The sequence below is a fragment of the Allofustis seminis DSM 15817 genome, from assembly GCF_000374325.1.
In the GTDB taxonomy this organism is placed as follows: Bacteria; Bacillota; Bacilli; order Lactobacillales; family Carnobacteriaceae_A; genus Allofustis; species Allofustis seminis.
This window is the reverse complement of the sequence record NZ_KB894079.1, coordinates 115,343-173,013: the sequence shown is the minus strand read 5'-3', so window position 1 is coordinate 173,013 and position 57,671 is coordinate 115,343. Positions and strand designations below refer to the sequence as shown.

Below are 57,671 nucleotides of genomic sequence, written 5' to 3'. Positions count from 1 at the left end.
TCATTGGAAGAAACTTATGTATGCCCTGCCACATTTATCATTGAATGGTGGCAGCAGATGCAGTCAGAAAATGGCAGAAAATCAATCCCTTACCAAGAAATTGTCAAAAATTGTTATCTTATTCCAATGGGATATTCCCCGCGTCTTGCTTATTTAGATGCAGTGGATGACCTTATTTTAAAACAGAGTGAAGAGGTGTAACCGAATGGATAAAAAAGAACAAAAAAATCCAGAAACGCGCGAACAAGTTCAAAAAAATAAAAAGAAACAAAATAAAAAATCGGTCGGCTACTGGATTAAAAAAGGCCTATTAGCATTTGCCGTTCTTATAGCAGTAGGCATTTTAGCGGGGGGTGGATTATTCTTCTACTACGCAAAAGATGCACCAAATATTACCGAAGCTGATTTGGAAGGAACATATTCTTCCGAACTCGTCGATATTCATGGCAATGTCTTTTATACTTTAGGCGGTGAAGAAAGAGAATATGCAACACTCGATGAATATAATCAGACGCTCATCGATGCGCTTCTTTCAACCGAAGACCAACAATTTTACAAACATTTTGGCATCAACCCATTCGCAATTGCTCGAGCGGCATTAGGATACATTCTCAACAAAGGAACAATCGTTGGTGGCGGAAGTACAATTACACAACAATTAGTGAAGAACTCCGTCTTTTCAACATTAAAATCAGATCAAACGCTTGAACGTAAAGCAAAAGAAGCTTGGTTATCGCTGAAAATTGAACGCCAATATTCAAAAGACCAAATTCTAACCTTCTACTTGAACAAAATTCATATGGGAGGAAATATCTACGGTATGGCTACCGCAGCGGAACAATATTTTGGTAAGTCCCCTTCAGAGCTTAAATTACATGAAGCGGCCCTACTTGCTGGAATGCCACAAGCGCCAAACTATTACAACCCACGTGAGAACCCAGAAGCTGCTACTGAACGCCGTAACCAAGTACTCGATGCAATGGTAAAAAACAAAAAATTATCTAAAGAAGAAGCCGAAGAAGCTAAAAAAATCCCTGTAGAAGACGGGCTAATTGAGCCTGTCGAAAAAAATGGAAACAATCTCGTCTTTGATGGATATTTGACGGCAGTGCTTAAAGAAATTGAGGAGAAAACAGATTTTGATCCTTATCTAGCGGGACTAAGAATCGAAACAAACCTCGATATGTCCGTTCAACAAGCAATTTATGATATCGCAAATACAAATGATTATGTCTATTTCCCAGATGAAGACATTCAAACTGCCATCTCTATCGTTGATCCAGATACTGGCAAGGTATTAGGTATTATCGGTGGGCGAAATCAAGAAGGACAACTCTCCGAAAACCGCGCCCTTTCTAATAGTCGAAGCATCGGCTCAACCATTAAACCGCTGATGGACTATGGACCAGCTATTGAATTCAACAAATATTCTACCTATCACTTAGTAAAAGATGAACCTTATTCATTAGATGATTGGAAGCCGAATAACTATGACAATAACTTCCGCGGTGAATTAACTTTACGTGAAGCACTTGTCGATTCACGTAACACTGTTGCAGCAAGAATTTTTAATGAGGATTTGAACCGAAGTGATGTCGAAACATTCTTATCACGACTTGGCATTGATCCTACAAAAATTACACCTGGTGCTGAAGGATTAGTTCCTTCAAGTGCCATTAATGGAAATATATCACCAATTCAACTGGCAAGTGCCTATGCTTCTTTTGCTAATGGCGGACACTTTACTAAGCCATATACTGTCAGCAAAATCATCACACCAGATGGGGAAGAAATCGATCTCATCCCTGAGACAAATAAAGCAATGGAAGATTACACCGCCTACATGATTACAGATATGTTAAAAGAAGTACCAAGACAATATCGCGATATGGGGATCTCTGGAGTGGTCCATGCAGGAAAAACAGGAACGACTAACTATACTGATCAGCAATTAGCTGAACATAATATCCCTGCTGAAGCTGCCCCAGATACATGGTACGTTGGTTATTCGAAGAACTTTTCTATTTCAGTTTGGATCGGCTATGATGAACCATTCAAACCAGGTCACTACGTTACCATCTCAGATGGCTCCATGATGCTCGCACGAAGAATATTCGTCCAAGCAATGATCGCATTGTCTGCTGAAGTCGGTGGTAGCGACTGGGAACGGCCAAGCTCTGTTGTGGCAAGTCCTGTCTATAAAGGATCCAATCCAGCAGAACTTCCAAGTAAGAACACACCAGACGAAAAAATTGTGCATGAATTATTTATTAAAGGAACAGAACCAACAAAAGTTCATGACGGTGCAGATGATAAACCACTTCCAGCACCAAGTGGCTTACAAGCACGCTATTCAGCAAGTGAAGATACTATTCACATTCAATGGAGTGCTTTTAAAGATTTTGAAAAAACAACCATTGACCCTGAATTCGTATTAACGATTAATGGCGAAGAAAAAGTAATTGACGATACACATTATGAAATTAAACATCCAAAACCAGGTACTTATGACATCTCACTTTATATAAGACGTGGTGAACATAATCAAGGCAATCCTTCTGTCCTCACACTTACAGTCCAAGAAAAGACAAAAGAAAAGAAAAAACCGAGTGAAAATGAGGAAGAAACAGATGAAGATGAAGACGATGATTAATTAGTAATTAATTAGTAATTAATTAGTAATATAATAAGCCCCACAGCTTTTTTATAAGTTGCGGGGCTATTTTTTATATTATGACCAATGCATTCATCACATGAGTTATTTTTTGTTATCTTTAAACATTTGGCGGAGCTTCTCTTCTTTTTGTTGCTCATGTTTTTCAATCATATATGGCACTGGATTACTTTTCAAACGGTAACCTTTATAAATATTCCAAATACCAACTGCCATTCCAAGACCACCAATCAACTGATCAAAGGTAAATACATAACCTCCAGCCATTGTAATAAGTATCCCTAAAATGAGTAAGATATTTGATGTTTTATGATACATATTATCCCCACTTCTATATTCAATGAAGATATTATAGCACACTCTTGGCAGCTGAACACTGTTTTCCTTATGTCAATCGTTCTATTTTGACAATTCTCCCCTCTCTTTTTATTATGGTTGGTACCACAGTTGGAATTTCCATTTATTCTTGGGCATGAGCTAGTTTACTGTCATTCTGGACAATAAAAAGAGCCACTACATATAAGAGTGCTGACATTATTTTGAATATAAAAATAGCACCTAACGTTTACAGTTAAGTGCTATCTTGTTGGAATCAACTCGCTATCTTCATCCCAAACTAATTCAAGATGTTTCTTTAAAAAAGCGCTCTAAATGTCCACTATGTCGGGCGTACATTAAAAATTGCCCTCTTGGGCGACACAATACATCATGCCCAGATTTGCGGTTTTTATGGTCCCGTTATATATCGCCTAATTAATTTAAAAGCTTTCAAAGTCTCAGGGCCCATATAACCTTTAATCGCAATATCTTTAAATTCATCGGCTATTTCTTCCAAAACAGTAAATTCAGAAACTTCGGAAACATATCCATCATCCGCATTCTCCATTTCCTCTAAATAGTTAAACATTTCTTTTGCTAAAACTTCGTCATTGCATATTGCGCGCTTCAATATGGGAACAAAAACAAAACTAAATACAGTATGGGACAGTATGGGGGCCAGAATTAGAATCTAGACCTCCCCTTTCAAATTCTTTTTCACAAAGAACTCTAACTTCGTTAAACTTCTTGCATACATCTTCTATTAAATTTTCATAATTCATCATTGATCCAACTCCATTAACTTTTCTAATTCTTTTCCAAGTAAAGCCTGCCCTTTGGAGGTAATTCTTTTTGTAATGATTTTTTTAGATGTCATTGCAAACACTATTTTATCAGAAAACTATGAATCATTTTTTGTACTTAGATTATAAATTAAAGACATTAAAAAACACCCGCAAGTTTCCTTGGAGGTGTTATTGCTTTTCTATTTCTGTAATCTCCTCAATATCTTCAGGAGAAAACTCATAAATTGCTTGTTGACTTCTGACCCATAAAACCGAGCCTAAGTTATCATTGTTTTCTGTATTTATATACTTAGCCATCCCCGTCAACAAAACGCCCTCTCTTGACAGGACAGATACTTTTTTCCATCATATTTTCTAATATCCATTTTAATCCTCCTTTTCAAAATAGGTTGGAACAATATGTGTTCTTTTTTTGAGTAGTGAATTGACAATGCGTTTGCATGTTTTCCTGTATATATGTCCACTCCTATTTTTCTGTCATCTGTAACATCAACAACTTCTACCCACGTTCTTCTGCTTTTTCTCTTGATGACTGTCCCTGTTCCTGCATATTTATCGAACAGCTCTTGAACGTTTACGCCATCATAGAAATAGCTTTTATTGCTCCCTGCCGTAGACTCCATATGTGGCGCTTGTTTTTCTGGGTTTATGACAGAAGTCCATCTTCCATCTTCTAACCTACTTTTTACATAATAATGGTCTTGTAACTGTATCCATTGTTCAAGCTTGTTATACTTCAATTCTTGGAACTTTGAAAGATTTCTAGGTACCTCTCTGCCAAGGATTTTACGGTAATTCTTAAGTAACCTTTTATCTACAGTTTCATTTTTTACATCAAGATTAAAATCTTTTATATGTTTTTTAGCTTTCTTTCCAAACTGAGAATAGCTAAAGTTAAATTTATTTCGTTCATCACTAAACTCTATTCTTTCTTCTATTCTATCACTTTTATACTCTTGATTTCTGATTCATTAAAAGACATGTATGGATAATCTTTAGTTTCTATAGTTAACTCATCGTACTTTCCACCTTCAGTATCTTGCTTACCAGTATAGGAAATAACTTTTCCAACCTGTACGATTCCGCTCTTAGAAACCACTTTTATTTTTTCCCCCATATATTTCATAAAATCCATATTAATCACCTCTTTATAGTGCTATTAATAAAGCATGCAAACGTGCAGATATCCAACCTATTAATTTTCATTATTTAAGACATACCCACTGCTCGTTGCTTCTCTATGCAGGAGCTAACATTAAATACATTTCTAAGAGATTAGGACATGCAAACACATCAATTACATTTGATACTTATTCGCATCTCATTAAAGAATTTGAAGAACAAGAAAATGATTTTATATTCTATTTCGTTTTATTCTTTTCTCATAACAAAAAATACACCGCTAACTTCATAAATTAGTGGTGTATAGCTATTCTTACCCATCGTTTAACAAGGGAATGTTTGTTCCCTTTTATATTAAAAAGGAGAAGAAGGGATTTGAACCCTCGAAACGGGATTACCGTTTACCCGCGTTCCAGGCGAGCTCCTTCAGCCACTCGGACACTTCTCCAAAATAAAGTTGCGCTTTAATATAATTAACGCCACAAGGAATATTTTAACAAGTGTTACTGATGAATGCAAGCTGTTTTTCTATTTATTTTTTTGGCAAGCTGGACATACACCAAAAATTTCTAGACGATGACTACGCACTTCAAAACCAGTCAATTCCGCTACATCATGTTCTACTTGGTTAAGCTTTGGATAATTAAAGTCGACAATTCTTCCACATTTTTCGCAAATGGCATGATAGTGCATACAATCTGTAAGATCAAAACGCGCTGATTCTGCTCCATAATGCAGATCAAGCACAAAACCTAATGCCACAAAAATTTCTAAATTATTGTAAATGGTCGCAACACTCATACTTGGATAATCATCTTTTAACGCTTCATATATTTCACGTGCCGTCGGGTGCGATTCTTTTTCAATCATATAATTTAAAATGGCAACACGTTGATCTGTTACACGAATTTTGTTGTCTCTTAGAATTTGAATATATTCTTCTATTTTTTTCTTATTTTCCACAGACAACAGTCCTTTCATTCATAAGTATCATGCGCACTAGTTTTTATTTCTTTTGAAAATATGGCGCAACGTTTCACGAATTGTCTTTTTATTAGGGCGATTATTTGTCATATTTAATGTGTGACTTTCTTTTTTTAATGTTGTTGCTTCAGCTTTCAATCGTTTTTCAAATTCTATTTGGACTAATTTCACTATTGTTTTAGGCGTTAAGCCATTTCCCGAGCGATTACTTTCTGCTATTAATTTTAATACAGAAATGTAGCTTTTCGCAAGTGCCGATGTAATGATAGCTGCAGTTACACCACTAATAAAGCCTCCAACAACTGTTCCTACACCAGGAATTAATTTAAAAGCATTAGAAACGATACTTTTTCCTAAATATGTTGCTGATCCAGTCCCTCCTACGGCTGCAATAATACTAACAACCGTTGAATATTCTATTGGAACTCCAAAAATCGCTGTGATATGCGCAAGCAAGGTGATTTGCATCGGGACGAGTACGGATGCATCTGAAAATGGAATCGGCGTAAAGCCGACACCAAATGTCATTGCGATATATTTTCGAGACCATTTTTCGGCGGCTTTGACTTTTCTATCTAAATCGACTTGTTGCGCATTATTAAAAGACTTTTTTGTATCTTCTGGAATGACTTGCCATGTTTTGTCTATTAATTCCATTAGACCAAATGAATGAATGGTGTAATTATCATCAACGGGAAAATCTTTGGCTAGTACGGGGTGGATACCAGAAACTGGAAGATTAAGCGAGTTCAAATAGGTAATAAATGCTTCAGCCTGAGTTCCAATAGCTTGCGTTAGAATTAATAGCACTGGCATCTTTTTAGCAAGTTGTTCGGTCCATTCTATTTCAATACTCTCAATACGATTACTCATTGACTGAATGCAATAATATGCGACATCAATATCATCATCTGTTCCGCGTTGGGCTGCGATTGCATCGAACACTTCATTTTTCACTTTATCCTGAATCATCTCATCCAGCTCTAATCCCTGTGTGTCATATAGGACAATAGGGACATTCTCTTTTTCAATTCTTATGAGATGCTTTGTGACAGGTTTGCCTATTCCTGTCGTTGCCAAATTTTCACGAAATAGACAATTGATAAGTGTCGATTTACCTACACCACTCTTGCCAATTAACAAAATATGTAGGGGTTTCATTTTACTAATTTCATCATTTGCTTGTTCAAGTAAATGACGTGCTGCTCTTTCATGATCTAAAATGACCATCCACTCCCTATTCAGATACTTGCTCTACATTAGTTACGTGCCACGTGCCTTCGCCAAATTGTAAATCGACAACAAATTGTTTCGAGTTATCCTGGCTTGAAACGGTCGCCTGCACTTTTCCAGGGCCATTATTTCCAATCCAGACAGGATACATATCCTCTCCCAACCCCGTTACTTGTTTGGATAATTTTAGTACTTCATTCATGTCACTGGATCCTTCTTCATAACTGACTTCATGTGTTTCATCAAGCGGTGCATTTTTTTCAACGCCCTCAGTAATTTTTTCTTTTTTGGGTGTGTGATGCTCTGCTTTTTCTTTTTTTACTTGCTTTTTAGTATTTTCTTTTGATGATTCACTTTCTTGTGAAGATTCATCTTGATTTTCTTGTTCTTGATCAGAGTCTGAGGCATCTTTTTGTTCTTGAACGTCAGTATTTCGGTCATCTATAGGTTCTTTGGATGTATTGGCGGAAAAGTCCTGCCATACAATATATATAATAAGAGAAGCCAAAATTACCAATAGACCAGCGACCACTTTATAATAGATAGAATCTAATTTGATCCCTGAATCTCCTTGGCGATTTTCGGCACGTCCCATACGTGTTTCTTTACTTGATTTACTCATAAATTCATCATCTCTCCATTAATTGTCTTTCATGGACTGGTGCAAACTATAATCCAAGCGCCCTAAAAGGACGAGAAGCATTTGTTTTTCTTCTTCGCTCCATGCAATGAGCGTCTGATTAAGGTAGGCCGTAAAAGATCTTATATAATTATTATAATGCATTTTAGCATCAGATGTTAAATTAAAAAAGGCAAATCGCTTATCTTCCCCTGCTTTTCTTTCGACTAATTGTAATTTTTCTAAAGTGTTCATTTGACGGCTTACAGTTGATTTATCTAACTGTGCACGTTCTGTTATTTGTTTCAATGTAAGTGTATCTTCTCCAATAATTGAAATGAGGTAGATGGTGGATGCATTTAATTTTTCTTTGGCAAGCATTCTTTTTTTTGCGGCATCAAATGAAATGGCCACCTCTTCCATTTGTTTTAATAAGGCTTTTATATCGACCGTTTTGCTCATGATAATCATCTCCTGCTCTTTTTAGTTTGATAGTCAAACTTTATATTTGCATGAGTCAACTATATCATATTTTTTATATCAATTAAACAATTATCATATGGTCTAACAATAAATGATAAGGAATGGTATACTTTTAGCTGAAGGGAGTTTTATTATGTCATTTGATGGAATATTTTTACATGCAATAATTAATGAAATTAAGCCTATAATCTTAAATGGAAAAGTTTCAAAAATTTATCAACCCTATCATAATGAACTTATTTTACGTATACGTCATCAGAGAAAGAATTATCAGCTATTACTTGTGGCCGATCCAATTGGCGCACGTATGCAGTTGACACAAGAAAAATATGATAACCCTATTAAAGCACCGCAATTTCTTATGGTTATGCGTAAATATTTAGAACGTACTACTTTAGTGGACATTCAACAAGTTCAAAATGATCGGCATGTTATTTTTTATTTTTCAGGCTATAATGAGTTGCAAGATCCTGCACAATATCAGCTACATTTGGAAATTATGGGGCGACATAGCAATTTAATCTTAGTCGATGAATCGAACAAAATATTAGAAGTAATTCGACATATTCCTATTTCACAGAACTCTTACCGGACATTGTTACCAGGCGCTTTTTACAAAATGCCCCCAACACAAGATAAAATTAATCCATTCGATGATTTTTCTTGGCCATTCAGTGAGAGTCCTTCATGGAATACATTGCAAAAAACGTTTCAAGGATTAGGCGCTGATTCTGCACGTGAAATCGTCTGGCAATTTCGGACACATTCGACATCAGATGAACATATTTTCAAAGCATTTATAGTGGCACATGATAATCCGCCATTTCAGCCGACAATTGCCTATAAAGACAATACACAACAATTTTCGGCAATTCCTTTCGGTCAAATGGAAGGAGAAAAAATGCCATATCCATCTTTAAGCGAGATGCTAGACCACTTCTATCGTCAGCAACAGCGGCTTACCTTGACTAAGCAACGCTTCCACGATCTTTCTCAAACGCTACAAAATGAAATAAAGAAAATGAAGCGTAAAATTGTTAAGATTGAAGATGAATTAGCAACTACTCATGATAAAGAATCTTATCGAATTAAAGGAGAAGTGTTGACTGCTTTTTTACATGAGGTGAAAGCAGGTGCTGAATTTGTCATATTGCCTAACTTCTATCAAGATAATGAACCACTCACAATTGAATTAGCACCACAGAAAACCCCTGCACAAAATGCTCAAGCATTATTTTCTACCTATCAAAAATTAAAAAATCGAAAAAATTATGCAAGCCAACAATTAAATCAAGCCCAACAGGACCTTGCTTATTTACAATCGGTCGAATCTGCCCTTTATCATGCGGATTTGGAAGAAATTCAAGAAATTCGTACAGAATTGATTGCTGAAGGTTTTTTAAAAGAAAAAGCAAGAAAGATGCGTTCAACAGCTCCTAAAAAAGTGCCTTATGATGAATATCAAGCAACGGATGGTACCTTAATTCGTGTCGGAAAAAATAATTATCAAAATGATCAACTAACAAACAACATTGCAAATTCCCATCATTGGTGGCTTCATAGCAAAGATATTCCAGGCAGTCATGTTGTTATCGTTGATGAACATCCGAGCGAACAAACGATGATAGAAGCCGCTGAAATTGCTGCTTATTTTAGTAAATATCGTCAATCAAGCAACGTCCCCGTTGACATCACGCAAATTAAAAATGTTCATAAGCCCAATGGTGCACGTCCTGGTTTTGTAACATATGACCAGCAACGTACATTATTTGTTACACCAATTGAAAAAAAAGTAATGCGCCGCAAAAAATAATTTTTTTACTTATAAAGCAACTTAAAGATAACGCTTCCATCCCCCCCAATTTTTAGTATACTTATAGTGAATATATTAAAAGGAGGCGTTTTAGATGAATATAAAAAAGTTACTATCTTCTCTACTACTTGTTAGTCTTATTTTCTTTTTATCTGCATGCTCTAATCACTCAGCAGCTAGTGATCTTCTAAAAGGTACCATGCTCAATAAAGTTTCTGGAAATGGGCCTGACAAAGTGACTTTTGTCAATAATGATATGTATGCTGAAAATGATTATATACCGCCCGTCGTTAAAAATCCTGAAGAAATGACAGAGCCTAAGATAGATGGGACCTATAAAAATATAAAATTTAAAGATGAAGATGAACGCTATCTTGTCATTTATGATAATGAGGTACTTTTTTCATTTGAATTAATTGACGATGACTTATTGGAAGATTTGGATAGCAACCAATATAGGATAACACCTCTTAGCAAAGATCAATCAGAAAAAGAGTAAGCATGTATCACACCCATTACGATATATTTTATAACAAATACTCTTCTCTTCCATCTTATTCAACGTAACAAAATTAACCCCCGAAAAAGAGTAACACTCTAACTTTCGGGGGTTTTATTTTGAATTAAATATTCTTTTTTAATTTCGCTTTTGCTTTTTCAATTTTAGCAATGCATTCTTGGTGATCATGTTTGCGCGCTGGGCATTGATAGCGGCCAAAAAATATTAAGCGATGATGGGCGATACTCCACAAGTCTTCTGGCAATTTATCCATTAAAGCATGTTCTACCTCTTCAAAAGTACTATCTTCCGCTGCAATCTTAAATTTCTTACTTATACGATTAACATGTGTATCTACTGCAATCGCTGGGATGTGAAATGCTACACTTAGCACAACATTTGCTGTCTTTCTTCCGACACCAGGCAATGTTTGTAACTCTTCTCTTGTTTGTGGAACTTGTCCATTATAATCTTGAAGTAATTTTTTTGCCGTTTCTTTGATGAATTTCGCCTTGTTGCGATATAGTCCAATTGTTTTCAAGTCTTGTTGCAAATCTTTAAGATCTGCCGCCGCTAATTGTTGTGGCGTTGGATATTTTTTAAATAGTTTGTCTGTCACTTGATTTACCGCAACATCTGTCGTCTGCGCACTTAAAATAACTGCAATCAAAAGCTCAAATGAATTCTTATGATTCAATTCTGCTTTAGATTCTGGAAATAATACACCCATTGCTTCAATAAGTTCTGTTGTTTCTTTTTTATTTAGAAGTCGTTCGCTCATCAGAAGCATCCTCTCCCGGCTTGATCCAATTAAATAAAGGAACTGGATCATAATAACCAGTCGCTTCATCTGTTGCATAAGATTCCACTTTGGATTGTCTAAATTTTCGACTTTCCGCCTCTACTTGTTCTTTTGTTGTGATATTTTTTTTGCGCCAATTTAACAATATTCGGTCCATATATTTAAAGCTATAAGCTTGAGCTAGTACTGCTTCTTTAAGCGCTAATGCAATGATATCAGGAGTATAATGGTCTTCATATAACCACATGGACAAAGTCTGCATCTCAATAGGTGATAATGGACGACCGAATTCATCTTCGAACATTTTATATAATTTCTTTTGTAATTGTACGCGGTCATCTTGTTCTTGATGCTCTTTTTGGTGAGTTTGCAGCATGAATAATTTCTCCCAAAGCAACTCAAGCGAAAATAAGTCGGTATCTTTGCCTTCACTATTTTTTACCGTTTGGATCGTTAAATTCTTATTTTCCAAAAGGTTCTGGATTAATTGATAGATCTCTTCCAAATCGCGGCCCATATAGTGACTGATTGCTTTTAAATCAGGAAATTTATCCCCATGATCAAGTGCATATTTAATAAATAAAATAAAAACCAATTCATCATCGGTTAATCCAATTTTTTTATAATCGAAAAGCAGATGCGCCGGAATATCTACAGTCCCGGCAGCCATCCACTGATGAAATAAGGAATAATCCACAATAATCGCTTCTTTCTTGTAATATTAAGGGTACAAGCGGTTGAGAAGGCGTGGGAATGGTATCGACTCGCGAATGTGTTTATTTCCAGTCACCCAAGTCACAAAGCGATCGAGTCCTAATCCAAAACCTGAATGTGGGACAGAACCATATCGGCGTAAATCTAAATACCAATCATAATCATCAGGATTCAGTCCAAAGTTAATAATTTTTTCACGTAAAATATCATAGTCTGTCTCACGCTCGCTACCTCCGATAATTTCACCATATCCTTCAGGTGCAATCAGGTCAGCACATAAAACGACATCATCACGGTCCGGATGATCTTTCATATAAAAGGCTTTAATCGCTTTAGGATAATTCATAATGAAGACAGGTTTTTCAAAATGTTCAGCAATATATGTTTCTTCAGGAGATCCAAAGTCTGCTCCCCATTCAACATCAAAGTCCGCTTTTTGTAACATTTCAATCGCTTCATCATATGTAATTCTTGGGAATGGAAGTTGTGTATAACGTTTTAAAACTTCACGGTCTCTTCCTAGAACGTCCAAAGCATAATCACAATGATCGAGAACATGCTGAATTAAATAGGCCACATATTCTTCTTGAAGTTTCAATGAATCTTCATGATCGCAAAAAGCTATTTCAGGTTCAATCATCCAAAATTCCGTTAAATGGCGGCGTGTTTTTGATTTTTCTGCACGAAAAGTTGGTCCATAAGTGAACACTTTACCAAAAGCCATTGCACCTGCTTCAGCATATAATTGACCTGTCTGTCCTAAATAAGCATTATCTCCGAAATAATCCACTTCGAACAAATCAGTTGTATTCTCACCAGCAACTCCTGTCAAAATAGGAGCATCAATTTTCACAAAACCGCGTTCATAGAAAAACTCAAAAGTTGCATGAATTATTTCATTACGAATTTGCATAATAGCATGTTGCTTAGAAGATCTTAGCCATAGATGACGATGATCCATCAAAAAGTCTGTACCATGTGCTTTGGGAGTAATTGGATAGTCAACGGAGTCGCCCAACACTTTTAGATCTTCAATATGGATCTCATAACCGAATTTTGAACGTCCATCTTCTTGAATTGTGCCAACTACTTCAACAGCTGTTTCTTGATTTAAATGAGTAATTGCATCAAAAAGTGCTTCTCCAAGTTGACTTTTTAAAGCCACTCCTTGGAAATAAGCACTCCCATCGCGCAACTGTAAAAAAGCGATTTTCCCGCTGGAGCGCTTATTCGCAACCCATCCTTTAATTTGAACTTTTTGTTCAACATAATCTTTTGAATCAATAATACGTATATATTCCATCTTATTACCCCTTATCTTTATCTTAAATTAATTATCATGATCATTTAAATATTTTCTAATGTGCGTAACCACTGACCATCTTCTAATTGGATAATATAATAGCCAAGTCGATTGTTTTTACTCAAGAAACTCACTTCCCATATCGGCACTTCATCAATTACACCGATACGCGCTTCTAATATTTTTTGAGGATTACATTCTGAAATCGTCTGTTGGATTGCATCTGATTTCGATAATGTCTCATCCACAGCTAAGGTGAGTATGTCGCCGCCTTTTTGCTTGACAATGACATATATTTCCTCATCTTCTTCATCGGATCCTAGCAATGTAAAGTATGTCTCAGTGCCATTATACCAATAGAAATCTTTCGCATCTTTCAATCCTGCTTTAGCCTTAGCCAGAGCAATTGTTTCATCGCGGGCCTGATTGAGCGGACGTATTCCACGATTAATCTGACCATAGAAAAAAATTAAAAGTATCGCCGAGGTAATTACTAGTGCGATCATTATTCTTTTTACTTTTAATTTCAATTCGCTACGCCTCATTTCCTTTGAAGATATCTGATTTATTATATCAAAAATTGCATTGAATTTAAACTTAATACATATTAAGTGAAGAGAATATAAAAAAATAAGCATCTTTTAAAAGATGCTTACTTAAAATATTTTTCAATGGTTCGATGCATTGTATCAAGCGTTTGAACAATCTGTGGGGTGTCAGACGGGATTGCTTGAATAAATGATTTCTTATAACGGGCTGTTTGATAGCGTTTATCCAAAATAATTAACAAGCCTTTATCTTTTTTAGAGCGAATGAGCCGTCCAAATATTTGTTTTAATCGCATAACGGCACGCGGTAATAAAATTTCTTTAAATCTCTTGTTCTTGTCTAACATCGCATGTTCATAAATTTCAAAAATTGGCAATTCAGGTGAATCAAAGGGCAGTCGTGGTAATATAATCACCTCGAGCTGGTCATGAGGCAGGTCAAGTCCTTCACTAAATGAATGACTACCTAATAATAAAGTCGGTTTATTCCGTTTGAACCGCTTCAATATACGCAAACGGCTTCCTGATTTTCCTTGCGCTAGTAGTTGATAATGTTGAAGATTTTCTCGTTCTATCAATAAATCATAAACACAATTCATTAAATCTAGCGATTGAAATAGCACCAATGCCTTGCGATGAGTATGCATTAATATTTTTTCAAGTTGACAAGTAATATCTTTTGCATAATCATCCACTAATTTTTTAGGGTATAAAGCGGAGTCTGGTAATAGGACTAGCGACTGTTCAAAGTAGCAATATTCACTATCCACACGATAAAATGCTAAATCAGTCAGTCTCAGGCTATCCGCTAAATAAGCGATACTCTCCCCCTTGCTCAACGAACTGCTCGTATAAATCTGACGAGTATTGGCTTTAAGTCGTTCAAAAAGTAAATGATTTTTGTCCGTCTTTGCCATTTTAAAGACAAGTCTTGAGTTATGATCCATTGTTATAACACTTAGCCAGCGCTGATATTTATCTGCACCGTGTGCTAAAAATATTTCACGGAAATTGTAAAGATACTGCTGATATTGTTCACATATTTTGATTAATTTATTTTGGATATATAGGCGATGTTGACGATAATGATATTCATTTTTAATAGGACGTTTCAATACTTTATTTATAATTTTTAGTAATGATGTACCACTCTTAATAATTTCCCGATACAGCCTTTTTTGGTCAAGCGTTTGATCTATCATATTCACATCATACTCGTGCCGACCATTCCGCTTTTGTGTTAAAGGTAATTTCGTTAAATATTTTTCAAATGTTCCAAAATAAATTGAAAAAGCTTCTAATTGCCATTTCAAATTAAAGTTCACCTGATGATACTCGTCTGGATTCATTCGATTACGAACACTGAATTCGTCAATGATTTCTAACAAATGATTCAATAACTGATCCATCTTATATGCATCAAATTGAATTAATGACTGTTTTAAGACGATATCTGGCATATGATGACTCTCATCAAAAATAGTTAGCGTATCACTTTTCAAAAGTGGATACTCACTGGACCAATCATGGCATAAAAAGGTGTGGTTAGTTACAAGAATATGTGCATGATTAATTTTCCATCTGCGACGTGCTAAAAAATCAACTTGACTCCAGTACGGATTAATGCCTGAATAAGACTCACCAGTAACCATATCCCAAAGTTCTAATTCTTTCTCGCTTCCATAGCCAATTTCTTCAATATCTCCCGTATAGGTTTCTGTCAGCCAGACCAAAATACGCATACAACTAAAAGCAGAGCGATCATTGGCATCAATTCTTGCGATCCACTGCGCAAAACGTTCAACGTTCAAATAATGGTTCGCACTTTTAACGATCGCAACTTCAAAATCAAATCCCGTCAAAGGATTTAATTGATAATGGATCGTTTTTTTAATTTGTTCTTGAAGCAACGTAGTTTGTGTACTAATAATGAGTGGCGTATTATCATCAATAAAAAAACTCATCGGAAATAAATATCCTAAAGTCTTTCCAATCCCTGCTGGTGCCTCAATTGCAATTGGAGTACCTTCTTTTTTAGAAAAATTTTCATATATCAGATCCATCATATGCCATTGATTTATCCTTTTTTCAAAAGGCGGTCGGAATATTTTTTCTTTTTCAGCTTTTTCTTTCGGATAATCACGTGGTACCACACGATGAATAAGTGGATATTCATAAGGTGCGAAAGCAAGATGATCAACAACTTTAAAATCATCATCACAACTTTCATTGAAAGCACGTGCATCAGTGAAGAAATCAGAAGTATCAAAGATAAGATCATTCGATAATCGACTCAATTCATGTAAGGTAACACTAGGTAGATGAACTGCTTTTTCCCACATTGCATGCAATAATTTAACAGTCATTCTTGCATCAAATAAAGCATTATGCGCATGATCAAAAGGCTCTTCCAGCAATTCAGCTAAATCTTCTAATGCATAATTGGGTGACTGGGGCCATAAGATCTGGGCAAGTTGTACAGTATCAATCGCTTTGTTTTTAAGTGCAGGAAAACCATAATTTTCAAGTTGTTCATTCAAAAATTTGAAATCAAACCCTACATTATGGGCTACAAAGACAGTATCATGTAAGATCATCGCAATAAGCGGTGCTATTTCTTCAAAATATGGAGCACCTTTCACATCTTGATTAGAAATACCCGTAAGGCGAGTAATATAAGGTGGAATGGATCGTTCTGGTTGCACTAAAGTATCGAATTCTTGTAATATTTTCCCATTTTGATATAAGACACAAGCAAATTGAATTATTTTCTCATTGGAATTCATGCTGGAGCCTGTTGCTTCAATATCTACAATGGCATAAGTGATTTCTGGATTCATTCTTTCACCTTTATTTCAATAAATCTTTCAATATTTCATGTTTCTGATTGGCAACCTGCCCTATTACAACATGATGCAATGCTTGGTGTAATTTTTGACCTATCCATGGGCCAGGCTTTTTATCAAAATATTGTAATAAATCATTTCCAGTAATGGCAAGTTGCTGCGGATGAGTGATAGGTAATTGCTGATAAGCTTCCCTTACATCGTTTAAATGTGAAGGTTCCCCAATAATGGCTCGTATTTTTTCGATACTTTCAAGAGCTTGTAATCCAACACTAAATAAATACCAAGAATCTTCTTCAGGAGTTGCTGGACGACTTGCTATTCCTTTTAATATAGTATCCACCTCATCAATTAAACGGTTCGATAATTTCCAATTACGTAAAAAAGATTTTGCACAAAAGGTATCATCATTATATTGCAAAAAATAAGATAATAATGCCCATGCCTCTGTATCAGAATGTACCATTTTATCTGTCTTTGCAAGCTGTAATAATTCATATTTTTTATTTGCAATTTCTGGGCAATATTGATATAAATCTGTTTGAATCATTGTTTGGATACCTAGACTGCGCCATTTACCGCATAATAACTTTTCAAATTCAATACGAACTCTCTCAACAGCAATCTTTTCAAGAAGTGGGGCAAATTTTTTGATCGCTTGGAATGTTTCGTTCGCTAATTCAAAACCAAGTTGCGCTTGAAATCTGACCGCACGCATCATTCGCAAAGCATCTTCATTAAAACGTTCGCGCGCAAGCCCTACTGTTTCAATTCTTTTATTTTCAATCGCATCTTTTCCATTGAAATAATCAATTAATACACCATTAGCTGACATTGCCATTGCGTTCATTGTAAAATCACGACGCTTCAAATCTTCTTTTAATGAACGGACAAAAGTTACTGTATCTGGACGGCGGTAATCTGCATATGTCGATTCTGTTCGAAAGGTCGTCACTTCATATGGTTGCCCTTTCCATAATACCATTATAGTGCCATGTTCTATTCCAATATCAATTGTATGCTTAAAAATCGACTTTACTTCTTCAGGTGTAGCACTCGTGGCAATATCTACATCATTAACAGGTAAATCTAAAAGCGTATCGCGAATACTTCCTCCAACAAAGTATGCCTCATGTCCTGCTTTTTGAATTTCATCGATAACGGGCAGCGCTTCAAGGAATATCTTGGATAATTTTATTTTTCTTTCATGTTCTTTCATTCGCTTTCTTCTTTCTTTACTCGTTCAAAGCGATTTTTATCGCGAACTTTGAATTTGTCCATCGTACTTAAAAAAGCAGACTCTAAATCAATATCCAATGCATTGGCCATACAAATCACAGTAAAGAGAACATCTGCCAATTCTTCGTCAATCGTTTTATAGTCTTCGGTAGATTTTTTAGGCTTCGATCCATAAAAATGATTGATTTCTCGCGACAATTCGCCAACTTCTTCAGTAATTCGTGCTAAAAGTGCCAGTGGCTCAAAATAGCCGACTTTAAATTGTTGAATGTACTCGTCCACTTGTCGTTGCATTTCCTTAATCTCCAAGTGTATCCCCCCTATCATTCATTTGCGACTTGAGCTTGGATAATTTTTCATCATATTTTTTTATTTTATTTGTATAATTCAAAAATTGCTCATAATCGCCACAATCTATTGCCTGATTAATTTTTTGATTCAGGACATCAATCTGCCCTTTTATATCATTCATAACAAGCTCATTAAGAAGTGGCACTACCGCCTCTTCTGGCAATTCTTCATTCCACGGAGCATATGGATTATCTTCTAAGACCGCTAAATAAAGGGGTGATTCATTTGCAAAGGGAAAAATAAATTCGACATATAAAGGGTTACTCCAGTCTTTTTTCACTTCATTCAATGCAATTTCAATTGAATGAAAGACTTCGCTATTTTTTATAAATGTCAAAGTGCGTTCATCATCTGAATCTGCATAAAATATCATACCCCGCGGCGTTTGGGCTGCATTTTCTACTATATGCACTTGTTGTAATAATGTTGGATGATTATATAAATAATTCAAAATTTGTACGACATCAGGGTGTGATAATTTATGATGACGGACAAACCAATATAAAAAATTTCGTTTCATTTCAATATTATTTGACATTTGCAACCCTCATTCAAATCGTTGAAGAAATTGCTCTTCAAATTCATAGTCATCAGGATTTAAACGCATATAACGTTTTCCAATATGTTGACTCTTATCACTATCACCACTATAAATTAAAAAATCATAATAATCTTTAAGGAATTGTTCATCTGTCTGCAGCAAGCCAGCAGCTTGAGCATATGTATCAGCTGCAAGAGACAATTCTTCTAAATGATTATAAGCTTGGGCCAAGTGCCACATAATCTCGGGTGATTTTTTGATACTTTCTGGAGCCGTTTGAATCAACGTTATGATTCGCTCATCATCACCGCGATCCATAAGAATATCAATAAGTCGCAAATAATTTAAGTCATTTTCCCCATCAAGTTGAATAGCAGATTCGAAGTCTGCCACCGCGGATTCAAAGTCATTATTATGAAGATAAAGTTCCGCACGTAATAAATATAGCTCACTATTTAATTCATCGCGCATAATCCCCAAATTGACAGCCTCTAGTGCTTTTTCATGTTCTGATTTTTCTATATATAATTTAACAAGTAATGGATAGACTGCCCAATAATTAGGGTCAAGTGCCAGCACCTCTTTAAAGGCTAATTCTGCCTTGTCAAAATCTCTTTTTTGAAAATATAAAAAACCTAACTGAAAATGGGTATCAATATGTGGATGAGTTTCAACTGCTTCTTGATAAGAATGAACCGCTTCATCCAACTCACCTTGAATGCCTTGAATTGCTGCAAGTCTGGACTTCAATGAAATGCCTGCAATTTCAGTCAATTCATTTTTAATCAGCTCTTGGTAATAGTGCTCTGCTTTGTGCCATTCTTGCATAAAATAATATAACTCTGCTAATGCAAATTGAATAATTGGCTCTTGAGGAAGTATCTCTTCTGCTTCTTTCAACTTCTGTTCGCTGACCTCTGGAAAACCATTACTTTGATAATAATCCGCCATCACCAATAATGCTTTAGGATATGTTGCATTATTTTTATTTATTTTCTGGAGCCACTGTAAGCCTTCCACATCTTCGCCATTATCAAATGAAATCTCAGATAATATTATTTTCATCTCATCATCATCTAATTTTGAGTCTAAATATTTTGCGATCATATAAGATTCCTCGTTGAATCCGACTTGATATACTATATCGAGTAGTTGATATAATTCTTCAACGGAATCTCCAAGCAATGCGCCATGCACTAAATGATGTATCTCATCAACTTGTCCTTTTTCAATGGCATGTATAATCTCTTCTGTATAGGACATTCTGACCCACCCATTCTTTGTATTCTTGTTAATAAGTGTACCACATGGCGCAATAGATTTCATGGCGACTATCTCATGAATAATGTCACAACCATTGTTCCAATTGCTAGAAAAGGGCCGAAAGGAATTTGACTTTTCCATTCTAATTTTTTTCGAATCAACAAACCGCCTATCATTATCAATGCCACTGCAGACGAAATAAATAAGATCCAGATAAGTTCTTGAAATGTAAAACCAATCGCTAGCACACACAACATTTTAATATCTCCTGCTCCTATCTTATGTTCCATCAAACGATAAACACATATTGCCACCAAAAATAAAATACTTGCTCGAATCACACCTAAAAATAATGACTGTTGATAGAATAACTGCTGAAACATTAGCCAAAATCCTAAAATAAAGAGCCACTCATTAGGAAGGAGAAAATGCTTACAGTCGATGGCTGTTAAAATGATTAAAATACTAAAAAAGGCCGTCAACAAAAGAAATTCTGCCCATGATGATGAAAATTTAAAACATAGCATCCAACTCATCGCAGTCATTAATTCAATTAAAGGATAGCTCCAGTGAATGAGCTGATGACATGTACGACAGCGTCCTTTTTGAAAAAGATAAGAAAAGATAGGTATTAATTCTATAAATGATAATGTTTGATGACAAAAAGGACAATATGAACGCGATTGCCTCCAAAAGTCATCCCAAAGATATCTATATCCCACAACATTAAAGAATGATCCAAAAATCAGTCCCAATAATCCGACATAATAAATCATTAATCTTCCTACTTTCTAATAAATTAAAAGACACTCTAAAAGAGTGTCTTTTAATTTATATTGTTATTTTTGAATTGGATTAATGAGTTGTTGAATGAATTGTTTATCCTCTTCTGTTAGTGGATAATTTTTTAACATATCTTTTCTTCGATCATATGTACGTTTTAATGATTCTTGATGTCGCCATTTTTCAATCAGTTGATGATTGCCATTTCTTAATACCTCTGGAACTTCCATTCCGCGATACATAGCAGGACGAGTATAATGAGGATATTCCAATAAACCTGAGGCATGAGAATCTTCCTTGGCACTATCAACATTCCCTAAAACACCTGGAAGTAGCCGAACTGTAGCATCAATCATTACCATAGCTGCTAATTCACCACCCGTTAATACATAATCGCCCAATGAAACTTCATCCGTAACTAGTGTACGAATTCTCTCATCGTAGCCTTCATAATGTCCACATATAAAAACCAGATGATCACTTTTTGAAAAATCTTCCGCCAATTCATGATTAAAAGGTTTCCCCGCAGGATCCATCAATATGATGCGTTTTTCCGCAGTTGGATCCGCAGCATTTATCTCGTCCATTGCTTCAAATATCGGCTCCGGCTTCAAAAGCATGCCAGCACCTCCACCATAAGGGGTATCATCTACTATTTTATGTTTTCCAATGCCATATTGGCGAAAATCTAAGGTTGAAATCTCTACAATATTTTCGTCCATTGCACGTTTAATAATTGATGCATTAAAAGGACTTGTGAACATTTCTGGAAATAAAGTTAAAATATCAATCTTCATCCGCATCCAAACCTTCCATTAAATGAACCACGATAGTTTTTTGTTCAAAGTCTATCGCTTTTATTACCTCTTTAATTGCTGGTAATAATAAGTCTTTTTTCCCGCTACGCTGAACCACCCAAACATCATTGGCAGGATAAACAAGCACCTCATGCAAAGTTCCTAGCACTTCATGGGTTTCTGTAATAACTGTCATTCCAATAATTTCATGAATATAAAATTCATCTTCTACTGTTTCTGGCAGCTGCTGGGCATCAATAAATAATTCTGCATGAACTAAAGCCTCTGCTTCATTAATAGATGGAAATTCAACAAATTTTACTAAATCAAACAATTTATGAACGCGATGGCTTGCAACAGTTACATGAATTTGCTGCCCATCTTTCAGCGTTGCAATTAAATCTTGCCCTTTTTGATAACGATTTTCAGCATGATTTGTAAGTGATTGGATACGGACTTCTCCCTTTATTCCATGTGTATTGACAATTTTTCCTAATTTTAATAAGTGCATGCGATGAGTGCCTCCTTATCATTTCTTATAAAAAAACCTCCTACTGAAAAGTAAGAGGCATTATTCATTAATCAAGAATTGTTAGACGAACGCGTTTGTCACCATCATAGTCAATGCTATAAATAATGGCACGAATCGCTTTTGCAATGCGTCCGCGTTTACCAATCACTCGTCCCACATCTTCTTCGTGAACAGATAATAAATATTCATGGAAATCTTCAGTTTCTTGTAATTCTAAATTGATTGCTTCTGGATGGCTCACCAAAGGCTCAACAATTGCTCGAATTAACTTACGCATTTCCTGATCAGTCATAACTATCATCCTTCATCTAAAAAGTTATTTGCCTAATTTTTCATTATGGAATTTTTCCATAATACCTTGTGCTGAGAATAATGAGCGAACGGTATCAGATGGTTTAGCACCGTCTTTTAACCATTTCATTGCAAGATCTTCATCAATCGTCACTTCTTTTGGTTGTGAGATTGGGTTGTAATGTCCAATTTTTTCGATAATACGTCCTGTTGCGGCACGACGAGAATCTGCAACCACAATACGATAGAATGGACGTTTTTTGGATCCTACACGTTGTAATCTAATTTTTACTGCCATATTTAATAAACTCTCCTTATAATTTAAATTGAAATGAAAAGCATTTTTCACTCGCGGAGTATAATATAACATAAAGTTAAATCCTTGTAAAGCTTTTTTGCTTTACAAGATTATTTTTTTCGACGAATACGTTTTTTCTTGCGATTGCGATGTGGTTTATTCAAGTTAGCTCCACCATAATTACCCAGCATATTGCTAAGATTACCTAATCCTCCGCCACCTAATAATTTATTTAGGCCGGTCGGCATCTTGCCATTAGTCATTGCAGACATCATCTCGCGCGATTGTTTGAATTGTTTGATTAATGTATGAACTTCTGCAACGGGACGACCAGCTCCATTAGCGATACGACGTCGACGATTTTGCGTAAGAATATCTGGATCTTCTCTTTCAAGTGGGGTCATGGATTGAATAATCGCTTTCATGCGATCCAATTCATGTTCATCCATTTCAAATTGATCCATGCCTGGCAATGAAGATACGCCGGGAATCATTTTTAATAATTCTTCCATTGGTCCCATATTTCTCATTTGGTCCATTTGTTTGATGAAGTCATTAAAATCATAACGATTTTCTTTCATTTTTTGTGCTAATGCTTCTGCTTCTTGTTCATCCACTTCTTGTTGGGCGCGCTCAATCAATGTCAGAATATCACCCATGCCCAAAATGCGGTTCGCCATTCGGTCCGGATGGAATGGTTCCAAAGCATCAAGTTTTTCACCTTGCCCAGTGAATTTAATCGGTTTTCCTGTCACTTTTCGAATGGAAAGTGCCGCTCCACCGCGAGTATCACCATCTAATTTCGTTAAGATAATACTTGTGATGTCTAATGCTTCATTGAAATTTTGCGCCACATTGACGGCATCTTGCCCAGTCATCGCATCAATGACTAAGAAAATTTCATCTGGCGTTACAGCTTGTTTAATATCCGCCAATTCATCCATTAATTCTTCATCAATATGTAAGCGTCCTGCCGTATCGATAATGACCAAGTCGCGATTTTGGTCTTTTGCTTCTTGTAAGCCACGTTTTGCAATTTCAACTGGGCTTACTTGATCCCCCATACTAAAAACAGGAACATCCAATTGCTCTCCGACAGTTTTTAATTGGTCAATCGCAGCAGGCCGATAAACGTCTGCTGCAATGAGCATCGGCTTCATATTTTTATTTTTTCTTAGATAATTAGCAAGCTTACCCGCTGTGGTCGTTTTCCCTGTTCCTTGAAGCCCCGTCATCATATAGACGGTCGGTGGAATATCACTCACCTTAACATCTTCAACTTCTCCACCCATTAAGGCGATCAACTCGTCATTAACGATTTTAACAACATGCTGACCTCCTTCAAGGCTTCCAAGAACTTCTTCACCAATTGCCTTTTCTTTAACATCTTTTACAAACTCGCGAACCACTTTATAGTTAACGTCAGCTTCTAACAAAGCGACTCGAATTTCGCGCATTGTGACATCAACATCTTCGCGTGTTACTTTTCCTTTTTTGCTCAAATTATTAAAAGCAGCTTGCATGCGGCTTGTTAATCCTTCAAAGGCCATTAACTATTACTCCTCTCCGGTTATGCTTTTATTTTGAATGACATTTTCTACTAGTTGCTGTAATTTTAAATCATTAGGATATGTTTTTTTTACGTATTCAGTTAATGTATGAAGTAAACAACGTCTTACTTTAAAATCGGCGACATTATTTAATTTTGCTTCAAAATCTTGCAATGATTGCTCCGCTTTTCGAATACTGTCGGAAACCGCTTGCCGACTAATTTCATTATTTTCGGCAATTTCTTGTAATGTAAAATCTTCTTCATAATAATCTTTCATAAATTCTCTTTGACGCGGCGACAACAAATCGCCATAAAAAGAAAGCAAACGATTCATTTCCAGCATTTTTTCTAGTTGCATATTCATCATCCTTAAGAAATTAAATCTTTAAATAATCCGTAGGCAAATCGCTCAATTTCAAAGCGGCGTAAGTCTTCCATTCCTTCGCCAAGTCCTACAAATTTCACAGGAATTCCCAGCTCTTTTCCAATGGCTAATACGATACCACCTTTTGCAGTACCATCCATTTTTGTTAGTGCAATACCTGTGACAGCTGTAATTTCTCTAAATTGTTTTGCCTGAATTAGTGCATTTTGTCCTGTTGTAGCATCTAAAACAATAATCGTTTCATGAGGAGCATCTGGAATCTCTCGTTGGATGACACGATTTTTTTTTTCAAGTTCCATCATTAAATTCTTTTTATTTTGCAATCTTCCCGCAGTGTCTACAAGTAGGTAATCATATTGTCTTTCTTTTGCAAGTTTCAAAGCATCAAAGACAACACTGGAGGGATCTGCTCCTTGCTTAGAAGCTACAACATCAGCACCTACTCTTTTTCCCCAAACTTGAAGTTGTTCAATAGCGCCTGCACGGAAAGTGTCGCCAGCTGCTAGAAGAACTTTATTGCCTTCTTTAATTAATTGGTGTGCTAATTTTGCAATGGTCGTTGTTTTTCCGACACCATTTACCCCTACAAATAAAAGAACAGTGGGCCCTTTTGGATTGACCTTAAGCTCAACATGGTCTGGACTAGTTGCTTCATACATTTCAACCATCGTTTGGATAAGCACGCGTTCTGCATCTTTTACAGTCTTAATGTTTTCTACTTTGGCTTCGTGGCGCATAATATCGGCGATTTCCATTGTTGCTTCAAATCCGACATCTGACTCAATCAGCAAGTCTTCCAATTCTTCAAAGAAGTCTTCATCTTCGTATCGAAAACTTGCCATGAGTTCTTTAAAGCGACGTGTGAAAGTATTTCTTGATTTTGCCAGACCTTCCTCATATGTTATAGGTCTGTCGAAAGCTTCTTCCTGATCGGTGCGCATACTTTGATAATCATCGCGTAACGAAGGATCTTTCTTTTCAATGACTTCTTTTTCTTCTACTGAATCATAAGAAACCGCCTTTTTTATTCGGTCCCATAATCCCATAAATATTCACCTCATTATATATTCAATCCTACTCAGATAATATCTTTTGTACTGCGTAAGCAAATCCTGCTTCTTCATTTGTTTTAGTTACAAATTGTGCCACTTCTTTGGCTGGAGCAATGGCATTTCCCATTGCCACCCCGAATCCTGCAGCTTCAATCAACGAAATATCATTTTCCTGGTCACCAATTCCCATGATTTGTGATGGCTTTAAATTTAAATGTTCTTGTAAATATTTAATAGCATAACCTTTATTGGCTTTTTTAGACACAATTTCTAAAAAATCAGGTTGTGTTTTAAATATATTATATTTTTCAAAATATTTCTTAGGAATATTTGGAGTCGCTGCATCTAGCTCATTTTTTGGACGTGCGATGACCATTTTATTAATTGCCCAATCTGCAGGCATTTGTTCTAATTGAATCGAACGGAATTTTAATCCACCATCATCTTGGGGATTATAGCGACGATTCAGTTGATAGACGGAAGGAGCATTTTCGGGATAAGGCAACTCATAGATCGCATCTAAATCGACTAAACATAAAGGTAAATTGAGCCCACTTGCCATATTTTCCATTTCTTTGGCATCACTGATGGATAATGTTTCTTGATGCAAGACTTCACCGCTTAAAGCATATTGGATGAGTCCTCCATTATATGTACAGACCAAATCATTCTTATCAGTAAAATTTAATGCATCTAGCAAGTACTGCATGGAACGCAGGGGCCGTCCCGTACAGATAACCACTTGAATTCCAGAAGCTTTAGCCATTTCAATCATCTCAACATTTTCTCTTGGCACACTGCCATCATTAGCAAGCAATGTACCATCTAAGTCAGTAACAATTAAACGAATGTCAAATTTTTTAAACAACATGATCCATCCCTTCCGCTTCTTTCAGACTGACAGATACTAATTTAGAGATGCCCTGTTCTTGCATGGTAACCCCATACAATCGATCGGCTTCTTCCATTGTACCTTTTCGGTGAGTGATAACAATAAATTGTGTCTGATTTTCAAATTCTTGTAAATAACTTCCAAATCGCGAAACATTTGCTTCATCCAAAGAGGATTCCACCTCATCTAAAATGCAAAATGGAATAGGACGAACACGAATAATAGCAAATAGTAGCGAAATGGCAGTCAACGCTCGCTCTCCACCAGAAAGCAAACTTAACCGTGTTAATTGTTTTCCAGGAGGTTGAGCAATTATTTCAATACCTGTTTCGAGTAAATCAGAAGGGTTGGTAAGTTGTAACTCTGCTTTCCCACCACCGAACATTTGTGGAAAGACTACCGCAAATTGTTCTTGTATTTTTTCGAAAGTTTCTTTAAAGCGATATTTTACTTCATGATCCATTTTATCCATTGTGTCAAATAGTTTTTGTTTTGCTTCAATTAAATCCGATTGTTGTTGTGATAAGAATTCAAATCTCTCAAAAACAACTTGATATTCATCAATAGCGGATAAATTAACAGGTCCTAACGCTTTAATTTCATTTTTTAACTGCTTGACAGTGCTCTGGGCTTTATTTATATCAAGGGACTCACTATTAATAAAACGTGCTTCTTCATAGCTAACTTGATATTCTTCCACTAAATATTGTAGTAAATAGTCGAGTTTAACATCACGTTTTGAATAACTCACTTTTAAAGCATTAAGTTGTTCATTATATTTTTCACCAGATTCAGTGAGTACTACCACTTCCTGATTGAGGTGTTCAATTTCACTGCGCAATTGCTTTTGCAAGCTTTGAAGGGCTGTCAGCTTAGTATTGACCTGTGCCATTTGGGCCGTTATTTTTTCTTTTTTATTTAATAATTCTTCTTTTGAATAAATTGCTTTTTCTTGATGTGCTTGTTCAAGTTCATCCATTAAGCTATTTTTTTTGTTATCATTTTCAGATAAATTTTGTTGCAACTGGCGAATTTCTGTCAATAAAATCGCATGTTGTTCATTTATTTCTTGTTTTTGAAGCTGTAGTGCCTGGCCTTCTTGAAATAGCTTGTCCTTTTCTGCCACAAGGTCTTCTTGCTTCAGTTGCAAGCGGTCCATCTGTTCTTTTAACTCTGCAACTTTATTTGTTAAATGTTGTTTCTGATCTATTGCATTTTCATATTGCAATTGTACTTCATTTTGACTTAATTCTGCCTCAGACCATTCAAAGTCTATTCCTTTTAGTGCACGTTCTGATTGTTCTAGTTGAATATTTAATGTTTTTAAGTCGGCTAGTTCTTGTTGTTCCAATTGGCGTGTTTGTGCACCTTTTTCATTAATCTCATCAAGTTGTTCTTTAAGTGCATCAAGTTCTTTTTGAGATTTTTTATATTTTTGCTCAACGATAGGAAGTGTCTGCTGAGCTTCTTTCATTATAATTTCAATTTGACGTTGTTTTTCTTGCTGCATAAAAATTGGTTGTGCTTTATTTCTTCCTGCACTATCGCCACCTGTCATTGATCCGCCTGGATTAATGACATCACCTTCAAGTGTCACAACTTTATAGCGATGATTGATTTCACGTGCCAATGCTGTAGCACTTTTTAAATCTTGTGCAATAATCGTATGACCTAGTAGATGTTCCGCCACTTTTTTAGCATGTGTTTCGATGCTTACAATTTCATTTGCAACAGCTAGAAATCCTGGCATGTCTTTTATTTGATGATAGCTTTTAGCATCTATTTTTCGTGCTTTGATACTTGTTAGTGGCAAAAATGTTGCTCGCCCTTTTCGTGTTTTCTTCAAATATGCGATAGCACGTTGAGCACCTTTTTCATCTTCTGTAACAATAAATTGACTTGTGCTTGCTAATGCCGTATCAAGAGCTGTTAAATATTGTGAAGGAATATCGATTAATTCTGCAACGGTGCCGATAATTCCTTCTATTTGCGCTTGATTTTTCATTACAGCACGTACACCCGCATAATAGCCTGTGTAATTTTCTTGCATTTCTGTTAATGTTCGATATTCCATTTGAGCGCGATGTAATGTTTCTTGGACATCTTGCCATCTTTTTTGTTTTGCTACTACAACTTCTTCTTGTTGTTCAATTTGTGTCATTAATGTTTGATGATCAGATAATAGTTGTACAAGTTGCTTTTTATTTTTATCTAGCGCTTTTTGCAATTGATCATATGTAGTTCGTCTCGCCTTACATTCTTCTTCAAAATGATGACGTTCTTCTTTCAATCGAGTAAATAATGCTTCATTTTTTTCTCGTTCTTTTTTTGCATATTCAATTTGATTTGTGACTTGTGTTAACTCTTGCATCTGAATTAGATAGTCGTCGCGTAACTCTGCCAATATTTTTTCGGGATTTGTTTCCAACTGTTGGCGATTTTTTTCAATACGCTCTATTTCATTAATTTTTACTTGCAACTGTTCTCGAATATTATCTAATTCTGCCTGGTTCTGATCCAGCGCTCTTTTTATATTTTTATTTTGTTCATGAAGTTGTTCAATTGCAATTTGTTTTTCTTTTTTATATATTTCTTGGTGCTTTTTCTTCTCAGATAATAAACTTAAAGCTGCTTCATTTCGCTCTACTTGTTGCGTTAATTCTAAAAGTTCGCGGTTAAGTGCAATTTGCTCAGACTCTATCTCATCTAGTTGCCCCTGATGTTGTGCTAGTGCAGCATTTTGGGTGAACTTTTGCTTATGAATTTGTTGAATTTCTTCCGAAATTTCGCCTGTTACATGCTTAGTTTCTTTTTGCTCATGTGCATACTTTTCAATTTGTGAAACTGTAACAGCAATATCTAAATCAGATAATTTATTTCTTTTTTCTTGATAGAGTTCCGCTTTTTCAGCTTGTTCTTTTAATGGATTTATTTGTTTTTCAATTTCATATAAAATATCCTGAACGCGATCGAGGTTTTCTTGCGTTTTTTCAAGTTTTTTCTCAGCAGTTTCTTTTTGTGTCTTATATTTAAAGACACCTGCCACTTCTTCAAAAATTGCTCGCCGATCTTCTGGTTTTGCATTGAAAATTGCTTCAACTTGTCCTTGTGAAATAACTGAAAATGATTCTTTTCCTAAACCTGAATCCAAAAATAAATCAACAATATCCTTTAAACGACAGTCTTGTTGATTAATTTGATAGAGCGATTCACCTGTTTTAGAAATACGTCGCAAGATGCTTACCTCATCAAAATCTATAGGTAAAAAGCGATCTTCATTATCCAATATCAGCTCAACTGTTGCTATATTCAACGCAGGTCGAAGCTTCGTTCCAGAAAAAATCACGTCATGCATTCGGCCACCACGTAGCGATTTTGCAGACTGCTCTCCCATAACCCAGCGAATGGCTTCAATTAAATTTGATTTTCCGCTTCCATTTGGACCAACAATGGCTGTAAAGCCTTCATTAAAGTCCAGCACTGTTTCATTCGCAAAAGATTTGAATCCTTTTATTTTTAATTGTTTTATCTTCATACTTATTCCTCATCTCTGGGAAGCTCATTAGATTTAAGAACATTTAGTGCTACTTTAGCAGCATGTTGTTCGGCACGTTTTTTTGACGAACCTGTTCCTCTTCCTTGAACTACGCCATTAACAGTTAATTCTACATCAAATTCACGATGATGATCGGGTCCTCTTGAATCAACAACTTGATAATTAATTTTTACAGGGCCATCTTGTTGCAAATATTCTTGAAGTGATGTTTTATAATCCATCCCATGAGAAAAATCACCACGATCTATTTTGGGGAAAAGCGTCTGATTTAAAATATAATCGGCGGCATCTTTGCCTTGATCGAGGTAAATGGCTCCTAAAAAGGCTTCAAAAACATCTTCCAATAGTGCTGGACGTTTTCTGCCATCTGATTGCTCTTCTCCTTTTCCTAACAAAATAAATTGATCGAGTTGAATTTCTTTCGTTAAAGAAGCAAGGCTAGCCGTTTGAACAGCGCCAGATCGCAATTGTGTTAGTTTCCCTTCAGACAATTCGTTAAAATGTCTAAATAAATAATCCGAAACACAAAGCTCAAGTACCGCATCGCCTAAAAATTCTAAGCGTTCTAAATTTTTTAAGTGTTTTTCTGGGTAATCATTCGCATAGGATGAATGCGTAAAAGCTTGTAAAAATAATTCTTTTTTCTTCATTTTAAAATTGAATTTTCGCATTAAAAATCCATCTAAACGATCTAACATTATTCCACCTTCTTTCTTACAGGCATCTTATTTATTATAAGGGATTTTTTTTGAAATACAAAATGTTAAAAAATTAATGACAACATAAAAAGCACTTTCTTCTAGAAAGTACTTTTTTATTAATTAAAATGTTGTTTCATCTGGATTTATAGCTTGTCCTGCCTGATCTTTTAAACGATCCATTTGTTTCATATCTTCCATGCTTATCTCAAAGTCAAATACATCAATATTTTCTGCCACTCTACTTAATGTGTGCGTTTTAGGGAGTGGTAAAAATCCTTTTTGCAAACTCCAGCGCAATGCCATTTGAGCTACAGATTTATTATATTTTTCAGCTAGGGACTGAAGTTCATTGATCTTGAAGATCTCTCCTGTTCCAAGTGGTGAATAAGCCTCTAGTAAAATATCAAGTGACTGACTATACTTGACTACCTCTGGTTGCGCATCACTAGGGTTCAAATAAATTTGATTGACCACTGGTTTTTGTTGTGCCGTCTCTAAAAGAGCCGTAAGATGATGTGGCATAAAGTTTGAAACGCCAATGGATTTTATCTTACCTGCTTGAACAGCTTCCTCCATTGCTTTCCATGCTTGTGCATTCGCTTCTTGCCAATTTTCTCTATAGTCAATAGGGTTCGGCCAATGAATCAAATATAAATCTATCGTATCAAGTTGTAATTTTTCAAGCGATGTATCAATTGCTTGCTTAGCTTTCGCATAAGTGTGTTCAGTATTCCATAACTTTGTTGTAATAAATAAGTCTTCTCGTTTAACTGGTGAGTTTTTAATGGCTTGGCCTACTGCTTCTTCATTGCCATAAATGGCAGCAGTATCAATATGCCGGTAGCCAACATGAATTGCTTCTTCAATGATTTTCGTTGTACTTTCATCATTAGGCATCTGCCATGTACCAAAACCAATGACTGGAATTTGGTGTCCATCATTTAGAGTATATCGACTATTTTTATTCATCATGCCACTTCCTTTCCATTTAATTGTAACATATTTACTTTTTCAAACGAACAACTAAACGCTAGCAGTTTTTCTTGAAATTCGTTATCATGAATGAAAAGAATAGGTGAAATCATTGGTAAACATTATTTATGAAGATAATCATTTACTAATTGTCGAAAAACCCGTCAATATTCCTGTCCAAGAAGATGCTTCCCAAGACATTGATTTATTGCGCCTGTTAAAAAATTATTTAATCAAAAAATATAACAAACCAGGAGAGGCTTATTTGGGCTTGATTCACCGTCTAGATCGTCCAGTAGGAGGTGTGATGGTTTTTGCTAAGACATCGAAAGCAGCCTCACGCCTTTCTAATCAATTGCGGCTCCAAGAAATCAAACGCACTTATTTGACAGTAGTCGATCATAATTTTGCTGAATCTTCTGGAAAATTGACAGATTATCTTTTTAAAGATCGCCAAAATAATATAAGTTATGTCGTAAGCCCGTCAAAAAAAGGGGCAAAAAAAGCTATTTTGAATTATAATGAAATCTCCAAAAAAAATGGACGTTCTCTATTAAAAGTTCAGTTACAAACTGGACGTTCTCATCAAATTCGTGTCCAATTAAGTGCTGCTGGGCACCCTATCATTGGCGATCAAAAATATGGACAAGCTGTTAGTGAATTCGACCAGCAAATTGCACTTTGGTCCTATGCACTTGAGTTTACTCATCCAACAAAAAAAGAAAAAATGTGCTTCAAATCACTTCCAGCACCTCAATCTGTCTGGAAAGATTTTGCAGTAATTCTTTCTCAACTTAAGTAAAGGAACATTAATATGTTAAATTTTTTAAAAATTGCTTATCTAAATCCCCAAGAAATATATCGTGGGCGCAATATTACTAAAAAGATGATGATTCTTTTTATTGTGCTTTTGAACTTAATCACAGCTTTAGGATATGCTATCCGATTAGCTCCTGATTTTATTCAATTGAATAAAGATGCACAAATAATTTCAAATCATGTACCTAATTTTGAGATTGATAGCGAAAAAAAACAACTTATCTCAGATGCAGAAGGCTTTTCCTATCAGACATCATCGTTACTATTTTTCTTTGATCCAAATGATCAAGTTACCTCACAAGAAGTAGAATATAATCATAAATCGTTAAATCCACAAGTAACCATCGCGCTGCATGAAAAAGAATTAGACGTGCTTCTTTCAAATAATGCCGTTCATTATCGTAAAAATTACGCAAGCCTACCTGATTTTTCTCATGCTATCTTTATTAATATTTTGCATAATGTAGGACAATTCAATTTAAGATTAATACTTGTTATTGTGAGCATCGCGTTTATTATTACACTATTATTCACCATTCTTTATTTATGGATTTCGTCATTATTTGGGCAATCAATCGCACTTTTTATGGGAATTCGTTTGAAATTCAGCCAATCGCTAAAAATGGCACTCTTAGCAAGTTTCATCCCCACATCAATTGTAGCCGTAGCAACTGCATTTGTCGGAACTGTTCCATATGGCTTTGAATTGTGCCTAATCTTTACTGCCTTTTTAATGAAACAGAGCTTAAATAATATGAAAGATAAAATGATAAAAAACCAAAAATTATAAGTATTAAAAAGCATCTTTTCATCTGTCGCTTAAAGGACATATTTGAAAAGATGCTTTTTTTAATTACTTTCTTTTTTTATTTAAACGCCGATTTCGACGATTAACTTCTTTTCTTTTTTGACGAATTTTTCGGCGATATCCTGGCTTTACTTTTTTCTTGGACTTGTTAATTAGTGAGGCAATTTCTGGATCATATTCAAACTTTTCTTTTTTATTTTTACGATTTTGACGTTCTTGATAGCTTCGGCGCTCAACGAGCTCGCCATTTTTCAATTCTTTCTCCTCAAATACAATACCAGATGCTACTAATTTATCGATACTTTCTTGTTCATCAGGAGAATAAAATGTTATGGCGACTCCTTCAAGCCCCATACGTCCCGTACGACCAACACGATGAACAAAATAGGATAAATCTTGAGGGATTTCATAATTGATAACATGACTGACGCCTTCGACATCAATACCACGAGCTGCTAAATCAGTTGCAACGACAAATTGATAGTCAAGTTGATGAATTTCGCGCATAATGCGTTTTCTTTCACGAAATGTTAAATCACCATGCAATACCCCGACCTTTAGGCCTTTATCTGCTAAATAATGTGCCACTTCTTCAACTGTTTCAATTGTATTAGCAAAAATTAACACTAAATAAGGGGAGCCAATCGTTAAAATATCGTATAAGATCTTGCGCCGATCATGACTTCGTGTAGAAATTAAGTAGTTTGCGATCGTATCTGCTATTTTGTCCTCACTTTCAATGCGCAATTCAAGTGGTTGATTCATATATTTTCTAAGAAATGGCTCGAGTTGTGTCGGAATCGTTGCTGAAAATACTAAAAGTTGACTGAGAGTATCCAATGTTCCCGCAATTAAATCGACTTCTTCTAAAAAACCTGCATCCAGTGCCATATCTGCTTCATCCACTACCATGTACTGTGCCGTATAAGTTTTTAATGCATTTTCTTTTACTAAATCTAAGATACGTCCTGGTGTTCCAATCACAATATGTGGTTGCCCTTGACCCGTTATAAGTGAGTCTATTTGTCTTTTTTTATCTGTTCCACCAACATATAAATTAATAACTAACTCTTCAGGACTATTGGCAACAAGTTGTGTTGCATCCTGATAGATTTGTGTTGCCAACTCCCGACTTGGGGCAATAATTACAACTTGAACTTCTCGACGATAAGGATCAACTTCATTAATAAGCGGAAGTAAAAAAGCATGCGTCTTCCCCGATCCAGTTTGAGACTGTCCAATAATATCACGACCGCTTTTTATTGCGGGAATAATTTTACTTTGAATAGGAGTCGGTTGTTTGAATTGTAATTGATCAAGTGCTTTATATAAAAATGGTTGAAAATTAAACGATTTGAATGTTATATTTTCTGACATTTTCTCACCTCTTTTTCTATTTTCGTCAGTCGCTTATTCATTTTACTGGAAAGGCTTTTAAAAAGAAAGTGAAGAATTAAGCGTAGATGTTGCTTGAAATCATTTAAAAAAGTAAAATAGCGTTGAACATATTACGGGGGGAACATACTTTGAAACGATTACAGCCTGCAGTATTAACCATTTTTGGTGGCACTGGTGATTTAGCTTATCGCAAGCTTTACCCTGCTTTGTATGAACTTTATAAAAAAAATCAATTAAGTGAAAATTTTGCCATAATTGGTACAGCACGACGAGAATGGACGAATGATCATCTTCGTGAAGTCGTCATTCGCTCGATTGGTGATAATAAAGAGAATACTCAACATGTCGAGAAATTTGCAAGTCATTTTTATTATCAATCTCATGATGTAACTGACACAGATAATTATGTACGATTAAAAGCACTTATTGAAACATTGGAAGAAAAATATCAAACAAATGGGCATCGAATTTTTTATTTGTCTGTTTCTCCACGACTATTTGGCACAATTTCACATCATTTAAAATCACAACATTTAGAAACTTGCCCAGAACAGACACGTCTTGTGATCGAAAAGCCATTTGGAAGCAACTACAACACATCCAAACAATTAAATGATGAAATCATGGAAAATTTCACCGAACAACAAATTTATCGTGTCGACCATTATCTAGAAAAAGAATGGATTCAAGCCATTATTCCCTTTCGTTTCTCTAATCCTCTCATCGAAAAAATCTGGGACAAAGAATCCATTGCCTCTATAACAATTACTTTAGATGAGATCATTGGCATCGGTGAACGCGGGTCATATTTTGATGAAACAGGAGCACTTAGAGACATGTTTCAAAATCATATTCTCCAATTGCTGAGCCTTTTATTAATGAATATGCCGCACGATCTTTCAGGAGACGCTATTAGTCAAGCAAAAACCGAAGCTCTCTTGCACCTTGAGCCGATCGATAGCACAAATGTTGATGAGCGAATCATTCGTGGTCAATATATAAAAAATGAACATGACCTTGAAACTACTGACTATCGCCAAGAAAAAGACGTATCCGAGCATTCTCAAACCGAGACATTTGTTGCAGGAAAATTATATTCCAACGATCATCGCTGGCAACACGTGCCAATCTACTTTAGAACAGGAAAATATTTAACTCAAAAAGCAACACGAGTGGATATTCTTTTGAAAAAAACAAATGAATCCCTCTACTCTAATCAATGCGCCAATTATATCTCAATCTTGATTGATCCTGAACAATCAATAGAAATCCTATTGAATGGGAAGAAAGCAGAATATACATTAGAGACTGATGCGCTATATTTCAAGCCCGAAGAAACAATTGCCCCCGCTGATGATTATGAGAAACTTTTATATCATGTATTTGTTGGGGATCGTGCTCATTTTGTACATTGGAATGAATTAGCGGCTTCATGGAAATTTGTAGATAAAATCATTGCCAGCTGGCAGACCAATGATTCTCCACTTTATGAATATAAAGCACATACTATCGGGCCAGAGGCCGCTGTCCATTTATTGGATGACACTCATAATTGATCACTACATTATAAAATAAAAAAACAGCCAAAAATCGGCTGTTTTTTTATTTTAGCTTATCTTCTTTGTAATAAGTGACACGATCCAATTGCTCAAATGCTTGCTGGCGCAATGCTTCATAAATAATAATAGCTGCAGCATTGCTTAAATTAAGAGAACGCACATGTTGGTCATCCATCGGAATGCGTAAACATTTTTCTTTATATTTTTTCATAAAGGACTCCGGAAGCCCTGATGTTTCACGACCAAAAATAAAATAATAGTCTTTGGATGTATCACTATAATCAATATCCGAATATGTTTTTTCAGCAAACTTTGTAATTAAATAATAATTATCATGACTAGTCTTATCTAGAAAATCTTCCAAACTTTCATAATGTGTAATGGAAAGCTGATCCCAATAATCCAGACCGGCTCTTTTTAGATGCTTATCACTTAAATCGAATCCTAAAGGATGAATTAAGTGTAATGCAGTATCTGTTGCGGCACATGTTCGTGCAATATTCCCCGTATTAGGTGGGATTTCTGGTTGAAATAATACAATATGATTCATAAAGGCCCTTCTTTTTTTAATAAATTTATTGCTTTTTGAAATTCATTTCGCGTTTGTTTATCTACTTCTTTGCAATAGGCTGCTTCTAAATATGTAAGTAATTGTTCATTTGCATCTTTTTGCATAATTTGAGAGACAGCCCAGGCACACGTTCCGCGAATTACAGGACGTGGATCATTTTCAATTAACTCAAGAAGAAGTGGTACACTTGATTTATCTCGACTATTTGCCAAAGCAATAATGGCATTTCTTTGGATAGGTTTCTTACCACGCCAACTGCCTGAAAGATGTCCATATTGCTGCGAAAACTCGCGGTTTGACACTTTTAACAATGGTTGCAGTAGGGGCATTGCTTCTTCTGGATCAGGCTCCATTTGTTCATGCAAATGAAAATCAATGCCACGATTATAAGGACAGCACATCTGACAAATATCACATCCATAAATCACATGTCCCATTTTTTTGCGAAATTCTTCGGGAATATAGTCGCGCACTTGTGTTTGATATGATAGACATCTCTTAGCATTCATGCGCCCATCCCCTAGTAATGCACCTGTTGGACATGAATCAATGCAGCGATTACATTCACCGCAACCATTTTCAATGATAGCATTCGGCTCCAATTTCAAATCGGTAATAATTTCGCCTAAATAAACGTAAGAGCCAAATTCTTTAGTAATTAATAGACCATTTTTGCCAATGAAACCTAAACCGCAACGCTGAGCAACTGCAGTGTCAATAAAAACACCTGTATCAACCATTGGCTCAAAATAATAGTCTGTCCCAAATTCTTCTTTTAAAAAAGCGACCAATACATCTAGCTTTTCGCGCAATAGTACATGATAGTCAACACCCCAACTTACACGAGCAAAACTTCCTCTGCGTTTACCTTTTTCTCTTAGTGGTATTTCCTTCATTTGTGTAGGATATGCTAAAGCAACCGAAATAAAACTCTTAGGATGATCATAAACAAGCTGGGGATAAATGCGTTCTTCTATAATTGGATGTTCAAAGCCAGAGGTATGATTATTCTTTTTTTGTTCATACAAACCTTCTAGTAGCTCTTCAAAGGGAGCTGCCGTTCCAAATCCAATTTTATCGATGCCAATGGTCTTTGCTTTTGCGATTATCTTTTGTTCAGGCGTTGGACACAATGTCGCGACTCCTTCCTAACTAATCATTGCTTAATCTTTTGTAATTGTTATTTTTATTTCTGGAAGTTTAGTTTTTATTTGGTGCAAGTTATCTGAATTGCCATCTAAAATAGCAGCGGTTTTATTTAACAGATTGACCAGCCATTCATATGTTTTTTCTTCCGCTTTTAAAGCAGTATATTTTAATTCTTTTTGATATGTTTCACCGTTTTTAGGGGCAAGGTAATAAGCTGCCGTTGCACCGATAATGCCACCCACTAACATGCCTGTGACTGTGAATACTTTTTTCATATAAATTCTCCTTTTATGAAATATTATATGCACTTATTATAACGAGAAATGACTACTGCTTACAAACTGTCAAGTTATTGCTGTTAGAACATGAAATATGTAGTATTATATTTACATATCTATTATACTAAAGATAATTACATGAAGAAAGTGATGATTGCATTGAAGATCGGTGCCCGAACGTTAAAAACAGCGCTGGCAATTTATTTATCGCTTGTGATCCCTTCTTTGCTTGGAATTCCAGAAACAGCCGACTTAGCAATTTTTGCGGCTATTTTTTCTATGCATCCTTCCGTAAGGGAAACTTATAACTATATTGTCAATCGTGTATTTGCGAACGCATTAGGTGGTTTGATTGCCATCTTTTTTACAATGTACTTTGACAATAATTATCTTATGATTGCTCTGGCTGCACTTATTCTAATTGCCATTTTACATGCACTCAAATTAAATGACATGATCGGCCTAGCCGTATCCGCCTTAGTTATTATCATGTTAAATGCACAAGATGCCAATAACCAAGTAGCTGCTGCCCTAACACGTGTATTAGCCACGATTATCGGAGTAATTATCGCCTTTTTAGTGAATTTGCTAGTTTTTCCACCGCGTTATGATATTAAATTTTATAATTTAACATTAAAAATTACAGACGGTTTGACTAAGTATGTTCGTGCTATTTTGCGAAAAAATTCGCAATATATGATTATGCGAAGCGATATAGAAGAAATTCATGAACAATTGACAAAATTGAATATGTATTATCTATATGTTCGCGATCCATTATTCACAAAACTTAGCAGCAAAAAATATTATGAACTATTGCGAAAAGTAGCTGTATCTCGCCAATCTTTAAAAGCTAGTCAGGCTCTTTATGATTTGACATCACTTTTAATTGAATCTGAAGACACCATTAACCATATGCCCTTTGAACGCCGTACATTAATCCGCGAACGACTCGAAACATTGATGACCGCGCATGAACAAATCCTATTAAAATGGAGCGGTAAAATTTTGCCAGATGAAGTGAACTTTATGGACTATAAAGCAGACTTACGCAAAAGTTTTATGGAAGCTCTTTATTCCGAAGCAACTAGCGACACTGCATTAAAACAAGTAGACTTTATTAAAAGTAATACGCTAATTTCTATCATGGCAAAAATCTTTGAATATGAAGAGCAACTTTTACATTTGAATACATTAATGAGTTCCTATATGAAACGCTCAGGTAAAAATGGAAGCTTTGAAGCACATTTTGAAGAATAAAATAAAAAAGACCGCCACTCTTTTATTCGTGACGGTCTTTTTATTTTTTGCCCGTTAATTCTTTATATCGATTGTACCAAAGGTCGACATATTCAGGTGAAAAAGGGCCTTTTTCATTTTTTATCCAGTCTACTAATATTTTAACATTTTCTTTCAAAATATAGTCCATTTCAGGTGGATAATTCCAGCGTTTACTATGAACTTCATATTCATCAATGTCGAGCAGCTTCTTCTCTCCATTAGGAAAAACTTTCACATCTAAATCATAATCAATATATTTTGCGCCTTCAGAATCAATAAGTACAGGTGAGGCAAGGTTACAATAATATGATATGCCATTTTGGCGAATCATAGTCACAACATTAAACCAATATTTATCATGAAAATATACAAGCGCCGATTCTCGTGTGCGCCAGCGTCGCCCATCATCCTCAATTACCAATGTATGATCATTACAACCAATTAATGCATGTTCAGTTGTCTTCAGCACCATTGTATCTTTCCATGTGCGATGGTGATGTCCATCATGCTTAAAACTGCTGATTGTAATAAATTGACCTTCTTTAGGCTTTTTCATGCACAGACTCCTTTCATCGCTTTCATGTATTATAACACAAACCATAACATCTTAAAAAAGCGTCGTTTGGATATGCTCCGTTAACGCTTGAATTAATTTAGTTTGTACCGCTGGAAAAGCATATTGTCCAAATTTATCAGCTGCTGTCCATTCACAATTTTGCGGAGTGTTGGTGGCATTAGTTGTTGTATTAATCATTAATATTTCCCAAACTAGATGACTAAAAATATGCCGAACGTGATGGACAATATCATTTTCTAAATGAATATTTATGCTATAATTTTCCAGCATAAATGCTTTAATTTTTTCAAATTCATCTGTTATATCTAATGTATCATTAAACATTTTGGCGATTTTTCCATCCTTGCTTTTTTGAAGGTCATTTTCTGCTACTAATGGAAATGTCCACATATTCGCTAATAGACCATTGTCTGGGCGTTTTTCAAGTAAATATTGTCCATCTTCATTCTTTACAACAATGGCCCATTTTCGAATCAATTTCGGTGCTTTAGCTTTAGCAACCACTGGATAATGCTCCCAAGATTCATTTAAATAAGATGCATCAAAGGCCTTAACGGGTGACAAGTCGGGACGCGATGCTTTAGGGGTCATAATAGTCGCTCCCAAATCCATTAAAGCTTGATTGCAGTCTCCTGGACGTTTTTCATCTAATAAATGATAAACTACTGAAAAGAACACTTTAAAATTTTTAGGCCGTTTGATATCTAAATCAATTTCAAATAATCGGCTTACAACACGCATTACATTGCCATCAACTGCTGGAACTTTTTGATTAAAGGCCATACTTGCAATTGCTCCCGCAGTATAGGGGCCAATTCCTTTAAGAGTCTGCAACTCATCAAAGCTATTTGGCATTTTCCCTTCATAATTTTCAATAACTTGTTGTGCCGCAATATGTAAATTAGCGGCCCTTGAATAATAACCCAACCCCTCCCATGCTTTTAATACTTCTTCCTTACTTGCTTCAGCCAATTTATAAATTGATGGGAATTTTTCCATAAAATGATTGAAATAAGGAATGACAGTATCTACTTGAGTTTGCTGTAGCATGATTTCTGAAATCCAGATACGATAAGGATCTTTATTCTCACGCCAAGGCAAAAGACGTTGGTGCTCATCATACCAATCTAACAGTTGTTTTTGAAATTGACGTATTTGGGTACTTGTCCAAATATCAATTTTATATTCATTTTTCAGTGTTTTTATGTCAATGATTTTCAATCTAATCCCTCATCCAACTGCTCAAGAAATTTGGCGATCAATTCTTTCTTAAAACCTTTCCGATATAAATATGCGAGCATTTTTTCACGTGCTTGATATGGTTCATCTGGAAATTTTTTAGTATATTTCTTCAATGTACGTAATCCTAATGCTTTTAATGTAGCGAACTCGTCATCACTATCCATCTCAAATATATTATCAGCCATAATCTCTTGAATTACATCAAAATCATAGCCTTTCATTTGTAGATGCTTCATGATTTTACTCTGAGCCTCGCGCTGTGATATATTTTTTAATTTTTTAAAATATTTAGCTGCTAAATGACTTGCATTTTCTAATTGTTGTTGTACTGGATAATTTATCATTGCATTTTGAATATTCTCTTCATTGATTCCTTTTTTTAGCAATTCTTGCCGAATACGGTATGGCCCTTTTCGGGAAATATTTGCCGATATTCTCACATAGCTGCTGGCATAATGGAAATCATCAATCAATTGCATTTTTTTCAGCTTGTCAATGACGGCGGGAATTTCATCGGAATATTCTTTTTTTAGCAAATAATGTTCGATCTCTTTTTCCGTACGCAAGCCATAGCTTAAATAATTTAAAACATTTTGATAAGCTTTTTGAATTTTTTCTTGTTTTTGAATCTGTTCCTGAAAGGACTGAGGAATTTCCATTCCTTTTTGAAGTTGATATTGAATTAAGATATTCTCATCAATACCAAATGCAAATTGATGGTCAATATAAATATTGTAACGGCCTGCCTGCTTCTGTGCTTGAATTTGTGTAATAATTGGTTGATTGCCAAAGTGCTTTTTTTGTGGGAGAGTAAAATTAGTTATATTACTTTCTAAATTTTTATGGTCATCTTCTTTTTTAAATGATGCCTTTGATAAATTGATAAGATGTTTTGTTTCTTCTTTCATTATCTTCCATCCTTTAATTCTTCAATCAGCCATTTAGCATCTTTTTTTACAAATCCTTCAAGCATGTAACACTCTTTATCCTCAGAAAATTCTTCTCTTTTGACAATCGTTCCTTTTTTTATTTGATGAAGTAAATCACCACGATTCGCAGCAATTTCAATGTAATATGACTGCATCTCACTTAATAAGGTACTTTCAATTTTTTCTTTTAATCGTAAGATATCTTCTGGTTCATGTGCTGACATTAAAATTGAAGGATGCAAAGTCGGATAAAATTCATGTATTAATAAATCTCTCTTATTGTAAATGGTAAGCATTGGAATATGATCCAACTCTAATTCTTTTAGTAAATTCAAGACTGTTTTTTCATGAATATCAATATTTACTGCCGATGCATCGACCACATAAAGTAATAAATCTGCATCGCGTGTTTCTTCAAGCGTTGATTTGAATGATTCAATCAATTGTGTCGGCAAATCTTGGATAAAGCCCACAGTATCCGTTAAAGTCGCTTGCAAGCCACTAGGTAATTCTATTTTCCGAGTTAGCGGATCAAGCGTAGCAAATAAAATATTTTTTTCAAATGTTTGTGCATCTGTCAATGCATTTAGCAAGCTTGACTTGCCAGCATTCGTATACCCAATTAAGCCAATTTGAATGACTTGACTATTTTTACGGTAGTGGCGGCTTCTTCGACGATGAGCGCTCACCTTCTTTAATTCACGACGAATATCTGCTATTTGTCGATTAATATGACGGCGGTCTGTTTCAAGCTTTGTCTCACCAGGACCACGCGTTCCAATTCCACCACCCAATCTTGACATATTGACACCATGTCCAGCTAATCGTGGCAACAAATAGTTAAGCTGTGCGAGATGCACTTGCAATGCACCTTCTTTTGTGTGGGCACGTAATGCAAAAATATCCAAAATAACTTGAATACGGTCAATAATTTTAATTTCCAATAATTGCTGCAAATTTCGAATCTGGCTTGGTGACAATTCCTGGTTAAAAATAATGACATTGGCCTTTAATTTTTCGACCAAATGTTTTAACTCCTGAACTTTGCCCTTGCCTATAAAAGTTTTTAGATCGGGAGTCTGTCTTTTTTGGACAACCTCTCCTACAATATCAATGCCCGTATTTTCGACTAAGTTTCTTAATTCCATAATCGAATATTGAAAGTCAGGATCTTTTTCTATTGTTTGCACTGCAACAATAATGGCTTTTTCGGTCTGTTTCATTCCACTCCCTCCTTTAAGAATTTGTTTAATTGGAGTAATAAATGTTTTTTATCCTGTGGATGTTGCACTAAATCATACCAATGAACATCATTTAAGCGATTTCTAAACCAAGTCAACTGTCTTTTAGCATAATGTCTTGAGTTTTGTTTTATATTTGTTCTGACATCATTCAAATTAATTGCCCCATGAAAATAAGGAATAAATTCTTGATAACCAATACCTTTAAATGCTTGAGAAGTTTCTGCTACTTTTTCAAAAAGGCATGTGGCCTCTTCTACTAGCCCCTCATCCATCATAGCATCGACTCGCTGATTGATGCGCTGATATAAAAGTTGTCGGTCTGTATTTAGACCGATGATAAAGGCATCATACAAGAGATATTTCTTTTGGCGCTGTCCCTGATAGGCTGAATAAATCATTCCTGTCTGTTCATACACTTCAAGAGCTCGAATAATTCGGTGCACATTATTTTCATGAATATTGATAGCAGCTTGAGGATCAATTGCATTTAACTTTTCCCAGAGTGCATGATTTCCATTTGTTAAGGCAAAAGATTTCAATTGTGCACGATATTCTGGCAGAGGAGCTGCACCTCCTCCATGCGTGACATCATAAAGGAGCGATTCAATATATAGCCCTGTCCCTCCCACAATAATTGGTATTTTATTTTGAGAATGAATAAAATCAATCTTTTCTCGTGCAATGGCTTGAAATTGAGAAACAGAATAATCAGCATCTTCAGGTAGAAAACTCAATAAATAATGAGGAATTCCCGCCATTTCTTCTTCAGTTACTTTAGCAGTCCCAATATTTAAATTCTTATACACTTGCATGGAGTCGCCGCTAATAATTTCGCCATTAAATGTCTGTGCAAGCTCGATGCTCAAACTCGTCTTCCCTACGGCAGTAGGACCTACAACTACAATAACTTTTTTCACGAAAATCCCCCTTTCATTTCTTTCCACTATACCATATTGATCAAAATATATAAAAAATGCTGCTAAAAATAATTAAGACTATTTATTTTGGAAAATAAAAATCCTGTAAGTGTCAATTGACATCTTACAGGAGATTTTGCTATTAAAGAAATGGTTAATATTCCTTATATTGCACAATAAGTGTTCCTATCTTTATTGAAATAGCCATAATCATCAAAATACTCAAGCATATCCCTGCAGTGACTAAATATGCATAAGACATGCCAATATTTTGTAATTTGCTGATAATGACTTCTAATTTATCACTTAAAAGGTTACTTAGAGCAAATAAACCAAAATAAGTAGCTACCATAATGATTCTGCCTTTTTCAGCACCAAACTTTAAAATACATGGAATTTGGATGCTCGTTATAATGATAGGAAGTGAGAATACAAGCGCTCCAATTAATGAAGGTGTCTGTAAATTTCCAAATTGATCTTTAAAGACGACAAGACTTGAAATATATTCCAAAAAAGAAAAACACAATGTAAAAATATATTTGCTTTTAACATATGTTGTATGTGAGATGGGCGTTGTCAAAATGAATTTTATATTCGACGATTGCTCTTCAACGGTGAAAGCCACACCCGTCAGTATAATTGGAAGATAAACAAATAAAAAAGGAATAAAAATCGTCTGATGCTGACTAATCGCATAAAAAATAATCACCAAGGAAATAATTACTGTCAAAAAATATGATAATTTTGAAGAGACGATATCTTTATAAAATATGCCAATCATTAGACTTCCCCCTTTATAATAAAAATCATAATATCCTCAATACTCGGCTTTGATAATTCCATACTTTCTGGAACAAGTGAGCGTTTAACAAGTAACTCTTGTCCAAAAGCATGACTTCGCTTACCCACAATTGCTTCTGGGTCAATTGTTTTCATAGCTTCATTGCTGACAGAACATAGACCATATTCTTCAATAAGTTGGTCTTTTTGTTCCATAAAAAGTAGCTTTCCTTTATGTAAAAAGGCAATATAATCTGCTGTTTTTTCTAGATCAGATAATATGTGGGAAGAAATGAGTACAGTATGCGATTCATTTTGTAAAAATTCCAATAAAATATCTAAAATTTCATCACGTACAACTGGGTCTAATCCACTTGTCGCTTCGTCCAAGATTAAAAGTTCCGCTTGATGAGAAAGGGCGATTGATAGCGATAATTTCATCTTCATTCCTCGCGACAAATCTTTAACTTTTTTATTTGGAGAAAGTTTGAATTGGTGGAGATATTCTTCAAATTGCTTCGATTGCCACGTTGTAAATGATAAGCTACAATATTTTCCCACTTCCTTTAGCTTCATTTCACCTGGAAGAAATAAATTATCAAATACTACCCCTATTTTATTCAATAATTGTGGGTTATCTTTTACTTGATTTCCAAAAACAGTTATTTTGCCACTATCTGGCTGAATAAGACCTAAAATTGCTTTTAATGTTGTACTTTTACCCGAACCATTTTCACCAATATAGCCAATTAAATAGCCTTTTGGAACTTTTAGATCAATTGGGCCTAAGGTAAAATCTTCATATCGTTTTATGAGCTGATGCACTTCAATTGCATATTCCATTTTAATCATGACCTCCCAATACTTCTAAATTTTTTTGTAAATCTTCAATCGTAAGTCCTATTAATTTCCCTTTCTCAATCGCTTCCATCAATGCTTCTTCTATCTGTTTTAATTGTTCTTCCCGAATCAATTCTTCATTTTGACGGCTCACAAAGCTCCCTTTTCCTTGAACTGATGTGATAAATCCTTCAGCTTCCAATTCATCATAAGCACGCTTTGTGGTGATGACACTAATTCTTAATTCTTTGGCCAAATATCGAATTGAAGGTAATTGTTCATCTTCCTTCATTTCACCTGTGATAATTGCTGCTTTTAGTTGATTTTTTATTTGTAAATAGATTGGCTCACTGCTTAAATTACTTATTTGAATATTCATTGGTGACTCACCTTATTTTATATTTCTTTTACTGTGTATAGTATACATATACACTTATTAACAGTCAAGTGTTCATAATAAAAAAACAGCCTTCCACTTAGAAAGGCTGTATTATAAGTCTTATTTTTATTGATTCATAACATCTTCCAATAAATTGGGGTTAAATATTTGTTCACGTAACATTTCAATTTCAAACTTATAAGGCGGTTTTTTATTATTTTTATCTTCACCTACAAATGGTGTTTCTAGAATTTTGGGTAAATCTTTTAACTGCTTATGATGCACAACATAATTAAGGGCATCAAAGCCAATTTCACCGAAACCAATATTAGCATGACGGTCTTTATGTGCTCCGCGAATGTTTTTTGAATCATTTACATGAATTACTTTCAAATAGTCAAGTCCAATAATGCGATCGAATTGTTCTAACACACCGTCAAAATCTTCCTTGACATTGTATCCAGCATCATGAATATGGCACGTGTCCATAGTGACAGAAAGCTTATCTTTTAAATCGACCTGATCTATAATTGCTCGGAGTTCTTCAAAAGTTCGTCCTATCTCAGTACCTTTTCCTGCCATTGTTTCTAGTGCAATTTGAACAGTTTGGTCAGCTCTTAGCACTTCATTTAATCCTTTGGCGATTTGTGCAATACCTTTAGCGGCACCAGCCCCTACATGAGCACCTGGATGAAGCGTCATTTGTGTTGCTCCCATGGCTTCAGCACGCTTAATTTCTTCTTTTAAAAATTGCACACCAAACTCATAAGTAGATTTTTTGTTTGTATTTCCTAAATTCACAATATAAGGAGCATGAATCACAATATGATCTACATCAATATTATTTTCGTCCATAAAAGCCAAAGCTTCGGGTACTTTCATTTCTTCAATCGGGCGACGTCGTGTATTTTGAGGCGCTCCCGTATAAATCATAAAAGTATTTTCACCGTAACCCACAGCTTCACGCGCTGATCCCAAATAAAAATCTGGGGCTTTCATGCTAACGTGCGAACCTAAAAGAACCATTATTCATCCTCCTGTCCAAAATCAAAAACGTTATCAGCTACCATCTTTTCTTTTGAAGCCGTTACTTTTAAATGTAACTCATCCAATTGATCTTTTGATACCATGGAAGGAGCCCCTGTGAGTGGATCGGCAGCTTTACCATTTTTAGGAAAAGCAATAACTTCACGTATATTAGGCTCATTTGCTAAAATCATAACTAAACGGTCCAGTCCCAATGCGATTCCACCATGTGGCGGGAATCCATAATTCATAGCCTCCAGCAAAAAGCCAAATTGTTGATACATTTCTTCATCAGAAAATCCTAACGTATGCAGCATCATTTCTTGAAGCTCACGTTCATGAATACGTAAACTTCCCCCACCTACTTCATAACCATTCAAGACAATGTCATATGCTTGTGCTCGGATGTCATAAGGATTTGTTGATAATTTCTCGATATCTTGTGCCTGAGGTCTGGTAAATGGGTGATGAGATGCTACAAAACGTCCTTGTTCCTCATCATATTCATATAAAGGCCAATTGACAACCCACAAGAATGCAAGTTCATCTGGTGCATATAGTTTCAGCATCTGACCTAAATGAACACGTAAATCGCCCAATGCAGCATGTACAACTTGCAATTTGTCAGCAACAAATAATAGCAAGTCCCCTGCTTCAGCTCCCATAGCATCCATCAATGAACTTTGAAGTGCTTCTTCTTCAAAAAAGCGAGCAATAGGACCAGAGAATCCTTCTTCTGTCACTTTTAACCAAGCTAAGCCTTTTGCTCCATGCTGGCTTACAATTTCTTGTAAGGCATCAATTTGTTTGCGCGTAAATTGATCGGCACCGCCAGCGACTGTAAGTCCTTTAACTGCTCCGCCTTGCTCAATGGTGGAGGAAAATACTTTAAAATCGCAATTTTTCACGACACCTGTAACATCTTTGAGCAACATTTCAAAGCGAATATCTGGCTTGTCGGAACCATAATTTGCCATTGCATCATCATAATTCATGACTGGAAATGATGCTTTAATTTCCTGACCGGAAGTTTGTTTCACAACATATTTCAACATTTCTTCCATTAAATTTCGAATTTCTTCTTCCGATAAAAAGGACATTTCTAAATCCACTTGTGTAAATTCTGGCTGACGATCTCCACGGAGGTCTTCATCACGGAAGCAGCGAACAATTTGATAATAACGATCGAATCCACTTGCCATTAAGAGTTGTTTTAGAATTTGTGGTGATTGAGGCAATGCATAGAATTTACCATCATGCACACGTGAAGGCACTAAATAGTCGCGCGCGCCTTCAGGTGTCGACTTCGTTAGATAAGGAGTCTCTATATCTATAAATTGATGTTTGTCCAAAAAGTTGCGGATCGCATGTGTTACTTTATGGCGTAGCATGAGATTGCGCTGCATTCTTTCGTTTCTTAAATCTAAATAACGATATTTTAAGCGTAAATCATTCGATGTCCCTTCATGATGTGCAATATTAAAAGGCGGCGTTTGAGCTGCATTTAATATTTTTAAATCTTTTGCGACAACTTCAATTGATCCTGTTGCTAAATTTTCATTTTTTTGGCCATCAATGCGTTCGGCTACTTCCCCAATAACTTCAATCACATCTTCAGAATGTAATTCATGGGCCGTTTTCAATACTTTTTCATTGGTTTCTTCGTTGAAAACTACTTGGACAATCCCTTCGCGGTCTCTTAAATCAACAAAAACCATTCCGCCCAAATCTCTTCTTCGCTGTACCCATCCTTTTAATACAACGTCTTGTCCAAGATATGTTTGATTAATCCGTCCACAATAATTCGTTCTTTCCATACTAATTCTCCCTGTCTTTTTTTCTAATTTAAATTCAATTTAAAATTATAAATATCTTCCAGCTTCACTGGCACTTCATGTCCTGTTTCTAGGTGCTTCATATTGACAATTCCAGTTTCAAGTTCATTCTCACCCATCGTGAATACATAAGAAGCATTCAGTTTATCTGCTGATTTAAATTGACTACCTGGTTTTCGTCCGATAAATTCACGCTCAACTTTCCAGCCAGAGTCGCGCAAAGCTTTTGTTACTTTAGCTGCTTCAGCATTCACTGCTTGACCGATTGTAATAACATAAGCATCCAATTTATGTAAATTTGCAAAATAATCATCCGCTTCATCAAGTAGGATCATTAAACGCTCAAGCCCCATCGCAAATCCAAAAGCAGGAGTCTCAGGACCACCTACCTCTTCGACAAGTTGATCATATCGTCCTCCACCGCAAATGGTGGAACCTGCTCCTAAAATATCGCAAGTCGTAACTAGCTCAAAAATTGTATCATTATAATAATCAAGCCCTCTTACCATACTTGGTACAATCTCGTAAGGAATATTTAAAGCTTGAAGAATTTCTTGTACTTGTCCAAAATGTTGTGCAGATTCTTCACTTAAATAATCTAAGATATTAGGTGCTGCCGCAACTATTTTTTGATCTTGAGGATCTTTACTATCTAAGACACGTAATGGATTTTTGTGCAGTCGTTCTTGTGAATCTTTCGATAGCTCAGCAAAATGTGGCGTTAAAAAATCTATAAGTGCTTGACGATATTGAATGCGATCTTCATTACTGCCCAGAGAATTGATATATAATTTAAGATCTTTCAATCCAAGTGATTGACACATCACATAAGCTAAGGTCATGACTTCTGCATCAACCGCAGCATTCTTACTTCCAAATACTTCGACGCCTAATTGATGAAATTGTCGCATACGACCATTTTGAGGACGTTCAAAGCGAAACATCGGTCCAATATAAAAATATTTTTGTGGCTTGTGATGTTCTGGTCCATACAATTTATTCTCAACATAGGCACGAACCATGCCAGCAGTCCCTTCAGGTCGAAGCGCTAAATGGCGTTCTCCCTTATCGTAAAAATCATACATCTCTTTTGAAACAATATCACTTGTCTCGCCAACCCCTCGCGCAAATAGTTCAAATTGTTCAAATATCGGAAGACGAGCTTCCTGATAGTAATAATGCATCAAAATTTCTTTTAATTTATTTTCAATTAGCGACCATTTCTCGCCTTCATTTGGCAAAATATCTGCCGTTCCGCGTATTTTTTGATATTTCATATTGATATCCTTTCTCTTTTTATTTTTAAATAAATCTGCTCACAAAAAAAGCCCTCATTTTGCCAATGCAAAAATAAGGACGTCGCTTCACGTGGTGCCACCTACATTTAGATTAATCATCTATCTTTTCATCAGTTAACGCCTGAATACGTAACATTTTCATGCTAACCTCTGGAATGTCTTTCATAGCCTTTTGATGAGTTGCTCTCAGCTTTTACAACCTTTCTGTACATCCAGTACTATTACTCTTTTCCATCTTCGGTATTTTTATTTTACTGTTTAAATGCTACTACATATTGAAAGAAATGTCAATCTACAGTGGTTCAATTACATTACTAGACAACAAGTATCTTCTTTCATTTATATTTGTATAAGCAAACTAATATTTTTGATAATAGTTGTTATATGAAATAGTTATGTTAAATATTTGTCTTATTTTGAAACTATTTCTTTTAATTCCTTAAAAAGACTGCTATAATAGGTCAAAAAGCATATAAAAGAGGTGAAATTATGAACTCTAATTATTCAAATGCTAAAGTACAAAAATATCTTCCATCTTTAAAAACATTTTTAGCTATTATACTTTTATTTTTTATTGCCGGAATTGGAAGTATGATCGCTTTAGCTAATGAAAATACCGTTGTCGTCATGGCTAATGTTCTCAATGTCCGGCTAGGTCCAGGACTTTCCTATGACATTCTCACCCAGGTTAATCAAGACGATCGTTTACAAATCTTGTCCGAAGAAAATCAGTGGTATCAAGTACGCATTGGAAATGATCAATTAGGCTGGGTGGCCAGTTGGCTCGTTGAAAAAGAAGAAATTACACCAGATTCCATTCAATATGGTCGTGTAATTAATGCACCTGAAGTTAATCTTCGTCAATATGCTTCTGCCGAATCAGAAATTATCGGAACTATTCCAGAAAATGCAGAACTTGAAATTGTCTATCAAGATGGCGATTGGTATCAAGTGCTTTATATGGGAAAAGTTGCTTGGATTAATAGCGACTATCTGGAAATAATAGCAGCGCCTACTCAGCTGGAAGCATCGCTTGAACGGATCATTGATTATGAATCATACGTCTCAATTGATGCGGAAGCGGCAGAAATCTATATGGAACCGACAAGTAATAGTTCAGTTATCTATCACGCTACCTATGGTGAAGAGTTTAACTATTTATATTCAGAGGGGGACTGGTTCTATGTGGAAGTTGCGCCTGATCAATATGGATATATTGGAAATTGGCTAGCATCGGCTCATACGAATGATTTTTCTGAAGAAGTCGAAGTATCCCAAGAAGAAAATCGCAAAAATTATCATGCGCGTGTGAACACTCATTTATCTGAAGCGACCATCGTGATTGATGCAGGACATGGTGGAACAGATCCAGGAGCTATTTCTACTGATGAACAAGTCTATGAAAAAGAATTAGCACTTAACACATCATTCAAATTACAAGCACGTTTGCAAGATGCTGGCGCCAATGTAATTATGACACGTACAGAGGACCGCGATGTCGGCTTAGGTGAAAGAGCACAGATTTCTAATCAAAATCATGCAGATTTATTTATCAGTTTGCATTTTGACTCTCTTGAAGTTCCTAACATGATGAGTGGTACAACGACTTATTATTATAACGATGCCGATCTAGACATTGCAGAAACGATTAGTCATTATCTAGCCACTCAAGGAGAATTGCCAAATAATGGCACCCGCTTTGGAAATTTCCAAGTCTTACGGGAAAATACCCAGCCCGCAATCTTAATTGAATTAGGCTATATGAATCATTTTGTAGATTTGAAACATATTCGAACAGATCACTATCAAGCTACTGTTGCCGAAGCAATTTATCAAGCACTTCGCGACTATTATGGTCAATAATATCATTTATAATATAAAATAAAAGCATCTTATGCACAGTGTCTTTTAGAACACATCAGCCATAAGATGCTTTTTATTTATTTATTTTTTGAATCAAGCCATATTGTCACTGGGCCATCATTAACAAGTGCTACTTGCATATTGGCTCCAAATTTTCCTTCTTCTACAGTGATACCCTCTGCTCGTATGCATTCATTTAATTGTTCATATAATTTATTAGCATATTCAGGGGCTGCCGCATCAATAAAGCTCGGACGATTCCCTTTTTTTGTTTGAGCGTGAAGTGTAAATTGAGAAATCGATAGAACACTTCCACCAACATCTTTTAATGAGCGATTCATCTTTCCTTCTTCATCGTCAAAAATACGCATATTGCTAATTTTTCGTGCCAAATATAAAACGTCTTGATCATTATCATCATCTTCGACACCTACTAAAATCATAAAGCCTTTTTGAATGGCTCCTATGACTTCTTCTTGCACCGAAACAGATGCGCGACTCACGCGTTGAATAATTACTCGCATAATATTCTCCTTTAGTTTACGACTCGTTTGACATTATAAACATCGGGGATTTGATTTATTTTTTTCATTAATTCTTGCAATTCTTTTGTGTTAGACACTGCTACAGTAAAGTTAATAATCGCCATATGTTCTTGACTTACTTTTGCTTGAATATGCTTCAATGAAGAAGTCATGCTACTAATAACTTGTAAGACATCATTTAATAAGCCATTGCGGTCATAACCAGTAACTTCCAAGTCAGTCATATAATTTTTAGGGGCATTCATATTTTCCCATTCCACTTCAATGAGGCGATTATAATTACTTGTGCCTTGTCTTACATTTGGACAATTACGGCGATGAATTGAAATACCACGTCCACGCGTAATATAACCAACAATATCATCACCAGGAACGGGGTTACAACATTTACTAATTCGAATTAATAAATTACTTGCACCTTCCACCACAATACCGTCTTCATGACGAATTTTCACTTTTTCAGGCTGTTTTTTCTTTTCAACTTCTAGAACGGCTTCTTCAATTTTAGCTTTTTCAATTTCTTTTTCCCGTTCACGTCGTATATCTGCCGTCAGTCGATTAATAATGGTCAGTGGCTTCGCTTCTCCAAACCCTACCGCTGCAAATAAATCATCTTGATTTTTATAAGAAGTACTTTCAACAGCATTTTGGATATTATCATCCGTTAAAATATCTTTAGGTTTAAACCCTTGATCAAGAAGTAGATGCTTGATGAGCGTCTTGCCTTCTTCAATATTTTCATCGCGATGTTGAATTTTGAAGAAGCGACGAATTTTGTTGCGTGCTTTCGAAGTATTTACGAAATTTAACCAATCTCGACTTGGTCCTTGTGATGCATTTGACGTGATAATCTCGACAATATCGCCCGTTTTTAATTTGTAATTTAGTGGAACAATTCGGCCATTAACACGAGCTCCTGTTGATTTATTTCCGATTTCGGAGTGAATATGATATGCAAAGTCCAATGTGCTGGCACCTTCTGGAAGCTCCATGACTTCACCATTTGGCGTAAATACATAGACTTTATCGGTAAATATATCCTCTTTAATTGCTTCCATAAATTCACCAGCATTATCTGATTCTTTTTGAAATTCAATAATATCTCGGAACCATGAAAGCTGACGACTCATGTCAGTTTGATGATCTGCAGATTTTCCTTCTTTATATGCCCAGTGTGCCGCCACCCCATATTCAGCAACTTCATGCATTTGATATGTTCGAATTTGGACTTCTAGTGGTGTGGCATTAGGGCCTAGAACCGTCGTATGTAACGATTGATACATATTAACTTTTGGCATTGCAATATAGTCCTTAAAACGACCTGGCATCGGTTTCCATTCCGTATGAATAGCTCCAAGGACGGCATAACAATCTTTAATTGAATGCACAAGTACGCGAATGCCCAATAGATCATAAATTTCATTGAACTCTTTATTTTTGTCTACCATTTTACGATAGATAGAATAAATATGTTTAGGCCGACCATAGATGTCAGCCTCTATTCCCAATTCATCAATGGCCGTTTGAATCACTTCGATGACTTTATTAATATATTTTTCACGATCTTCGCGGCGCGAAGCCATTAATCGTACAATTTCATAATATTTTTCACTATTTAAATAGCGAAAAGAAGTGTCTTCAAGCTCCCACTTCATTCGACTGATCCCTAAACGATCTGCCAGTGGTGCATATATTTCGAGTGTCTCTCTAGCAATTTCTTTTTGCTTTTCTGGACGATGATATTTAATTGTTCGAATATTATGAAGACGGTCCGCTAATTTGACCAAGACAACTCGGACATCTTGGGCCATAGCTAAAAGCATTTTGCGATGATTTTCTGCTTGATTTTCTTGTTTGGATTTGAATTTAAATGTTCCAAGTTTCGTCACGCCCTCAACGAGATCAGCTACTTCTGCAGAAAATAAGCGTTCAATATCTTCATGTGTATACTCTGTATCTTCTACCACATCATGCAAAAAACCGGTAGCAATCGTAGCGGGATCCATATGCAGCTCCGCCAAAATAGCAGCAACTTGAACAGGATGCGTGATATATTCCTCGCCTGATTTGCGCATTTGTCCTTTGTGAGCTTTTTTTGCAAGAGCATATGCACGTTCGACAAATCGAATATGGTCATCATTCATATACTCTTTGCATATATCAAAGACCTCTTCAGCCGTATAAACTTTTTCTCTAGACATGGGCATCCCTCTTCTTCTAATCAACCACCGGATAAAATATGTTTATAGTTTATTGTAATCAGTCTAACAAAGGATTGCAACTATTCTATTAAAAGCATTCATAAAAAAAAGGGGAGAATAAATTCTCCCCTGCTTTATTCATATTAATTATTTAGCACCTTGGACAATCGCGATACCGCTTGATGCTCCAATTCTACTAGCACCTGCTTCAATCATGGCCATCGCTTCTTCAAAATTGTGAACGCCACCTGATGCTTTAACACCCATTTCTTCTCCAACAGTTTCGCGCATTAGACGAATATCAGATGCTGTTGCACCACCTGTTGAGAATCCAGTAGACGTTTTTACGAAGTCCGCTCCAGCAGCTTTTGCTAATTGACAAGCTACTACTTTCTCTTCTTCAGATAATAGACATGTTTCAATGATGACTTTCACTAATGTACCATTAGCTGCTTCAACAACTGCTTCGATATCTTTTTGGACATCTTTTGTATTGCCAGCTTTTAATTCACCAATATTAATAACCATATCTACTTCATCTGCACCATTAGCAATTGCATCTCGTGTTTCAAATGCTTTTACTTCAGATGTATTTGCCCCTAGTGGGAATCCGATGACTGTACAAACTCTAACATCCGAATCTTTTAATTCATTTGCACAGAATTTCACCCAAGTAGGGTTTACGCAGACTGACATGAAACCATACTCTTTTGCTTTATCTGTCAGCTTTTTGATCTGCTCCTGAGTTGCATCCGGTTTTAGTAGTGTATGATCAATATATTTTGCAATGTTGGTCATTTTTTGTCCTCCTTATTTTTATGGGTAGCGATAATTGCTGCCCATTCTCCTTTATTTTTTATTGCTTTAATAATTAATTGATGTTCAGCTAATTTTCTCTTTATATGTGGGACTTGCTCATTTAAAATACCCGAAATTATAAATACTCCGTCCAGATTCAATAAAGGTGGAATCATTGGAATCAAGCGTAATATAATAGGTTCTAAAATGTTAGCAATAATGAGATCGGCAGGCTTCGTCACATTCTCTAATAAATCCTTTTGCTCAAATTGAATGGGAATTTTTAATGGATTTAATGCAGCATTTTGTTCAGCAGAATGAATGGCTTGTGCATCATAATCAAAACCATAAACACTCTTTGCTCCGAGCTGGGCACTTATAATGGCCAAAATACCAGAACCAGTGCCTACATCATAAACAATCGCCGAATTGTCAAGATATTCTTCGATGGCTTCAGCACAAAGTTGGGTTGTTGGATGATCACCTGTTCCAAAAGCCACCCCCGGATTTAAATAAATATTCTCACAATGCTGTATCTCAAATCCTTTATCTTTTTCCCAGCTTGGGATAATTTGAATGGACTTTGATAAATGGATGGGTTGATAATATTTTTCCCATTCAAATAGCCAATCTTCATCATTCACAACTTCAGAGGTGAAGTTATAACACTCTTGAATCAACTGATTTTCATATAAATTCTCAATCTGACACTTGAGCTGCTCTGCTACATTGTTGGTGTCATCTTGAATAGGATAATAGGCTTTTATAAGTGCATCCTTGCGTGGAAATTTATCTAATGGAATATCCCATATCTCATCAATGTTAGGGTGTGGCAGTGCATCTTTTGGATCTTCAATCGAGACACCTTCTGAACCTAACGCAATAAAGGCTTGACTCACAAGATCTACATCGCCACTGTCCACATATATCTTATATTCTTTCCACAACGCCATGCATATCACCTCTCAATTTTTCAATTGATGTCGGTTCATAATCAAAGTCAGCTGCAAGTCGTTCCATACAGTAGTGCTTTAAGTCCTTTAATGTTTGAATAGTATTCTCAAAATCAACCATATTCCAATGTGGCAAAAAGATATTACTTTTTCCATCATTAATAAATTCCTTTAGCTGAAGTGCTACTTCATGAGCAAATAATACAAGATGTTTCAAAATAGCATCGACCACGCCCACTTCAATTCCTACATGTACATTTATTGGATATGAAAATAAATAATGTTTCGGATCAGGTAGTGGCAATTCTTCATTATAAAAACAAATAGCTTGCTCATAATGAATAATTTTATCATTTGATATTTGGCCATATTCATCTTGAATATATATTCCACGCTCATTTTCTGCTGTTAC

60 protein-coding genes, 1 tRNA gene and 1 other annotated feature (2 of these 62 running past the window's edge) are annotated in these 57,671 nt (G+C 35.6%); of the genes, 10 read left to right on the top strand and 51 right to left on the bottom strand.

Annotation, left to right across the window (positions count from 1 at the left end):
• Both recU and C231_RS07510 read left to right on the top strand, forming a co-directional pair.
• A protein-coding gene (recU, locus tag C231_RS0100850; RefSeq protein ID WP_026314272.1) for a Holliday junction resolvase RecU crosses the window boundary here: on the top strand, nucleotides 1-201 show its final stretch. It extends 420 nt beyond the left edge of the window; the window shows 201 of its 621 coding nt (coding positions 421-621); the start codon falls outside the window, past its left edge; the stop codon is at nucleotides 199-201.
• Nucleotides 202-205: 4 nt separating this feature from the next.
• Nucleotides 206-2,653, top strand: a complete 2,448-nt coding sequence (locus C231_RS07510; RefSeq protein ID WP_018658763.1) for a transglycosylase domain-containing protein — start codon at nucleotides 206-208, stop codon at nucleotides 2,651-2,653.
• A 105-nt stretch (nucleotides 2,654-2,758) separates the two neighbouring features.
• Here the strand turns inward: C231_RS07510 and C231_RS0100840 are convergent, their stop codons facing one another.
• The 5 genes from C231_RS0100840 to C231_RS0100815 all read right to left on the bottom strand — a co-directional run bounded on the left by C231_RS0100840 (nucleotide 2,759) and on the right by C231_RS0100815 (nucleotide 4,933).
• On the bottom strand, nucleotides 2,759-2,992 hold the full coding sequence (locus C231_RS0100840; protein WP_018658762.1) for a hypothetical protein: 234 nt from the start codon (nucleotides 2,990-2,992) through the stop codon (nucleotides 2,759-2,761).
• Between the two features lie 409 nt (nucleotides 2,993-3,401).
• Nucleotides 3,402-3,662, bottom strand: a complete 261-nt coding sequence (locus tag C231_RS08820) for a DUF7674 family protein (RefSeq protein ID WP_425386740.1) — start codon at nucleotides 3,660-3,662, stop codon at nucleotides 3,402-3,404.
• A gap of 304 nt (nucleotides 3,663-3,966) precedes the next feature.
• Nucleotides 3,967-4,107, bottom strand: coding sequence for a hypothetical protein (locus C231_RS08505; RefSeq protein ID WP_018658759.1), 141 nt, complete (start codon nucleotides 4,105-4,107; stop codon nucleotides 3,967-3,969).
• Nucleotides 4,101-4,538, bottom strand: a complete 438-nt coding sequence (locus tag C231_RS07505; protein WP_026314271.1) for a polymorphic toxin type 50 domain-containing protein — start codon at nucleotides 4,536-4,538, stop codon at nucleotides 4,101-4,103. Before C231_RS07505 ends, C231_RS08505 begins: the two co-directional genes overlap by 7 nt.
• A 194-nt stretch (nucleotides 4,539-4,732) precedes the next feature.
• Nucleotides 4,733-4,933 (bottom strand): LSm family protein, encoded by a 201-nt coding sequence (locus C231_RS0100815; protein WP_018658758.1) that lies wholly within the window; start codon nucleotides 4,931-4,933, stop codon nucleotides 4,733-4,735.
• Nucleotides 4,934-4,956: 23 nt separating this feature from the next.
• Between C231_RS0100815 and C231_RS08815 the strand changes: the two genes are divergently transcribed.
• On the top strand, nucleotides 4,957-5,217 hold the full coding sequence (locus C231_RS08815) for a tyrosine-type recombinase/integrase (RefSeq protein WP_083912478.1): 261 nt from the start codon (nucleotides 4,957-4,959) through the stop codon (nucleotides 5,215-5,217).
• 63 nt (nucleotides 5,218-5,280) lie between these two features.
• On the opposite strand, the gene C231_RS0100810 is transcribed toward C231_RS08815, so the two are convergent.
• From C231_RS0100810 to C231_RS0100790, 5 genes are all read right to left on the bottom strand, one after another.
• Nucleotides 5,281-5,368: transfer RNA gene (locus tag C231_RS0100810), tRNA-Ser, on the bottom strand.
• An 80-nt stretch (nucleotides 5,369-5,448) separates the two neighbouring features.
• Nucleotides 5,449-5,901, bottom strand: a complete 453-nt coding sequence (locus C231_RS0100805; RefSeq protein ID WP_169333931.1) for a Fur family transcriptional regulator — start codon at nucleotides 5,899-5,901, stop codon at nucleotides 5,449-5,451.
• 18 nt (nucleotides 5,902-5,919) lie between these two features.
• Complete coding sequence (locus tag C231_RS07500; protein ID WP_018658756.1) at nucleotides 5,920-7,134, bottom strand: YcjF family protein; 1,215 nt, start codon at nucleotides 7,132-7,134, stop codon at nucleotides 5,920-5,922.
• Nucleotides 7,135-7,141: 7 nt separating this feature from the next.
• Nucleotides 7,142-7,759: a DUF1510 family protein gene (locus C231_RS0100795; protein ID WP_018658755.1), complete on the bottom strand. Its 618-nt coding sequence runs from the start codon at nucleotides 7,757-7,759 to the stop codon at nucleotides 7,142-7,144.
• 18 nt (nucleotides 7,760-7,777) lie between these two features.
• Entirely contained in the window at nucleotides 7,778-8,218 is a 441-nt protein-coding gene (locus tag C231_RS0100790; protein WP_018658754.1) for a MarR family winged helix-turn-helix transcriptional regulator, read from the bottom strand.
• Nucleotides 8,219-8,372: 154 nt separating this feature from the next.
• On the opposite strand from C231_RS0100790, the gene C231_RS0100785 reads away from it, so the two are divergent.
• Together C231_RS0100785 and C231_RS0100780 are read left to right on the top strand one after the other, a co-directional pair.
• Nucleotides 8,373-10,052 carry an Rqc2 family fibronectin-binding protein gene (locus C231_RS0100785; RefSeq protein ID WP_018658753.1) on the top strand — a complete coding sequence of 560 codons (1,680 nt, stop codon included), beginning with the start codon at nucleotides 8,373-8,375 and terminating at the stop codon, nucleotides 10,050-10,052.
• A 94-nt stretch (nucleotides 10,053-10,146) separates the two neighbouring features.
• On the top strand, nucleotides 10,147-10,551 hold the full coding sequence (locus C231_RS0100780; RefSeq protein ID WP_018658752.1) for a hypothetical protein: 405 nt from the start codon (nucleotides 10,147-10,149) through the stop codon (nucleotides 10,549-10,551).
• Between the two features lie 124 nt (nucleotides 10,552-10,675).
• Here C231_RS0100780 and nth read toward each other — a convergent pair whose 3' ends face one another.
• The 21 genes from nth to C231_RS0100675 all read right to left on the bottom strand — a co-directional run bounded on the left by nth (nucleotide 10,676) and on the right by C231_RS0100675 (nucleotide 31,966).
• Nucleotides 10,676-11,332, bottom strand: a complete 657-nt coding sequence (gene nth, locus C231_RS0100775; RefSeq protein WP_018658751.1) for an endonuclease III — start codon at nucleotides 11,330-11,332, stop codon at nucleotides 10,676-10,678.
• Nucleotides 11,310-12,050 (bottom strand): DnaD domain-containing protein, encoded by a 741-nt coding sequence (locus C231_RS0100770; RefSeq protein WP_018658750.1) that lies wholly within the window; start codon nucleotides 12,048-12,050, stop codon nucleotides 11,310-11,312. The genes nth and C231_RS0100770 overlap by 23 nt, the downstream gene beginning before the upstream one ends.
• Before the next feature lie 24 nt (nucleotides 12,051-12,074).
• The gene (gene asnS, locus C231_RS0100765) at nucleotides 12,075-13,370 is read right to left on the bottom strand and encodes an asparagine--tRNA ligase (RefSeq protein WP_018658749.1); all 1,296 of its coding nucleotides are present in this window, start codon (nucleotides 13,368-13,370) and stop codon (nucleotides 12,075-12,077) included.
• Nucleotides 13,371-13,414: 44 nt separating this feature from the next.
• Nucleotides 13,415-13,900, bottom strand: a complete 486-nt coding sequence (locus C231_RS0100760) for a cell wall elongation regulator TseB-like domain-containing protein (RefSeq protein ID WP_018658748.1) — start codon at nucleotides 13,898-13,900, stop codon at nucleotides 13,415-13,417.
• A gap of 122 nt (nucleotides 13,901-14,022) precedes the next feature.
• On the bottom strand, nucleotides 14,023-16,758 hold the full coding sequence (locus tag C231_RS0100755; RefSeq protein ID WP_018658747.1) for a helicase C-terminal domain-containing protein: 2,736 nt from the start codon (nucleotides 16,756-16,758) through the stop codon (nucleotides 14,023-14,025).
• A 10-nt stretch (nucleotides 16,759-16,768) separates the two neighbouring features.
• Nucleotides 16,769-17,983, bottom strand: coding sequence for a CCA tRNA nucleotidyltransferase (locus C231_RS0100750; protein ID WP_018658746.1), 1,215 nt, complete (start codon nucleotides 17,981-17,983; stop codon nucleotides 16,769-16,771).
• Nucleotides 17,980-18,330: a nucleotide pyrophosphohydrolase gene (locus C231_RS0100745; protein ID WP_040407949.1), complete on the bottom strand. Its 351-nt coding sequence runs from the start codon at nucleotides 18,328-18,330 to the stop codon at nucleotides 17,980-17,982. The genes C231_RS0100750 and C231_RS0100745 overlap by 4 nt, the downstream gene beginning before the upstream one ends.
• Nucleotides 18,302-18,892 (bottom strand): YpiB family protein, encoded by a 591-nt coding sequence (locus C231_RS0100740; protein WP_018658744.1) that lies wholly within the window; start codon nucleotides 18,890-18,892, stop codon nucleotides 18,302-18,304. Before C231_RS0100740 ends, C231_RS0100745 begins: the two co-directional genes overlap by 29 nt.
• Before the next feature lie 9 nt (nucleotides 18,893-18,901).
• The gene (locus C231_RS0100735; protein WP_018658743.1) at nucleotides 18,902-20,158 is read right to left on the bottom strand and encodes a tetratricopeptide repeat protein; all 1,257 of its coding nucleotides are present in this window, start codon (nucleotides 20,156-20,158) and stop codon (nucleotides 18,902-18,904) included.
• A gap of 68 nt (nucleotides 20,159-20,226) precedes the next feature.
• A complete protein-coding gene (locus C231_RS0100730; protein ID WP_018658742.1) occupies nucleotides 20,227-20,934 on the bottom strand; it encodes a prepilin peptidase in 708 nt (235 codons plus the stop codon).
• A gap of 63 nt (nucleotides 20,935-20,997) precedes the next feature.
• Entirely contained in the window at nucleotides 20,998-21,738 is a 741-nt protein-coding gene (trmD, locus tag C231_RS0100725) for a tRNA (guanosine(37)-N1)-methyltransferase TrmD (RefSeq protein WP_018658741.1), read from the bottom strand.
• On the bottom strand, nucleotides 21,728-22,249 hold the full coding sequence (gene rimM, locus C231_RS0100720; protein ID WP_018658740.1) for a ribosome maturation factor RimM: 522 nt from the start codon (nucleotides 22,247-22,249) through the stop codon (nucleotides 21,728-21,730). Before rimM ends, trmD begins: the two co-directional genes overlap by 11 nt.
• A 67-nt stretch (nucleotides 22,250-22,316) precedes the next feature.
• Nucleotides 22,317-22,562 (bottom strand): KH domain-containing protein, encoded by a 246-nt coding sequence (locus tag C231_RS0100715; protein WP_018658739.1) that lies wholly within the window; start codon nucleotides 22,560-22,562, stop codon nucleotides 22,317-22,319.
• A 24-nt stretch (nucleotides 22,563-22,586) separates the two neighbouring features.
• Nucleotides 22,587-22,859 carry a 30S ribosomal protein S16 gene (gene rpsP / locus C231_RS0100710; RefSeq protein ID WP_018658738.1) on the bottom strand — a complete coding sequence of 91 codons (273 nt, stop codon included), beginning with the start codon at nucleotides 22,857-22,859 and terminating at the stop codon, nucleotides 22,587-22,589.
• Nucleotides 22,860-22,969: 110 nt separating this feature from the next.
• Nucleotides 22,970-24,409 (bottom strand): signal recognition particle protein, encoded by a 1,440-nt coding sequence (gene ffh / locus C231_RS0100705; RefSeq protein WP_018658737.1) that lies wholly within the window; start codon nucleotides 24,407-24,409, stop codon nucleotides 22,970-22,972.
• A 6-nt stretch (nucleotides 24,410-24,415) separates the two neighbouring features.
• Entirely contained in the window at nucleotides 24,416-24,769 is a 354-nt protein-coding gene (ylxM, locus tag C231_RS0100700) for a YlxM family DNA-binding protein (protein ID WP_018658736.1), read from the bottom strand.
• Nucleotides 24,770-24,780: 11 nt separating this feature from the next.
• Nucleotides 24,781-25,842 (bottom strand): signal recognition particle-docking protein FtsY, encoded by a 1,062-nt coding sequence (ftsY, locus tag C231_RS0100695; protein WP_018658735.1) that lies wholly within the window; start codon nucleotides 25,840-25,842, stop codon nucleotides 24,781-24,783.
• A 28-nt stretch (nucleotides 25,843-25,870) separates the two neighbouring features.
• Nucleotides 25,871-26,719: a Cof-type HAD-IIB family hydrolase gene (locus C231_RS0100690; protein WP_018658734.1), complete on the bottom strand. Its 849-nt coding sequence runs from the start codon at nucleotides 26,717-26,719 to the stop codon at nucleotides 25,871-25,873.
• Entirely contained in the window at nucleotides 26,709-30,275 is a 3,567-nt protein-coding gene (gene smc / locus C231_RS0100685) for a chromosome segregation protein SMC (protein ID WP_018658733.1), read from the bottom strand. The genes C231_RS0100690 and smc overlap by 11 nt, the downstream gene beginning before the upstream one ends.
• Nucleotides 30,276-30,277: 2 nt before the next feature.
• On the bottom strand, nucleotides 30,278-30,994 hold the full coding sequence (rnc, locus tag C231_RS0100680) for a ribonuclease III (RefSeq protein WP_018658732.1): 717 nt from the start codon (nucleotides 30,992-30,994) through the stop codon (nucleotides 30,278-30,280).
• Nucleotides 30,995-31,117: 123 nt separating this feature from the next.
• The gene (locus tag C231_RS0100675) at nucleotides 31,118-31,966 is read right to left on the bottom strand and encodes an aldo/keto reductase (RefSeq protein ID WP_018658731.1); all 849 of its coding nucleotides are present in this window, start codon (nucleotides 31,964-31,966) and stop codon (nucleotides 31,118-31,120) included.
• 115 nt (nucleotides 31,967-32,081) lie between these two features.
• Between C231_RS0100675 and C231_RS0100670 the strand changes: the two genes are divergently transcribed.
• Together C231_RS0100670 and C231_RS0100665 are read left to right on the top strand one after the other, a co-directional pair.
• Entirely contained in the window at nucleotides 32,082-32,771 is a 690-nt protein-coding gene (locus C231_RS0100670) for an RluA family pseudouridine synthase (RefSeq protein WP_018658730.1), read from the top strand.
• Nucleotides 32,772-32,783: 12 nt separating this feature from the next.
• Complete coding sequence (locus C231_RS0100665) at nucleotides 32,784-33,578, top strand: DUF1189 family protein (protein ID WP_018658729.1); 795 nt, start codon at nucleotides 32,784-32,786, stop codon at nucleotides 33,576-33,578.
• Between the two features lie 63 nt (nucleotides 33,579-33,641).
• On the opposite strand, the gene C231_RS0100660 is transcribed toward C231_RS0100665, so the two are convergent.
• On the bottom strand, nucleotides 33,642-34,973 hold the full coding sequence (locus tag C231_RS0100660) for a DEAD/DEAH box helicase (RefSeq protein WP_018658728.1): 1,332 nt from the start codon (nucleotides 34,971-34,973) through the stop codon (nucleotides 33,642-33,644).
• A 149-nt stretch (nucleotides 34,974-35,122) separates the two neighbouring features.
• Here C231_RS0100660 and zwf point away from each other — a divergent pair, with 149 nt between their 5' ends.
• Nucleotides 35,123-36,550, top strand: coding sequence for a glucose-6-phosphate dehydrogenase (gene zwf / locus C231_RS07495; protein WP_018658727.1), 1,428 nt, complete (start codon nucleotides 35,123-35,125; stop codon nucleotides 36,548-36,550).
• Nucleotides 36,551-36,596: 46 nt separating this feature from the next.
• On the opposite strand, the gene trmL is transcribed toward zwf, so the two are convergent.
• From trmL to C231_RS0100640, 3 genes are read right to left on the bottom strand one after another with little or no spacing between them, the layout of a single operon-like run.
• Nucleotides 36,597-37,103: a tRNA (uridine(34)/cytosine(34)/5-carboxymethylaminomethyluridine(34)-2'-O)-methyltransferase TrmL gene (trmL, locus tag C231_RS0100650; RefSeq protein WP_018658726.1), complete on the bottom strand. Its 507-nt coding sequence runs from the start codon at nucleotides 37,101-37,103 to the stop codon at nucleotides 36,597-36,599.
• On the bottom strand, nucleotides 37,100-38,257 hold the full coding sequence (queG, locus tag C231_RS0100645) for a tRNA epoxyqueuosine(34) reductase QueG (RefSeq protein ID WP_018658725.1): 1,158 nt from the start codon (nucleotides 38,255-38,257) through the stop codon (nucleotides 37,100-37,102). Before queG ends, trmL begins: the two co-directional genes overlap by 4 nt.
• Nucleotides 38,258-38,287: 30 nt before the next feature.
• A complete protein-coding gene (locus C231_RS0100640) occupies nucleotides 38,288-38,548 on the bottom strand; it encodes a YtxH domain-containing protein (protein WP_018658724.1) in 261 nt (86 codons plus the stop codon).
• Between the two features lie 153 nt (nucleotides 38,549-38,701).
• Between C231_RS0100640 and C231_RS07490 the strand changes: the two genes are divergently transcribed.
• Nucleotides 38,702-39,811, top strand: a complete 1,110-nt coding sequence (locus C231_RS07490) for an FUSC family protein (protein WP_018658723.1) — start codon at nucleotides 38,702-38,704, stop codon at nucleotides 39,809-39,811.
• 40 nt (nucleotides 39,812-39,851) lie between these two features.
• Here the strand turns inward: C231_RS07490 and C231_RS0100630 are convergent, their stop codons facing one another.
• From C231_RS0100630 to hisS, 11 genes are all read right to left on the bottom strand, one after another.
• The gene (locus C231_RS0100630; protein WP_018658722.1) at nucleotides 39,852-40,388 is read right to left on the bottom strand and encodes a DUF402 domain-containing protein; all 537 of its coding nucleotides are present in this window, start codon (nucleotides 40,386-40,388) and stop codon (nucleotides 39,852-39,854) included.
• A 51-nt stretch (nucleotides 40,389-40,439) separates the two neighbouring features.
• The gene (gene mutY, locus C231_RS0100625; RefSeq protein ID WP_018658721.1) at nucleotides 40,440-41,630 is read right to left on the bottom strand and encodes an A/G-specific adenine glycosylase; all 1,191 of its coding nucleotides are present in this window, start codon (nucleotides 41,628-41,630) and stop codon (nucleotides 40,440-40,442) included.
• On the bottom strand, nucleotides 41,627-42,559 hold the full coding sequence (recX, locus tag C231_RS07485) for a recombination regulator RecX (protein WP_018658720.1): 933 nt from the start codon (nucleotides 42,557-42,559) through the stop codon (nucleotides 41,627-41,629). The genes mutY and recX overlap by 4 nt, the downstream gene beginning before the upstream one ends.
• Nucleotides 42,559-43,803, bottom strand: a complete 1,245-nt coding sequence (gene hflX, locus C231_RS0100615; protein ID WP_018658719.1) for a GTPase HflX — start codon at nucleotides 43,801-43,803, stop codon at nucleotides 42,559-42,561. The genes recX and hflX overlap by 1 nt, the downstream gene beginning before the upstream one ends.
• Nucleotides 43,800-44,741: a tRNA (adenosine(37)-N6)-dimethylallyltransferase MiaA gene (miaA, locus tag C231_RS0100610; protein ID WP_018658718.1), complete on the bottom strand. Its 942-nt coding sequence runs from the start codon at nucleotides 44,739-44,741 to the stop codon at nucleotides 43,800-43,802. The genes hflX and miaA overlap by 4 nt, the downstream gene beginning before the upstream one ends.
• A 154-nt stretch (nucleotides 44,742-44,895) precedes the next feature.
• Complete coding sequence (locus C231_RS0100605; protein ID WP_018658717.1) at nucleotides 44,896-45,522, bottom strand: ABC-2 transporter permease; 627 nt, start codon at nucleotides 45,520-45,522, stop codon at nucleotides 44,896-44,898.
• Nucleotides 45,522-46,373 (bottom strand): ABC transporter ATP-binding protein, encoded by an 852-nt coding sequence (locus tag C231_RS0100600; RefSeq protein WP_018658716.1) that lies wholly within the window; start codon nucleotides 46,371-46,373, stop codon nucleotides 45,522-45,524. Before C231_RS0100600 ends, C231_RS0100605 begins: the two co-directional genes overlap by 1 nt.
• Nucleotides 46,366-46,740 carry a GntR family transcriptional regulator gene (locus tag C231_RS0100595; RefSeq protein ID WP_018658715.1) on the bottom strand — a complete coding sequence of 125 codons (375 nt, stop codon included), beginning with the start codon at nucleotides 46,738-46,740 and terminating at the stop codon, nucleotides 46,366-46,368. The genes C231_RS0100600 and C231_RS0100595 overlap by 8 nt, the downstream gene beginning before the upstream one ends.
• A gap of 126 nt (nucleotides 46,741-46,866) precedes the next feature.
• Nucleotides 46,867-47,766, bottom strand: a complete 900-nt coding sequence (locus tag C231_RS0100590; RefSeq protein ID WP_018658714.1) for a deoxyribonuclease IV — start codon at nucleotides 47,764-47,766, stop codon at nucleotides 46,867-46,869.
• The gene (gene aspS, locus C231_RS0100585; RefSeq protein ID WP_018658713.1) at nucleotides 47,766-49,583 is read right to left on the bottom strand and encodes an aspartate--tRNA ligase; all 1,818 of its coding nucleotides are present in this window, start codon (nucleotides 49,581-49,583) and stop codon (nucleotides 47,766-47,768) included. Before aspS ends, C231_RS0100590 begins: the two co-directional genes overlap by 1 nt.
• Before the next feature lie 23 nt (nucleotides 49,584-49,606).
• A complete protein-coding gene (gene hisS / locus C231_RS0100580) occupies nucleotides 49,607-50,878 on the bottom strand; it encodes a histidine--tRNA ligase (protein ID WP_018658712.1) in 1,272 nt (423 codons plus the stop codon).
• A 72-nt stretch (nucleotides 50,879-50,950) separates the two neighbouring features.
• Nucleotides 50,951-51,146, bottom strand: a binding site (T-box leader).
• A gap of 242 nt (nucleotides 51,147-51,388) precedes the next feature.
• Between hisS and C231_RS0100575 the strand changes: the two genes are divergently transcribed.
• Nucleotides 51,389-52,762, top strand: a complete 1,374-nt coding sequence (locus C231_RS0100575; protein ID WP_018658711.1) for an N-acetylmuramoyl-L-alanine amidase family protein — start codon at nucleotides 51,389-51,391, stop codon at nucleotides 52,760-52,762.
• 77 nt (nucleotides 52,763-52,839) lie between these two features.
• Here the strand turns inward: C231_RS0100575 and dtd are convergent, their stop codons facing one another.
• The 5 genes from dtd to C231_RS0100550 form a co-directional block, all read right to left on the bottom strand.
• A complete protein-coding gene (gene dtd, locus C231_RS0100570; RefSeq protein WP_018658710.1) occupies nucleotides 52,840-53,286 on the bottom strand; it encodes a D-aminoacyl-tRNA deacylase in 447 nt (148 codons plus the stop codon).
• A gap of 11 nt (nucleotides 53,287-53,297) precedes the next feature.
• The gene (locus tag C231_RS0100565; RefSeq protein WP_018658709.1) at nucleotides 53,298-55,508 is read right to left on the bottom strand and encodes a RelA/SpoT family protein; all 2,211 of its coding nucleotides are present in this window, start codon (nucleotides 55,506-55,508) and stop codon (nucleotides 53,298-53,300) included.
• A gap of 147 nt (nucleotides 55,509-55,655) precedes the next feature.
• The gene (deoC, locus tag C231_RS0100560) at nucleotides 55,656-56,306 is read right to left on the bottom strand and encodes a deoxyribose-phosphate aldolase (RefSeq protein ID WP_018658708.1); all 651 of its coding nucleotides are present in this window, start codon (nucleotides 56,304-56,306) and stop codon (nucleotides 55,656-55,658) included.
• Nucleotides 56,303-57,259 (bottom strand): 50S ribosomal protein L11 methyltransferase, encoded by a 957-nt coding sequence (gene prmA, locus C231_RS0100555; protein WP_018658707.1) that lies wholly within the window; start codon nucleotides 57,257-57,259, stop codon nucleotides 56,303-56,305. The genes deoC and prmA overlap by 4 nt, the downstream gene beginning before the upstream one ends.
• On the bottom strand, nucleotides 57,237-57,671 hold the 3' portion of the coding sequence (locus C231_RS0100550) for a DUF3013 family protein (RefSeq protein WP_018658706.1). 111 nt of this gene lie beyond the right edge of the window; 435 of the gene's 546 nt are visible here — the last part of the coding sequence; its start codon lies off the right edge, out of view; the stop codon is at nucleotides 57,237-57,239. The genes prmA and C231_RS0100550 overlap by 23 nt, the downstream gene beginning before the upstream one ends.

Bases quoted from the DNA above. Each gene is read 5' to 3' on its own strand.
- C231_RS0100815 (WP_018658758.1), bottom strand. From the start codon at position 4,933: ATGGATTTTATGAAATATATGGGGGAAAAAATAAAAGTGGTTTCTAAG.
- prmA (WP_018658707.1), bottom strand. From the start codon at position 57,259: ATGGCGTTGTGGAAAGAATATAAGATATATGTGGACAGTGGCGATGTA.
- ylxM (WP_018658736.1), bottom strand. From the start codon at position 24,769: ATGCAACTAGAAAAAATGCTGGAAATGAATCGTTTGCTTTCTTTTTAT.
- C231_RS0100750 (WP_018658746.1), bottom strand. From the start codon at position 17,983: ATGAAAGAACATGAAAGAAAAATAAAATTATCCAAGATATTCCTTGAA.
- recX (WP_018658720.1), bottom strand. From the start codon at position 42,559: ATGAAAGAAGAAACAAAACATCTTATCAATTTATCAAAGGCATCATTT.
- C231_RS0100730 (WP_018658742.1), bottom strand. From the start codon at position 20,934: ATGATTTATTATGTCGGATTATTGGGACTGATTTTTGGATCATTCTTT.
- C231_RS0100785 (WP_018658753.1), top strand. From the start codon at position 8,373: ATGTCATTTGATGGAATATTTTTACATGCAATAATTAATGAAATTAAG.
- C231_RS0100715 (WP_018658739.1), bottom strand. From the start codon at position 22,562: ATGACTGATCAGGAAATGCGTAAGTTAATTCGAGCAATTGTTGAGCCT.
- deoC (WP_018658708.1), bottom strand. From the start codon at position 56,306: ATGACCAACATTGCAAAATATATTGATCATACACTACTAAAACCGGAT.
- C231_RS0100575 (WP_018658711.1), top strand. From the start codon at position 51,389: ATGAACTCTAATTATTCAAATGCTAAAGTACAAAAATATCTTCCATCT.
- C231_RS0100590 (WP_018658714.1), bottom strand. From the start codon at position 47,766: ATGGTTCTTTTAGGTTCGCACGTTAGCATGAAAGCCCCAGATTTTTAT.
- C231_RS0100740 (WP_018658744.1), bottom strand. From the start codon at position 18,892: ATGTCAAATAATATTGAAATGAAACGAAATTTTTTATATTGGTTTGTC.
- C231_RS0100795 (WP_018658755.1), bottom strand. From the start codon at position 7,759: ATGAGTAAATCAAGTAAAGAAACACGTATGGGACGTGCCGAAAATCGC.
- C231_RS0100630 (WP_018658722.1), bottom strand. From the start codon at position 40,388: ATGAAAAAGCCTAAAGAAGGTCAATTTATTACAATCAGCAGTTTTAAG.
- rimM (WP_018658740.1), bottom strand. From the start codon at position 22,249: ATGCACTTATTAAAATTAGGAAAAATTGTCAATACACATGGAATAAAG.
- ffh (WP_018658737.1), bottom strand. From the start codon at position 24,409: ATGGCCTTTGAAGGATTAACAAGCCGCATGCAAGCTGCTTTTAATAAT.
- C231_RS0100790 (WP_018658754.1), bottom strand. From the start codon at position 8,218: ATGAGCAAAACGGTCGATATAAAAGCCTTATTAAAACAAATGGAAGAG.
- trmD (WP_018658741.1), bottom strand. From the start codon at position 21,738: ATGAAGATTGATATTTTAACTTTATTTCCAGAAATGTTCACAAGTCCT.
- C231_RS0100600 (WP_018658716.1), bottom strand. From the start codon at position 46,373: ATGATTAAAATGGAATATGCAATTGAAGTGCATCAGCTCATAAAACGA.
- C231_RS0100755 (WP_018658747.1), bottom strand. From the start codon at position 16,758: ATGAATCCAGAAATCACTTATGCCATTGTAGATATTGAAGCAACAGGC.
- rnc (WP_018658732.1), bottom strand. From the start codon at position 30,994: ATGTTAGATCGTTTAGATGGATTTTTAATGCGAAAATTCAATTTTAAA.
- C231_RS0100745 (WP_040407949.1), bottom strand. From the start codon at position 18,330: ATGATAGGGGGGATACACTTGGAGATTAAGGAAATGCAACGACAAGTG.
- C231_RS0100665 (WP_018658729.1), top strand. From the start codon at position 32,784: ATGTTAAATTTTTTAAAAATTGCTTATCTAAATCCCCAAGAAATATAT.
- C231_RS0100660 (WP_018658728.1), bottom strand. From the start codon at position 34,973: ATGTCAGAAAATATAACATTCAAATCGTTTAATTTTCAACCATTTTTA.
- C231_RS0100735 (WP_018658743.1), bottom strand. From the start codon at position 20,158: ATGTCCTATACAGAAGAGATTATACATGCCATTGAAAAAGGACAAGTT.
- C231_RS0100805 (WP_169333931.1), bottom strand. From the start codon at position 5,901: ATGAAAGGACTGTTGTCTGTGGAAAATAAGAAAAAAATAGAAGAATAT.
- C231_RS0100640 (WP_018658724.1), bottom strand. From the start codon at position 38,548: ATGAAAAAAGTATTCACAGTCACAGGCATGTTAGTGGGTGGCATTATC.
- rpsP (WP_018658738.1), bottom strand. From the start codon at position 22,859: ATGGCAGTAAAAATTAGATTACAACGTGTAGGATCCAAAAAACGTCCA.
- C231_RS0100605 (WP_018658717.1), bottom strand. From the start codon at position 45,522: ATGATTGGCATATTTTATAAAGATATCGTCTCTTCAAAATTATCATAT.
- C231_RS07510 (WP_018658763.1), top strand. From the start codon at position 206: ATGGATAAAAAAGAACAAAAAAATCCAGAAACGCGCGAACAAGTTCAA.
- ftsY (WP_018658735.1), bottom strand. From the start codon at position 25,842: ATGGGATTATGGGACCGAATAAAAAAGGCGGTTTCTTATGATTCAGTA.
- C231_RS0100780 (WP_018658752.1), top strand. From the start codon at position 10,147: ATGAATATAAAAAAGTTACTATCTTCTCTACTACTTGTTAGTCTTATT.
- C231_RS07500 (WP_018658756.1), bottom strand. From the start codon at position 7,134: ATGGTCATTTTAGATCATGAAAGAGCAGCACGTCATTTACTTGAACAA.
- hisS (WP_018658712.1), bottom strand. From the start codon at position 50,878: ATGAAATATCAAAAAATACGCGGAACGGCAGATATTTTGCCAAATGAA.
- smc (WP_018658733.1), bottom strand. From the start codon at position 30,275: ATGAAGATAAAACAATTAAAAATAAAAGGATTCAAATCTTTTGCGAAT.
- C231_RS07490 (WP_018658723.1), top strand. From the start codon at position 38,702: ATGATTGCATTGAAGATCGGTGCCCGAACGTTAAAAACAGCGCTGGCA.
- C231_RS0100675 (WP_018658731.1), bottom strand. From the start codon at position 31,966: ATGAATAAAAATAGTCGATATACTCTAAATGATGGACACCAAATTCCA.
- C231_RS0100565 (WP_018658709.1), bottom strand. From the start codon at position 55,508: ATGTCTAGAGAAAAAGTTTATACGGCTGAAGAGGTCTTTGATATATGC.
- asnS (WP_018658749.1), bottom strand. From the start codon at position 13,370: ATGGAATATATACGTATTATTGATTCAAAAGATTATGTTGAACAAAAA.
- C231_RS0100690 (WP_018658734.1), bottom strand. From the start codon at position 26,719: ATGTTGTTTAAAAAATTTGACATTCGTTTAATTGTTACTGACTTAGAT.
- nth (WP_018658751.1), bottom strand. From the start codon at position 11,332: ATGAGCGAACGACTTCTAAATAAAAAAGAAACAACAGAACTTATTGAA.
- C231_RS0100840 (WP_018658762.1), bottom strand. From the start codon at position 2,992: ATGTATCATAAAACATCAAATATCTTACTCATTTTAGGGATACTTATT.
- aspS (WP_018658713.1), bottom strand. From the start codon at position 49,583: ATGGAAAGAACGAATTATTGTGGACGGATTAATCAAACATATCTTGGA.
- C231_RS0100595 (WP_018658715.1), bottom strand. From the start codon at position 46,740: ATGAATATTCAAATAAGTAATTTAAGCAGTGAGCCAATCTATTTACAA.
- dtd (WP_018658710.1), bottom strand. From the start codon at position 53,286: ATGCGAGTAATTATTCAACGCGTGAGTCGCGCATCTGTTTCGGTGCAA.
- hflX (WP_018658719.1), bottom strand. From the start codon at position 43,803: ATGAAACAGACCGAAAAAGCCATTATTGTTGCAGTGCAAACAATAGAA.
- trmL (WP_018658726.1), bottom strand. From the start codon at position 37,103: ATGAATCATATTGTATTATTTCAACCAGAAATCCCACCTAATACGGGG.